This is a genomic window from Gracilibacillus saliphilus, from assembly GCF_010994085.1.
GTDB lineage: Bacteria > Bacillota > Bacilli > Bacillales > Amphibacillaceae > Gracilibacillus > Gracilibacillus lacisalsi.
The window spans coordinates 1-57,671 of the sequence record NZ_WJEB01000002.1 but is presented as its reverse complement, the minus strand read 5'-3'; the positions used below and the strand labels follow the sequence as shown (position 1 = coordinate 57,671).

Genomic DNA, 57,671 nt, shown 5'->3' with positions numbered 1-57,671 from the left:
CTGATTGTCTTTACTTTAGCATCACTCGGTTCTACCGGAGCTAATGTGTTTTACGACGGTTTCCTTGTGGATGTCACCAATGATAATCGCATGAATCAAGTATCTGCCCGGGGCTTTGGACTTGGTTATATTGGTAGCGCTATTCCTTTTGTTATAAGTATTGCCATCATATTATTAGCTCAACACGGTATACTACCTATTAGTAGCACTACCGCCAGTAAAATAGCGTTTCTCATCACATGTATATGGTGGGCAGTTTTTGCTATTCCTATGATTAGAAATGTGAAACAGATACATTTCGTAGAGCGCGATTCTCAACCAATTCGCCAAAGCTTTAAAAGATTATTTCAAACAGTCAAACATGTAAAAGAATATAAATACTTAACTATTTTTTTAATTGCTTATTTTTTCTACATCGACGGAGTAGGTACTATTATTTCCATGTCTACAGCCTATGGAACAGATGTTGGTCTTAGCCCAACTGTACTACTAGTAGTTTTATTTGTCACACAAGTAGTCGCCGCTCCTTTTTCTATTATATATGGTAAATTAGCAAATCGATTCTCAGCCAAATCCATGTTAAATGTTGGTATTGTTGTTTATATTATTGTTTGTATTTATGGTTATTTTCTAGAAACTGCAATTGACTTCTGGATTCTTGCCATGCTTGTCGCTTCTTCACAAGGGGGAATTCAGGCATTAAGTCGTTCCTACTTCGCTAAACTGATTCCTAAAAATAATGCCAATGAATTCTTTGGTTTCTATAATATTTTTGGTAAGTTTGCTTCGATTACCGGTCCACTACTTTTAGGTTTCACTGCACAAATTACTGGCCATTCAAACGCAGGTATTTTAAGTCTTATCGTTTTATTTGTTATCGGTATGATCATTCTTTATTTTGTTCCTTCCGACAAAAAATTAACGACACCCATACAACCTATCTCAAAATGATATCAATTGTATCTCACCTGAGCATTGTTTAGACCAAATTGATATAATACACTCTTAATTAACGAGTTATTTTCAAAATAATTAGACAAAATAAAGCAGGTTAGAACAATTATTGGTGTCACGCTTATGCTTACTATATAAAGTAAGACTTCCATCACTGGCTTTCCACTGATGGGCAGCGAAACTTATCAGGGTGCTACCGTCCGTGTGATCCCTACGACTGAGATCTAGCTATGGGGTCTGCGGACGATTGGCACCTTGATAAAAATTAAAAAAGTTAGGAGAGAACAAATAAGATATGACAAATGCAAACCAAGTTGCTCAACATTACGTGGATGACGTGTTCGAAACGGTCAAAAAACGTAACCCAAATGAAAATGAATTTCATCAAGCAGTAAAGGAAATATTTGATTCCTTAGTTCCGGTATTCGAAAAACAACCTGTATATATGGAGCACAATATCCTAGAAAGAATTGTTGAACCTGAAAGAATTATCTCTTTCCGTGTACCATGGGTTGATGATGAAGGAAAAGTACAAGTTAACCGCGGTTTTCGTGTACAATTCAATAGTGCCATTGGTCCGTACAAAGGCGGTCTTCGTTTCCACCCATCTGTAAACGCTAGTATTATTAAATTTTTAGGGTTTGAACAGATTTTCAAAAACTCTTTAACCGGGCAACCTATCGGTGGTGGTAAAGGTGGATCTGACTTTGATCCGAAAGGTAAATCCGATGGCGAAATTATGCGATTCTGCCAAAGCTTCATGAGTGAACTTTCTAAACATATTGGTCCAGATGTTGATGTTCCTGCTGGGGATATCGGTGTAGGCGCGCGGGAAGTTGGTTACTTATTCGGTCAATACAAAAAAATGCGTGGTGGCTATGAAGCTGGGGTACTAACTGGCAAAGGCCTTAATTTCGGCGGAAGCCTAGCACGTACAGAAGCGACCGGCTATGGAACAGTTTACTTCGTACAAGAAATGTTAAAAGGCAAAGGCGACAGCTTCGAAGGAAAAACAGTCGTTGTTTCTGGTTCCGGTAATGTTTCTACATATGCTATTGAAAAAGCAACTGAACTTGGTGCTAAAGTAGTTGCATGTAGTGATTCCAGTGGTTATATATATGACAAAAACGGAATTAACTTGGCAACAGTAAAACGGCTAAAAGAAGTAGAAAGAAAACGTATTAAAGAATATGTCAATGAACATCCTGAAGCAGAGTATACTGCGGGCTTTGAAGGCATTTGGAACATCCCATGTGACATTGCACTTCCGTGTGCAACACAAAACGAATTAAATGAAGAAGCTGCGAAAACACTTCTATCTAACGGTGTAAAAGCTGTTGGTGAAGGTGCGAACATGCCTTCAACACTAAAAGCAATTGATGTATTCATAGAAAATAATGTACTATTCGGCCCTGCAAAAGCTGCAAATGCTGGTGGAGTTGCCGTATCTGCATTAGAAATGGCACAAAACAGTGCACGTCTTTCCTGGAAATTTGAAGAAGTCGATGAAAAACTGCAGGAAATCATGGCTAACATTTATAAAAATAGTATAGAGGCTGCAGAAGAATATGGTCAGCCTGGGAACCTTGTTGTTGGGGCCAATATTGCCGGTTTCATTAAAGTTGCCGATGCAATGGTTGCACAAGGTGTTATCTAAATCATTCTAATTAGGAATATAATAATTGATTCGAAGTATACACTTGTCGAAACGGAACAAGTGTATACTTTTTTAAGGAAAACTGAGTAAACCTTTTAGTACTTATGACTAACAGCTAAAGCTTTAGCAATTCTCTAGCAATCATTATGACGTACTTGAACAGCTTATCACCACTCCGGCTGCCCACTTCCCTTTCCATCGGCTATTATCATGCTCTACAACGCTAGCATGAAGTAACACGGTTGTTTTCACCTACAAATAGCGATTTTCAACTTGTCATTGTAAAAAGTCAACTTATTACTTCTGACAAGAATTGGCTGCCAATACACTACTTCATTTTATCACGGTCATTACGCTGATTTTATACTTTCTTTCCATATTTAAAAAACGTTCCCCTTCACTCGTATATTCACTTTACACTTCGAATAATAGTATAATAATAATGTGTCACTAATGAAAGAGCAGAGAGAGGTAGTAAAATGAGCATAGAGAAAAAGCCTAACAAATGGGTAAAACATCTATTATTATCAGCTATTCGTCTCCATTTACATAGAATTACTACGTTCCATGTTACACAGAATGATACAAAAGATTTAAAGCCTCCTTATTTAATTGTCAGTAATCATGTGAACAATTGGGATCCATTATATATCAACCTATTTGTCGATGAACCCATCGCTTTTGTCGCTGGTGAACCATTATTTCGCAATCCCTTACTGAAAAAAATATTAAATTATACCGGTGCAATTCCTAAAACAAAATTCAAAAATAATACGAGCACTATACGCAATGTCTTAAAAGCTAAGCAACACAACCGCGTCATCGGCTTGTTTCCTGAAGGAGGTCGCAACTGGGATGGTGTAACAGAGCCAATCATTTATTCCACTGCTAAATTAGTAAAGCTACTTAAAATCCCTGTTGTAGCAGTACAAATAAAAGGCGGTTATTTAACACACCCAAGATGGGGTGATGGTGGCAGAAAAGGCACGATTGAACTCAGTTTCAACAAAATCTGGGACGCCGAAGATATAGCAGACTTATCTGTCTCCACAATCCATGAGCAGCTAACCAAGTCTTTATATCACGATGAAATGAACTGGCAAAAGAATAAAAGCTATAGCTATCACAGCAAATATATCGCTCATTATTTAGAAAGGTTACTTTTTACTTGTCCGTCATGCCACACAATCGGCAATATGCGTTCTGATCATGACACATTTAAGTGTGATAACTGCAACTACCAAGTTCATCTGACGGAACAAGGATATTTTCATTCTGATGGTGCCCTTTATTTTGCTACACCTTTTGAGTGGAAACAGTGGCAACAACAGCACCTTGACCAATTATCTCTGACAACAGATACTCTTTCTGAAATCCAGGAGCGGGTCGAATTCTATCAATCTATTGAACAAAAACCTCTCAAAAAAGTAATGAAGGGAACGATCCGATTAGATCACGAACAAATCCATATCTACTCGGCTGATGGCAGTTCAAAGTCCCTCTCTTTTGAAGATATGGAAGGGATAAACATTCTTTTCCACCATAAACTAGATTTCTTTGTCAACGACACACTTTTCCGCATCACTTTCACCAATCCAAGAGCATCTGCTTATATGTGGATACAATTGATTCAACACTTAAAAGCAAGACTCGCTATAAAGGAGCAACCCTCATGACAGAAACTTGGAATTTTATAATGGATTTTATTTTTTATCGATAATTTTAGCTACAGCCACCGTACTGAAGACGCGAATGCCATTGCTCAGCAAGGTGACTATTCCTACTTCGATGATTGCTGTTTTTCTCGGGCGGGTGAGAAAAAGCAACTAAATTCACTTTTGACTGGTTTAATTCCCCTTATAACGAAAACAATAGAACAGACTTTGGAGACATTTTCGAGAAACAACTTAAGTTGATTTCACGCGATCCAAGCATTTAATACATCGGAACATTAGTAACTTAGTTATCGGAAATACTAACCACTGTGTTAGGTTTTGTCCGATTACTCTTCGTGATAAAATAAAGAAAATTATAAAACAGAGGGTGTGTATCATGACCAAACATAAAATCTATACAATGAGCTTCGCAAGTGTCTATCCCCATTATGTTAAGAAGGCAGAGAAAAAAGGACGTACGAAAGCAGAAGTCGATGAAATCATCCGTTGGTTGACAGGATATAGCCAGGAAGAGTTAGAAGAACTACTGGAAAAACAGACAGACTTTGAGACCTTTTTCGCGGAAGCTCCCCAATTGAACCCTTCGCGGGCTATGATAAAAGGTGTGGTCTGTGGTGTCCGAGTAGAAGATATCGAAGAACCAACGATGCAGGAAATTCGCTATTTGGATAAGCTGATCGATGAATTAGCAAAAGGAAAAGCAATGGAGAAAATTTTGCGAAAATCTTAATGCTAAGTAGATATGTAATTACTTTGGTAGAAATGATGAAATAACTGTACAGTATGACCACCGAAGGTTTTAACCGCCTCTGATCATTAGCAAAACTTATCAGGGTGACACAGCTAATTTCATCGCAAACAGATTATTCGCTTCTCTTCTCTCATTCCTTTATAATATTGTAAACGCTTAATAACAGGAGGTTATAGTTCATGCAATATCGTCAGTTAGGAAAAACCGGTCTGAAAGTAAGCGAAATTAGTTTAGGCAGCTGGCTTACATATGGTGGGTATGTCGAGGAAAAGAATGCTGAGGCTTCTATTGATAAAGCCTACGACCTCGGGATTAACTTTTTTGATACAGCCAATGTCTACATGCGTGGGGAAGCAGAGAAAATTGTAGGAAAAGCTTTAAGAAAATATCCACGCAGTTCCTATGTCCTTGCCACAAAAGTATTTGGCAAAATGGGCGATGGCCCCAATGATCAAGGTCTTTCCCGCAAGCATATTATGGAGCAATGTGATGCCAGCTTGCAGCGGTTAGGACTTGATTATGTCGATGTTTATTATTGTCACCGCTACCACGCAGATACACCATTAGAAGAAACGTTACGCGCATTGGATGATCTTGTTCGCCAAGGAAAAGTATTATACATCGGCGTCAGTGAATGGACTGCTGAACAAATGACAGAAGCTGTTCATCTTGCAGACCAAAAATTGCTAGATCGCATTGTTGTCAATCAGCCAAATTATAGTATGCTTCATCGCTATATCGAGAAAGAAGTCATCCCTGTAAGCGATAAACACGGCATCGGCCAGGTTGTCTTCTCACCTCTTGCCCAAGGTGTATTAACAGGGAAATATAAAAGAGGAGAAGCAATTCCTGAAGATAGTCGCGCCGCTCAAAAAAACTTAGATTTATCTCGTGTATTAACCGAGAAGAATTTAGAACGAATGGAAGCATTAAAAGTAATCGCAGCAAACGAAAACTTGTCATTAGCACAATTAGCGATTGCCTGGATCTTGCGTCAAGACAACGTATCTAGTGCGCTTATCGGTGCAAGTAAACCAGAACAAATTGAAGAAAACGCTAAAGCTTCTGGTGTTAAACTCTCCCAAGAGACCATTGCTAAGGTCGAGGATATATTAAATCAGTAAAAGTACCTATACCAAGTAATTCCTAGTTACTTGGTATTATTTTTTACAATTTTTACAATAAATTCATTGACTTTTACATTAATAATGTATACTATGTTATTAAACGGACAATAAATGGAATTCTTATCCAGAGAGGTGGAGGGGCAGGCCCTAAGAAACCTCGGCAACAGGTTAAAAAGATAACACTGTGCCAAATCCTGCGGGACAGCATAAACTGAACCCGAAAGATAAGAAGGAATGATTACACATTGCTTACCTTCTTATCAAATGATAAGAAGGTTTTTTAATGAGGAGGAAGCAACACATGCTGACTTATGAAAATTTTTATGACAGCCCGTTGAACAATGAGACTCCCGACCAACAAGATCCTACCAAAGGAGCTCTAAAGATCCTTGAATGGGCTTATCAATCGTATGGCAACTCTTTAGTCTATGCCTGTAGTTTTGGAGCAGAAAGTATGGTATTAATTGACATGATTGCAACTGTCCAACCAGATGCTAGATTAGTATTTTTAGATACTGGCTTGCATTTCCAAGAAACATATGACCTGATTGATGAGGTTAAAGAACGTTATCCGTCATTAGATATCGTTATGCAGAAGCCTTCCCTCACTGTTGATGAACAACGAGAACAATATGGATCAGCGTTGTGGAGCAGGAACCCTGATCAATGTTGTTACATTAGAAAAGTTAAACCATTGGAAGACGCACTTAGTGGAGCAACTGCCTGGATTTCAGGATTAAGAAGGTCACAATCTCCAACAAGAGCCAATACCAACTTTATTAACAAGGATGACCGTTTTCAGTCCATTAAAATTTGTCCATTAATTCATTGGTCCTGGGATGATGTGTGGGAATATATTGAGCAACATCAATTACCTTATAACAAGCTGCATGACCAAAATTACCCTAGCATCGGTTGTATACCATGTACTACACAAGTTACAGATGCGGATGGTGAACGATCAGGACGATGGGCCAACTTTCAAAAAACTGAATGTGGACTACATGCTACTCCACAATCAACGAAGTGATTATTTTTTATAGCCAAACTCAAGTAAATCTATCGGATTAATTAAAAGAGGTGAAAATGTTGACATTACAAGTAGTAAACAGTCCGTTTGATGAAAAACAGACGGAAATATTGAATCAAATTTTGCCAACACTGACAGACGCACAAAAAAATTGGCTAGCTGGATATTTGGCCGCTTCTCAGTCTCAATCATCACAAAGTGTTACACCGGTTGAACAGCCAGCTCCTACACAGGTTAAAACCCGAACCGTCACCATTTTATACGGATCGGAAACGGGTAACAGTCAAGAACTAGCAGAGCAATTATCCAAACAGCTAAAGGATATCCAAAGAGACGTAACAGTTTCTGCCATGGATGACTTTAAACCGAAGAAACTAAAAGAAGCAGAAGATTTACTTATTATTACAGCAACTCACGGCGAAGGAGATCCACCTGACAACGCGATTCAATTCCATGAATTTTTACACAGCCGCAAAGCTCCTAAGCTTGAAAATGTTAATTTCTCCGTTTTGTCACTTGGTGATGAGTCCTATGAGCATTTCTGTCAGACTGGTAAAGATTTTGATAAACGGCTAGAAGAATTGGGCGCAACTAGAATTCATCCACGTGTTGACTGTGATGTCGATTACGAAGAACTTGCTGACGAATGGATATCAGAAGTAATCGGCATTCTAAAAAAAGATGCCGGAAACAACACAGAAACCGTCGATACTCATCCAGCCCCTGCAGAACAGCCGATTTATTCGAAGAGCAATCCTTATTCTGCTGAAGTATTAGATAACATCGTTCTTAGTGGTAAGGGGTCAAATAAAGAAACAAGGCACATTGAAATTTCGTTGGAAGGCTCTAACCTCAGCTATGAACCGGGAGATTGTTTAGCCATTTATCCAAAGAATGACCCTGCTCTGGTTCAAGCAATTATTGAAGAGCTTAAATGGAATGCTGAACAAACTATACCCATTAATAAACAAGGGGAAATTCGCTCCGTTCAGGAAGCTCTAACCTCCATTTTTGAGATTACGAGACTTACGAAAGGCTTATTAGAGAAAGCTAGCACTTATTTTCATCATGAAAAACTTCAAGAATTAGTAACAGATCCTGAGAAGGTAAAAGCTTATATCGATGGTCGTGATTTATTAGATTTAATTATTGACTATCCACCAAAACAACTGGATCCAACATCGATTATGCATTTTTTAAGAAAAATACCAGCAAGGCAATACTCAATTGCTAGTAGTTATCAAGCAAACCCTGATGAAGTGCATTTAACTTTGGCAACTGTAAGATATCATACACATGGTCGTGATCGATGCGGCGTATGTACAGGGGAAATCGCTGACAGAATTAAACCAGGTGATCAACTCAATGTCTATGTTCACAAAAACCCAAATTTCAAATTTCCAATGGATGAAGAAACTCCTGTGATTATGATTGGACCAGGTACTGGTGTAGCACCATTTAGAGGCTATATCGAGGAACGAGAAGAGCTTGAACTGAAAGGAAAAACATGGCTTTTCTTTGGTGATCAGCATTTCCGTACGGACTTCTTGTATCAAGTAGATTGGCAAAATTGGTTAAAACAGGGTTACCTAACCAAAATCGATGTTGCCTTCTCTAGAGATAGTGAGCAAAAGATATATGTACAGCAGCGCATGCAAGAAAGAGCAAAAGAATTATTCGAATGGATCGAAACAGGAGCACATCTATATGTGTGCGGGGATGAAAAACGAATGGCAAAGGATGTACACGAAACCTTAATCTCGATTATTAGCGAGCAAGGAAAACTTAGCGAAGAAGCTGCAAAAGAGTATATCAATAAATTAAAACAGGAAAAGAGATACCAACGTGATGTGTATTAAGGGGGAACAAAAATGGTAAACGATCCTAGTAAACTAGACCCGATGGAAAAGCTTAAAGAAGATAGTCGTTTTTTAAGAGGAACGATTGTAGAAGGGCTACAAGACCCGATTACCGCTTCGATTTCGGAAGATGATACCAAACTGTTGAAGTTTCATGGAAGCTACCAACAGGATGACCGCGACATTAGAGATGAACGACGAAAACAAAAACTAGAGCCTGCTTATCAATTTATGCTTCGTGTTGCAATTCCAGGTGGTGTGGCAACTCCTAAGCAATGGCTTGCAACAGATGATTTAGCACAAAGATATGGTGATCAAACAATTAAACTGACGACCCGCCAAGCTTTTCAATTACACGGAATATTAAAATGGAACTTAAAAGACACGATTAAAACAATTAATGAAGCATTAATGACAACGATTGCTGCATGTGGGGATGTTAATCGTAACGTCATGTGTAATCCGAACCCTTATCAATCTGAAGTCCATCAGGAAATTCAAGATTGGGCGCAAAAAATCAGCGATCATCTCTCACCAAAAACTGGTGCTTATCATGAAATATGGTTAGATCAAGAAAAAATTATCGATTCCAAAGAGGAAGAAGAACCGATTTACGGTAAAACCTATTTGCCAAGGAAATTTAAAATTGGTATTGCGGCACCACCTTCAAATGATATCGATGTATTCTCACAAGATATCGGATTAATTGCCATCATTGAAAATGATCAAGTGCAAGGCTTTAACGTGGTAGTCGGTGGCGGAATGGGATCTACACATGGAAATACCAATACCTACCCACAACTCGGAAAGATTGCTGGATACTGTGCGAAAGAAGATGTCGTGGATGTTGCGGAGAAAATCGTCACGATTCAACGCGATTACGGTAATCGATCTGATCGTAAAAATGCAAGATTTAAATATACGATTGATCGTTATGGACTTGATTGGTTCAAACAAGAACTTGCTGAACGACTCGGATGGGAATTAGAAGAAGCAAAAGACTACCATTTCGATCATAATGGTGATAGATATGGCTGGATCAAAGGAAGTAACAGATGGCACCTTACCCTTTTTGTTGAGAATGGTAGAGTAAAAGATGCTGATGATTATAAATTGATGACAGCTCTACGAGAAATTGCCAACATTCACACTGGTGATTTCCGCTTAACACCGAACCAGAATCTAGTCATCGCAAATGTTACCGCACCGAAAAAGAAAAAAATCAACGAAATCCTCGATATGTATGGAATCAGAGATGGAAAGCAGTATTCCGGCTTGCGTCGCAATTCCATCGCCTGTGTAGCAATGCCTACATGTGGATTAGCAATGGCGGAATCTGAGCGTTACTTACCTTCTCTTATCGACAAAATCGAAGGTCTTTTAGCCGCAGAAGGCTTACAGGATGAAGAAATTGTGATTCGCATGTCAGGGTGTCCAAATGGTTGTTCACGTCCTGCTCTAGCTGAGATCGCCTTTATCGGTAAAGCTCCCGGAAAATACAACCTTTATCTAGGCGGAAGTTTCATTGGCGACCGTTTAAATCAGCTGTACCGTGAAAATATTGATGAAGAAGAAATCCTGGCAACATTGAAAGAAATATTTCATGACTTTGCGCAAAATCGTACAGATAAAGAACATTTTGGTGACTTTGTTGTCCGTAAAGGCTATGTGGATGAAGTTTATGACGGGCAGAATTTCCACCGTGATATGAAAGGAGTTTTATAGTGGTTGCAATTAAAGAACAAACACAAGAAACAATTGAAGCGCATGGAGGCACCTTAATTAACCGTGAAGCAAAAGGTGCAGAGCGAGAACAATTATTAAAAGAAGCAGAAGCATTGAAAACAATAACAATCAACGCATGGAGTATTTCAGACTTGGAATTAATAGCGATTGGTGGATTTAGCCCACTAACCGGTTTTCTTGGCAAAAAAGACTATCTGGAAGTAGTCGATCATCTTCATTTAGCTGATGGTACTGTTTGGAGTATCCCGATCACATTAGCAGTAACCGAAGCAGAAGCTGACAACTTAGACATCGGTGAAAAGCTCGCACTTTATGGCGAGGATGGTATCTTGTACGGCACACTGGATCTAGAAGAGAAATACACGTATGACAAAGCAAAAGAAGCACAATCTGTTTATGGCACAACAGAAGATGCCCACCCTGGTGTCAAAAAGCTTTATGAAAAAGGCAATATCTATTTAGCTGGACCTATTACGTTACTAAATCGTCCAAAACATGATCAGTTTAAAGACTTTTATCTGGATCCTGCTGAAACGAGACAGCTTTTTCAAGATTTAGACTGGAAAACAGTAGTCGGTTTCCAAACTAGAAACCCTGTCCATCGTGCCCATGAGTACATTCAAAAGAGTGCATTGGAATCCGTTGATGGTCTATTACTGAATCCATTGGTTGGCGAAACAAAATCCGATGATATTCCAGCAGATATTCGCATGGAAAGCTATCAAGTAATCTTGAAGCATTATTATCCACAAGATCGCACTCGACTTGTTATTTATCCGGCTGCCATGCGTTATGCAGGACCACGTGAAGCGATATTACATGCTATCGTCCGTAAAAATTATGGCTGTACACATTTCATTGTTGGACGTGACCATGCAGGTGTTGGTGATTATTATGGGACGTATGAAGCACAAGAATTAATTTCACAATATGAAGCTGAGATTGGTATTCAAATTTTCAAATTCGAGCATGCCTTCTTTTGTAAAAAATGCGAGAACATGGCTACACAGAAAACCTGTCCACATGATAAATCTGAGCATGTCCATTTAAGCGGAACAAAGGTAAGAGAAAAACTTCGCAACGGAGAGGCACTACCGCGACAATTCTCTAGACCAGAGGTTGCTGAAGTGTTAATCAAAGGATTGCAAAGGGGTTCAAACGAATGACAGAAACGAAAAACATCGTATGGCATGACTCAGTAGTAACGAAGCAGGATCGAAGCAAACAAAACAACCACCAAAGTCCGGTATTATGGTTCACCGGACTTTCAGGGTCAGGTAAATCGACCATTACAGTTGAATTAGAAAAAGCACTGTTTGAAAAAGGAGTTCGATCTTATCGCTTAGACGGCGATAATATCCGTCACGGTTTAAATAATAACTTAGGATTTAGCCCAGAGGATCGCAAAGAAAATATTAGACGGATTGGTGAAGTTGCAAAATTATTAAATGATGCTGGTTTAATCACACTTACTGCTTTTATTTCGCCATATCGCGAAGATCGTGATAATGTCAGAAAGCTACTAGCTGACGGAGAATTTATTGAAGTGTATGTGAAATGTAGTCTGGAAAAATGTGAGGCACGTGATCCGAAAGGACTTTACCAAAAAGCACGTTCAGGTGAAATTAAAGGATTTACTGGTATTGATGCACCATATGAAGAACCGGAGCACCCAGAGTTAGTAATCGATACCGAAAATAAATCTGTTGACGAAGCAGTAGCTGAGATCATTGCGTATTTAGAAACAAGGAATTATATTTAAAAGAATGGAGGGCTTCCTCCATTCTTTTAAATCATTACTCCATTGACCGATATACAGGAAATCCATCTTGAGACCAAGCTTTTTTACTAGTCCATTGCTTCTCATCTTCTTTCCAGAAAGGATCACTTTCTTTCAGTCCCAATGGCAAAAATATAAATGCACACAAATACAAACTTCCAGTCGATATATATCCTTCTCCTACTTCTGGCTGGTGACCTGTAAAGCCAATTTTTAACCAGCCACTGTTATCAAAAACTGCATTGGATGATAACGTTCTTTTTATGACTGCCGTTAATGCTGCTCTCACTTGCCCCGCAGCTAACTCAGACGGTAGTTCATGTCGGAGTACTTGATTCGCTAAATGATGAAAAGCACCAAAGCGATATGCCAAAGATCGACCAATCGGCGGAAATGTTCCTTCAGGGGAAATCATCCGTTCTTGAATTCGAGCATATTGAACAGCTCTTTTTCGGATTTTTTCAGATTTATCCGACCAATCACTGTATGTATGTCCGCTTGCTTCTATGATGTCCAACAACATTGGATGGATGACGTAACTATTGTAATAATCGGCATGAAAAGACTTACCATCGCTGTACAAGCCATCACCGACATACCATTGTTCAAATTGGTTAACGGCATAGTCAATGCGCATTGGATCCCAGTCTTCCTCACCTAACTTGTATAAAGCTGTCTCAATAATAGCGGAGAATAGTAACCAATTAGAAAAGTAAGGTTTCCTGCTTCTTGTAGCTTTCAATGCGTTGATCACATTCTTTTTAACATTATCCTCCAACTCATACCATAAAGTCTGAGGAGCTCTTAATATTGCTTGCGCCAAAAAAGCTGTATCCACAATCGGTTGATCACCCTCAGAAAAATTCATATAATCTTTTGATTCAGGGTTTGTGGCATGATCCATGCATGTTCTTACTCGTTGGACATATTCTCTTCTGTATTTCTCCTCTGCTTCATTTTCAGCATACGTTTCTAACCATGGGGCCATCCCATTTACTAATCGGGCAAAAGCTTCTAAATGAGAAAATGCTTCACGGTTAGTGTTTTTTTGTTGTTCGACAGGCATTTGTGTCTTGAGCTGTTCATTCTCCAATGCGAAAAGGAGGGGATCCGCAATTGCTAACATCGTTTGGAGCCAATAAGATCGATCGTCCGTCATTCATACTCACCTTCCATATAAAAAGAAATTTTATTTTCGATTTTTTTCAAAGATTGATAGGAAAACCACATTGTGATAAAAGTTAATCCACTTCCTGCAAACACAAATACAACACCAGGAAAGTAATAACCAATAAAGAAAAAGCCTCCTATATTAAGCAAAATTAATAACGTATTTAATGGGGATACAAGCGCAACGACAAATGCATAGGTTAAATAATCAAAGAATGTAGCTCTAAAATGAACAAATGTTGGGAAGATATACACAAAAATAATGGATACTAAAAACGCTAAACCAAATAATAAAAACAGCATTAACAACCGGATCCAATGATCCAACGATTGAACAAGTGTTATATTTACATATAATAACATTAGCAAAAAAGTGAAAAAATAGCCAATTACATTTGCCTGTATGAAATGATCTTTAAACTCCGACCAAAATTGTTTGAATAAAGGAAAATCTCGATTACCACGAATCCACTTCCTTTCAATAGCCAGTGCAGCAACTACTGAAGGGAAAACTCCCAAAAACAATAACCCTATTATGCTAAAGAGTAGCCACAACATATTTAGATAAGCAAGACGCGAAATCCATACCATCGTCTTGTATAACAGCCCCTCATGATACATTTTTCGTTCACCCCTCTTTCAGCTGATTTGCTTTTTCTTAAATACTATTAGCGACTTAGGATAAAAAATGCTAAGTAGATTTGCGATTCCTCTAATAGCCATTTTGAAATATATCGACTGTTTAACCACCACTCCGGCTGCCCATTTCCCTTTCCGTGGGGTTTTCCCCTCAGCTAACTTTTTCGAGCAAAACGATTCTCACAGAAGTGAAAGTGGGCGGCCTTCGCTAGGATCTGCTCTACAACGCAAACAGGAGGTAACACGATTTTTTTTACTCACAAATAGCGATTTCCAACTTGCCAATTACTTACGACTAGAATTGTTGCAACTTCTCATAGCAAAGACTCCTGCGGGAATAGCACGAGCCGAAAATCCTCTTGGCAAAGTTGGTTGAGGCCATGCTCGCGGAAAGCGAAGTAATTAGTCGGAGTTAGACAAATTCCCAAATTCGCTAATTTATGCTTTCATACGAAAAAGGAGGCTACTCCTCCTTTTTCATCAAAAACACTTTTAATTTCTGTTTTCTAACCATTCTTCACTCTCTTTTTGTGCTTTTTCCACTGCCTCTTTCGCTGACCTTTCACCCGTTAGAGCAGCTTCCACTTCAGATGTTAATATAAAGCGTGGTTGTGAAGATGCCCATGGATACCTAGGCGTCCACGGTGTACTCATCGCTTCCATTGTCGGTGCCATTAAGTTTTCTACCTCTGCATAACTATCCCACGATTCTGCTGCTTGGATTGCCGGCATGCCATTCGCTTCTTCAAATATATATTGTTGAACCGTTTCACTAGTTGCAAACTTCATCCATTCCCAAGCTAATTCTTTATTGTCGCTATCCTTCGCCATTGTGATTGGACTTCCTGCGAACATACCTCCTACACCTTCGTCGTTTTTAAACTCTTGGACAATTCCAATTCTTTCCCCTAGCCCTTGAGCATATGCTGGCATAATTGTGTCACCTGGACCTTGATTAAGCATAATCGCAATATCGTTATCTTGCGTTAACCATTTTTCATTCCCTTGATCACTCACTAATCCTTCTGGTGCATACTCTTGCATCTCTAATAGCCATTCTAAGCCGGATTCCATTTCAGGACTATCATAATTAAATTCAATTTCATCCCAAGCAAAGCCAGAACCCCAGCTGCCATTTTGACCTTCAGCAAGATTAATTAATGTAAAAGCAGAAGACCAATCACCACGGAACCAGATACCATAGTTTTGTTCACCCGTTTCAGGGTTCGTTCCTGTCATCTGCTTTGCTTTTTCCGCTACTTCTTCCATCGTAGGATATTCTGAAAGGTATTCTACTCCCCATTCATCAAATAATTGCTTATCATATGCAATAAAGCGAGCATCTCCTAGGAAAGGTAAGCCGTATATTCCCAATTCATCACTATCAGGACCAAGCGCTTTCCAGCCATCCACTTGATTATCAATAAATCGATCCAAATCAAAATCTGGGTCTTCTTCAATATACGGTTCTAATGGTTCTAAAACTCCTTGTGCCGCAAAATCAGCAATACCTGGCATTTGATAGACGTCCGCTTCACCAGAAGTAATCATTGCCTGAGTTTTTTCCGTATAACCTTCCCATGGCATGATCGTAAATTCAACAGTAGCACCTGGATGCTGACTCTCAAACTCTTCTTTAATTACTTGAAGACCTTGCGTCTTTTCACCTGTAATAGGATCCGTGGAGTCCTCCATATCAAAGTCACCAATTAATTGTACATTGATGGTTTGCCCTTCCCAATCCCCTTCCACAACATCATCATTCGATTCACTACCATCCCCGTCACCGGCTGTATCATCAGGACTACAACCTACTGCAACAATAGCCACCATTAGTAAAAACAATAACATCAACCAGAAATGTTTAACTTTTTCCATGGTTCTTACCCCCTTATAGAATTAAAAATCATTCACCTTTGACACCACTTAATGCAATGCTTTGAATAATGTATCTTTGCAAAAAGAGATACAACACAACAATCGGCAGGATACTGACAGTAGCAAGTGCCATCGTTAATCCACCCAGGCTTGTTCCGTTCTCAAGAGAGAAACTTGCGAGATATAACGGAACCGTATGGAGATCTTGATTATTTAATACAACTAACGGCCACATAAAATCATTCCAGCTCCAAATAAAAGAAAGAATAACCATTGTTGCGGCAATCGGACCAGCTAGTGGTAAATACACGGTGAAAAATATTCTAAATTCCCCTGCTCCATCAATTTGTGCTGCTTCTCGTAACGTTCCAGGCAATTGATCAAAGAATTGTTTACAGAGAAATATCAGCATACCATTAATAACAGTTGGCAAAATCAGCGGCCAAAAAGAATTTAATAAACCAACATTGTTAAACAACGTGTATAACGGAATGAGTCTCGGTTCCATTGGGATCATTAACGTACACAATACTAAAATGAAAAGCAGTCGTTTATATTTGAAAGTACCTTTTGAGAAGGCGTATCCAGCTAATAATGAGGCGGATACTTGTAAAAAGACTGAACAAGTTGTCACGATACCAGAGTTAATATAAGATTGAATCAATCTACCATTCTCAAAAACGATGCCAAAATTAAAGCTTGATATCGTTTCCGGTATTAGTCGTGGTGGAAAGGGCATCGTAATATTTGCTGTCCGATCAAACCCAACACTTACCATCCAAATAAACGGCATCATCAGTAATACCCCACACACTAACAAGACAATAAACTTTACGCTGTTCGATATTCTTTCACTTGTTTTCTGATCCATGTTCACCCCTCCTTCTTCTCAAACACTATAATTGCATCTTGGAAACTTTCAAATTAATGAAAGTAAATATTAAAATAATAACAAACATAATATACGTTGCTGCTGAGGCTATCCCGAATTCAAAGCCTGTAAAACCTCTTTCATAGATAAACGCCCCCATTGTTTGGATCGATCTTGCTGGACTACCATTGGGACCACCTAATACATACACTTCGTTAAAGCGTTGCAAGCTCCCAATCCAACCAGTAATTAGTAGGAAGGCAAATGTACCAGACATGTTAGGAATCGTAATAAATAACCATTGTTGAAGTCCGCTAGCCCCGTCGATTTTAGCCGCTTCATACATTTCTGGGGAAATAGCTTGTAAATTTGCTAGACAAATAATGATGACGAAACCGATCCAATGCCAGACTGCTAGTAGAATCACGCCCCATTTGGAAGTAGATGGATCAGAAAACCATGTAGAAGTAGGTAAGCCAATCGCATCTAATGCATAATTGACAACACCCATTTCAGGATGTAGCACAAATTGGAAAATCATAGCCGCTGCAACAATAGATGTTACATTCGGTAAGAAATAAACTACTTTGAAGAAGTTTTGACCACGTCTAATAGAATTGATTAAGGAAGCAAAAATAAACCCTAGTGGAATGGTTAGAAAAATTTGAAAGAACCCGATAAAAAAGGTGTTCCATACCGTATTCCAAAAAGTCTTAGAAGTTAAGACCAATTGAAAGTTACTTAAACCGATAAACGTTTCAATCGTTCCATTTGATCTAAAGAAACTCAAACGAAATGACTCCACAATCGGATAGACCATAAATAACAGAATACCGATAAAACTAGGTAATAAAAATATATACCAAGTTATTGCTGCTTTTCTTTTTTTACTTTTGATTGTTTCAACATCATCATGAATGTTCACTGTATCCTCTACGCCATTCTCATTCAGGCTAATCTTACCTTTAACCATTTCTCTCCCTCCTTTTTCTATGATAGCGTTTACATTTAATCAGAACTCACTGTGATGTCTATTACGATCTCATTTAGTGAAAATGATTAATGAATGTATGTTGATCATTTTCATCTCGATTCCGATATTCAGTTGGTGTAATTTGATAATGCTTACGGAATTTTCTGCTAAAATGAGAAGCACTTTCAAATCCTGACTCTAATGCAATATCAAGAATCGACTTTTCCGGATGCATTTCCAGTAAGTACTTTGCTCGTAACAACCTGCGTTGCATCATGTACTGCATGACTGTTACACCCGTAACGTCTTTAAAGATTCGCGACATATAATATTTGCTAATATGCAATTGCTCTGCTATTTCGTCTAATGTTAAATTTTGATGGTAATGATAGTCAATCCACGTAATAATTTTATTTACATGCTTCATTTTGCTCGTATTACCTATAGGCGTGCTTGTTAATTTAGATTTACTTAAATCATAGATAATAAATAATAGTTCAATCAATAAAGTGGTAGTTTCCCCTTTGAGCATTCGCTTCTCTATTGACTGTTTCGCTGAATTTTTCAAATTTAATTGCTTTAAATAGAGTTTTCGCAGCAATGACTGAATTTCTTCAAATTTCTGTGGCTCGATATCACGTAATAATATATTACCTAGTTGATCAAAAGGAGTTAATATTTCAGGAACATTTAATTGATGAATAATCGACCGCATCCATTCAGGAGAGAATTCAATGACCGTTCTTTCATATGGCTTACCCTCTGTAGGCGTCGGACCATGTAATGCGGATCCATTCATCACAATAATATCGTTCTCATGCAATTGAATGACATGGTCATTAATCAAATATTTACAATCTCCCTTATGGAACATATAAATTTCAAAATAATCATGTGAGTGAACAAAAAAATCGCTTTTTCGAAAATCTACATCTATATTCCTGTAGTAGAAATATAGATTTTCAATTGATTTATTCATCATCGACACTCCTAAAATAATTTTTTAAAAATGAGTAACTGCCCGTTGCTTCTTCTTCAAAATTCCTCCATTCACATTCAATCGATATCCGCTTACGATAATTCACTTCCCTCAAATAATGTACAAATATTTCATAAGGATATGTTCCTGTTCCTGGTGCTAGCCGATCGGAGTCAGCTACATGAATATGTCCTAAGAATGGACCCGCATCCACAATATGTTGTAATGGCTCCCGCTCGGCCTCCATATGATAAAAGTCGGCTAATACTTGAATAGATGGATGATTTACTTTCTTCGCTAATTCCACTGCTTCTGGGACACTGTTAATGATGTTACTTTCTTTTTTGTTTAACGGCTCAATCACAATCGTTATAGCATGTTGTTCTGCATATTCTGCTGCCATTTGCAAAAATCGGATGACCTGTTTTTCCGCTTCTTTTTTGGAAAAATGCTCTGGATATGACCTAGCCTCACCACTGCCAAAAACAATCGTATCTGCACCGATTTCTTTCACCCGCGGAATCGCTTTCGCCAGATACGTTTCGATTGCTGTTTCATCTACATCGTTTCCTGTAATCTGTAGGTAACCTGGCAAAAAGACATTGCACACTTCTATCGGCAAATGACTATCTTGATACTTTTGACGAATTGCTTCATAGTCAGCATCATTGTCTGGGACAAGAGATACTACGGTACATTCCAGAAAATCAAAACCCGCTTGACTAGCATTATCAACCTGATCGATACTGATGCAACATCCTATTTTCATAGTCCCTCCTATATTCTGCTTTTAAGCCAGTCGATATTGTATTGCAATATTTCTTTTGTATTCTTTTTCCCACTAAAATCCTCTAATCCTATATACCCCTCATAATGAACAGCCTGCAAATCTTCAATCACCTGCTCCCAATCTACAATTCCTTCGTCTACTAGTTCCCAGACTACTTTCCACTTTTTGCTTGATGAATCTTGCACCCATTTCGCATTCTTCACATGAACATGTGCTAAATAAGGACCTAATAATTCCATCCCCATACGATGATTTTCATATCCTTCATGAACCATATTGCCAGGATCATATAATACACCAATTGCTTCTGGATCAAGGTCTTTTACTAATCGATAAGCAGCACTTGCGCTTGCTGCAATGGTTTGATGATGTGTTTCAACAAGACCTTTTACACCATAGCTTTTACACAATGCTTCACACTCTTTTAGATAACGCTTACAACTTTCAAATAAAGTATGGAAGTTCTGGGAGCGATCATATCTTGGTACCCCTAGTCGAATAAAACTTGCACCAAATGCTTTTGCAACTTTGAGGACTTGTTCTGTACCTGCTAAATCACCTGATGTTAAATACGGTGTGATACTTACAGTTTCAATATTAGCCGTTTCACTTTTACTTTTTAGCTGATTGATTTGCTCTTCAGAAATCTCCGGGGTGAGTGTACATTTGTTATTTCCCCAAAAACTAATTGGCTCTTTTGTTAGTTGAGTAGGAATTTCCTTATAACGCCACTCTACACCATCAAACCCTTGGTGTTTTAACTCATCAATCAGCTCTTTTGGTTCAAAATCCGGTGCCATTACTGTAAAAACAGATAACTTCATGATTAATCACCCTTAGTATATAAATATTAAAATGCTCTTTACTAAATTCGTATACTAATCATAACACTTACCTTTTCATCCTTCTATAATATGATTGATTGCTTTTTGTCTGAAATTGCTTTTTATAATCAATGTAAATGACTGTACCCCTTAATCCAGCGCATATGTAGCCATATTATGAATGAAATAAACAACAATTTTGATCAAGAACATGTATCTTCACTAAAAAAAGAGCTAGACTACTGATAAGAAAGATCAGAAAGGATATGATGATGTTGAAGAAAATTACCATTATCGGAGGATCAGGTACAGTTGGTGATATCCTTGTTGAAGGGCTACAGCATAGCTATGATGTTCTAGTTTTGGACAAACATATTCAGAATAATACAGCAACAAATCACTACGTGGATGCTACTAATTATGACGAGCTCCTTTCCACAATCCCCAAGGATACAGATGTTATTATCAACCTGCTCCGAATAGATACTGCTCATGCCATTGAACCCGTTGAAGTGTTTGACCAAATGACAGACGTCTTTTTTAAAGCAACCTATTATATTATGTTAATTGCAAAAGAATTCCGGATACCTAAGGTTATTTTTGCCAGTAGTAATCATGTTACGGATTATTATGAGGAAAATGGCTACTCCAAACTGCAACGCGAAATCACAACGAATGATTATCCATATTCTAAGGGATTGTATGGTGTATTGAAAATTGCTTCGGAACAAGCTGGCTTTATCTTTTCTCTGGATTCCGACTTATCTATTATTAATATTAGGATTGGCTCTGTACCAGCCCAAAATGAACAAGATGCTTTAAAAGAGAATGATCGTTTAACACGAACCTTGTTATCAAAAAAGGATCTTGTCGAGCTTTTTTCGGCTGCAATTGAAGCAAAAGTAAACTTTGGTACTTACTACGGAGTATCCAATAACCCTGACAAACCTTGGGATATATCCAATGCTATAGAAGAGCTTGGATATTCGCCAAAAAGAATAATAAAGTGAAACCAAGTTTTGGGTGAGTGCGTGTGTTTTCCCCACCTAACTTCCTTGTGTACTTGAAGCTTGAAGTGGGGAAAAACAGACTGTTAGTAATAGTTGCGAGTATGAGGGTTATCCCCTATATATTTGAATGTTATGCTTCGTTGTTTAATCCGAAATACCTAAGTCTAACGGTTAGTTTAGGTATTTACGATCAATAATACTTTTCCGGGAGTAATCAGAGTTGAAACTATATTACCCTTTAATGTCTATTAATGTCGAAAGTATGGATAATTATGTAATGGCATGGTATTTTATAATTTGTATGCAATTTTTTCTATGACTCTGGCACTTTCATTCTAGGTCTCTATGAATATTTTTTAAACAAATAACAATGAGTTATAGATATAAAATTGTAGATTCATTCATTGAGGGGGAACATTTAATGCAGGAAGCAGTACAACAAGAAGAAGTGAAACAGAAGAAAAGTAAATGGATACCAATAATCGCAGGTGTTGCGATTATACTGATAGCAGGCATTGTGACAGTTCAAGCTTTTCTAAATACTTCTGCTAAAGAAGACTATTTCTTGGCCGAGAAGAACACAATAGAACAGCTACAAGAAACGTTCGAATCAAGATTTGAAGAGGAACTTGCTTGGAAAGACCATACCGATGAACATGCTATCGAATCGGTTTATGAAATAACAGGACAAATGAATGACCCGAGCATGGCTGGAATGGGTTTTGACCAAATGATCAACAATGCTAATATTACGGTTGAAGCAGCCTTGGATAAAGAGAACAAAGTATCATCGGCAAATATTTCCGCTGGAATGGCTGGTGTTGAAATAAGTGGACTTGAAGCATATATTGATAACAATGACTTATATGTTGGTTTGCCATTCTTAGATAATATCATTCAACTAAATGGTGATGATCTCGGAAGGATCTTACAGGAGATAGACCCTGTTACATTTTCCGGGGAAGAAAGCTTTGATTTCAGTACACTTTTCAATGAAAACCCAATCCCAACAGAAGATATCGACTACATGAAAGAAGAATATGTAGATTATCTATATGATGAACTTCCAGAAGATGCATTTGAAGCAACATCAGAAGAAGTAACAGTAGGCGACAACAGTGTAAATGCCGACAAAATTTCTTTTAGCTTATCTGAAGAAGAAACTAAATCACTCCTGAAAAACGTGTTTGATAAAATGGCAGAAGATGAAAGACTAAGAGAAATTATCGTTGATCAAGCTTCTTATATGAGTTTTGCTGAAATGGAATTAGCAGAAGATGAAATGGCTACTTTTGAAGAAGAGTTTGTAACAGCTATGGAGGAAGCATCTGCTAGTGTAGATGACTTAACACTTCCAGATGGTTTTAACTCTACGATTTGGGTTGAAGATGATATCATTGTCAAAAGAGAGTTATCCTTAGCAGTTGAACATGAGGGAGAAACAGCAGCGTTCAACATAGATGGAATTAATGAGATAACGGACGGAGATCAAGTCATTGACTATGTATTTACAGTAAGTGATGGCTCATCCGAAGAAACCGTTAATATTCAGGCGGATTTTGCTGAAAATGACGGAGAAACAAATGATACGATTACACTTACCGCTGCTGACGTAGCTTTTACAATTGAATCAAACCAAAGTACTCAAGGGGAAGGTAGTAAAAACTTTGAACACAGTCTTTCTTTTGAAGAGCAAGGTTTGCAAATGTTTACTATTCATTGGCTAGGTGAAGCTCAATATGAAGAAGACCAAATGACCGTAGACCATACCTTATATGCAGAAGATGGATATACCCTTAATCAAGATGCATTATCCATTTACGTTACGGAAGAAGGTTCAACGATTGATCAGGTAGAGATTCCTAACCCTGAACAAGTACAGAATTTAAGCGATATGAGCGGAGATGAAATTATCGAGTACTTTGAAACTGATGTAGCGAATCAGTTTGAATTATGGATGGGGAATATGATGGGACCAGGTGGTTTCTAATTGATTTTGTAAATAAAGTAGGTGGCATACATGCAATCTCTTAAACATATAGCCTTGTTTACAAAAAATAATCTGATCCAACTCGGGAGGAAGTGGTTATCACTTCCTCTTCTTTTGCTGTCTCCGATTATACTCATCGGATTGTTAGCACTCACTGTGATTTCCATGTTAGATGTGACAAGCACAGATACTATAGAAGTCGGACTTGTCGATCTTGACCAATCAGAGGAAACAGAAATGATTGTCGAATTACTAGAAGAATCTTCACAGCTCGGCAATCATATTGCTATGGAGAAAGTTGAAGAAACACAAGCTATCGAAGCTATCGAAAACAACCAACTCAGTTCCTATATTATGTTTCCAGATCATTTCTTTCAAAAACTAATGGACGGAGAACGGTCTCAACTTTCGATTATTGGCAACCCCAAGCAACCAGTTGAGAGCCAGCTTATTAATGAATTAGTCGAGACTGTTACCCGGCATATTCGAGGTTCCCAGGCAAACATTCTGACGATAAATCATTATGCAAAGCAATTAAATATGGATAATGAAGAAAGAAACACCTTATTATTTGAACAATTCACCGATTATTTCTTTTATGTACTAGGCAGTGACCAAGTAGTAAGAGAGGATCAAGTCACAAATAACGCAACTGCTTCGCCAATTCTTTATTTTAGTTTAGCAGGCTGGTTTACTCTAGTAACAATCTGGTTATTTATTATTTATACGATGTTACACCAAGATAACAGCTTAAGAATGAGACAACGGATGAAACTCTATGGTGTTACCGATCTCCAGCAAGCTATAGCAAGTGGTATCGTGTCCCTTTTAGTAACGGCAGTTTGGGCTGCCCTCTCCTTCGCTTTTCTTCCATATTTCTTTGACGAAGTAATCATTACTGGGGAGAACTATATCCGAATTAGTTTGTTACTACTGTTACACAGTATCATCTTTTTACAATGTATCATTCTCATAGATTGGTTGATTTCATCTTCGAAATTAACAGTCTTGGTGCAGACATTATTCACCGGAATCACCATCTTATTTAGTGGCGCCATTATTCCGAAAATATATTTTCCTATCTACTTGGAAGATTATTTTTCCATTAGTTTTTCTCATCAATCTTTTTATTGGATGGAACAAATTATCTTAAATGGTCGGTTCTATGCGGAATTACAACCATTACTCTTGGCAGCGATTATTGGCGGGTTACTACTGGCTATATACTCATTCGGAAAGGAGCGTGTTCATAAGTGAAAGAAATTATTTACACACGCTTCCTGCTACTAAAAAAACAATGGATGAGCCTTAGTTTCTGGATCTTACTTCCGATACTGATCGCAATTGGATTTCTTTCCACTGCCGAAACGGTACAAGATGATTTCAGAGTTCCAATCGGAATGGTGTTAGAGGAAGAGTCAGAATCAGCCTTTGCGCTATTGGAAGAAATTAACGACTCCTCCCTTGTTTCTGCTTTCCAACTATCAGAAAGAGAAGCAATACGAAAATTAGAGCAACATGAACTAGATAGTGTATTTATTATTCGACAAGGTTATGAAGACAATCTGCAGAGCGGAAACAGAAGAAACCTATTAAAAAGTTATTATTCAGATCGTTCTTTTGCCTACACCCCTGTAAAAGAGATGATAGTATCGATCATTCAACAAGAAACAGGGCGGATTAAAGCGGCCAACACCGTTATTCATTTAGAAACGCAATTAAGTAGTGAACAAAATTGGTCGATCGAGGAAATCATTGCAAAGTCCAGAGAAATTCAAATAGAAGAAGATTTATTACAAAACCAATTTCGTTATCATGGTGATTCAGACCTGACAGATAACTCAGGTGTCCAATGGAATCCCTGGATGGTATGGGCATTTGCAAGCCTACTAATCACGATCTTCATTTTCGATTGGGTTATCAACGAAAGAAAAGCAAGTGTCGCTGTTCGCTTTCCGTTTATGAAAATAAAATACCCAACATATATGCTTGTAAATGTATTGGTTTATATAGTGGTGCTAGTCATTATTGATTTGGTAACCGCGGTTATTTTTTACTCGCTTTATCAGGAAACGATCAATATCTTATCACTCGTATCATTTCGGATTATGGTCTGTTTGTTTGCCTTTTTATTTGTAAGCATGATAAGGAATGCCTATTTCAGTTATGTTGCCGCCATTATATGGACACTTGTGCTGATTGTGATCAGTGGTACAGTATTACCATTTGGAGGCATCGGAAATATTGGAGGCTGGATCAATCTCTTCAACCCGTTATACCGCTTCTTAACTGGCGATTGGACCATTGGCTGGCTCGGCTTTTGTATCATTGGTATGGCGATTTGGTATGTACGAGAGGAGAGAAAATATGCTTAAGGTAGAAGGATTAAATAAAAGTTTTCATAAAAAAACGATACTAGACAATTTATCTTTCAACATCACTCAGGGTGAAATAGTAGGATTAGTTGGTGAAAACGGAGCTGGTAAATCTACGTTGCTTCAAATATTGGCTACAACGATGAAGCCGACTTCAGGAGAAATCCTTCTAGGTCAACGAAATTACCAAAGAGAAAAGGCAAAGATACGCAAACAAATTGGCTTTGTCCCACAAGATATTGCTGTTTGGGAACAGCTTACAGTAGAAGAAAATATGACTTTCTTTGAAAAATTATCGTGGACTAAGAAATCTAACGCTCAATTAAAGGAAATCGGTCAGGATATGAATTTAGACCGATGGAAAGAACCTGTGAAGAATTTATCAGGTGGCATGAAACGGAAGCTTAATTTAGCAATAAGTTTAATTCATGATCCATCCTTATTGTTGCTGGATGAACCGACAGTAGGGATAGATTTAAAGTCCCGTAAAGAAATCGGCGCTTATTTGCGAAAGCAAGCAACTGACCATAACAAAACGATTATATATACATCACACGATATGGATGAAATACAAGAACTGTGTGATCGAGTAATTACGATTGGTGAAGATTCTTTCTATAAAAATTTATTGCAAGAGGCAGATAAAGAGGTTCTTTCCTTTTAAAACCTGCCTCTTTTTTATACGAACTAATGATACATCTATGTTGCGTTTTCTCGTTTGTTATTTTCGAGTATATAATACAGGAGAAATCGAAAAATTATCGGGAGAAGAATATAAATAGGAAATGAGTACATCGATTTCCAATAAAATGTTTTATAAATTCCCATTTTGGTTAATATAGGTTCTGTTATAAATGCAGCTAATACAGCAATACCTACATTACCTATAATAAAATGCTTCCACTTAGGGAAATAGTAATAAACAATCATATAAGCTACTGGAATAAAAGAAAAGTTATAAGGATTCAAGCCTTTGTTTAATTGTGTTAGCTGGTATAAATAAGCCCATGCTCCTAAATTAATTCCTAATTCATCTAATTGACTGGCCAATGCTGCTAATAAAAGACCGTATGATAAACCTTCGGCTTTCTTTTCTTTTGGAATTACCTTGTACCAAATGATCCATGGAACAATGAACATAAATAGTAATAGCCACCATTGCCACGTAAATAAATCATGTTCAATCCAATATCTCTTTCTAAAATCAACTAATTTGTACTGTAAATCTAAGATCTCTCCAAAAGATGGATAAGTCATGATATTCCTCCTTATCGGCAATGGCAATTTATTTTTCCTTCGACCGCAAACTATATACCATTTACTGAAAAAGCAGCTAATAACATACATTCATTTGAGCCATTAATAAACCCTTTTTGTCATAATAGCTTTTGAAATTCTGATAAATTTATACTTATATCCTCTTGGTTTTCCGAATATGTGTTTTCCATAAAAGCCTTTTCACTTCATATTAAAAGGCGTTTCTTCATTGGAAGAAACGCCGCAGCAAACTACTCTTTTTTTGCTCTTTAACCTACCCATTTTTAAAACAAATTGGGGATAATTACTTTTGCAGTTGATTTAAAATCAGTTTCAACACATCGTCTTGTAACATCTCATCAGTCAGTATCATTTCTCCGTCCACGCCCAGATAATCATTTGGCTTCCACCAGGAACACAAAGATTCTTCTCCAAATTCCATCTTTTTTGGACTAGAATTGTGACGCTTGACTGTTTCTTTAAAGGATAAATCAAAATAATAAGTATATATCTTTTGATTAAAGAACTCGATTAAGTTATGCAACATTTCACCATAACGAGGTTTATACAAGATTCCTTCTACAATAACAAATTCACAGTTATTTTTACCATATTCAGCGATCTGTTGAATCAAATCAATGGAAAGATTCCCATCTCTATCGTGAACTTTCAGCATTTCACGACGAACTGTATCCTGAGAAACCAAGAGCGTTCCACGCCCCAAATGACTTTGAAGATTTTTGGCAGTCGTTGTTTTTCCACTTCCAGAGTTTCCTCGTATAATTATGAGCTTTGATTCCATATTATCCCCCTACATACCTCTCACTAGCTTTTTAATCCAATAATCTCTACTCTTCAATACTAACGTATATAACAAAGAAATTCTCACCTTTTTCTCATAAGAAAAAGGTGAGAATCTTGTTTACTTTTTGACCCTCTTCTAACTCTAGGAATTAATCTATCACACTTTTTTTAAAAGACTCTAGAAGGGTTTTAGTTTCTTCTGCAGAAATATCTTGACTAACTACCTCATATTTATAATCATTTGAAGAACCAACAAAATGAGCACCTTTTGGACGGTCCAACTCGTACATTTTCCAATCTATATCATTAGTAGTAAACGTGTCTAATCGCTCTCCTTTATTTGTGTCGAATTCACCCCATGATCGAGTAACCGAATCTTTGTGGTAGGAACGTACATATAAAAGTCTAGTTCCAGAGCCATCTTCATTTGGATCTTTCTTATAACTATAGGTTAAATAGGCATGATTAAAATCCTTATATCTTTCAAAGCTTGTTGCGTATAAATCAAAATCTTGACCCGTAAATTCATAAAGGAAATCAATATTTTGTCTTAATGTTTGTAGCACTTCATTTACTTCGTCCTTATAATAATCAGCATGTTCCAAGATTTCAATATCCTCTTCACCCGAATCTTCATCAATTGTTTCTGGCTGTTCCTCTTTCGAAAGTCCATCTAAATTCGGACTGAATTCATCGAGGTTAATAGAAGCGTTTACTTCTAGTTTTTCCGGATATAAGTAACCCGTAATATTCCCATTTGAATCATATTCCTCATATTTAGCTAAGATCCCTGTATCTTTATCAACCCAAAACCTAAAAGTATCAACATTCTTCATTCGGTCAACTTTATCTCCAACACTCCCATATAAGACAACAGTATTATGTCCTAACAGTTCTTCATTTTGTTTTTCAATATCCCATTGCTCTACGTCTTCCAAATATTGAACTGTCTTATAAAAAGGGAATAATGATACACCCGCTACCCAAACTGGTGGCTCTTGCCAATCATATATATCTAAAAGTTTGTCATAAAGTTGATTAGAGTCTAATGGTAATACTTCTTCAATGGAGACAGGTTGAAATTCTTTCTGATTATAGTTTCTTTCTAGATAACTATTAGTAATAAGGTCAATATCCCATTGTTGACGATCATTGTACACACTAATATTTTCCTGGACAGTTTCACCTTCTAATGATTTATTCACAAATGATACATGTCCTCCAATCTCATTTTCAATACTTATTTCATAATCAACATACTCATCAGTACCGGTTCCATCATTATAGATATTACGTTGTTCAAACTTACCAACGACAGTCTGAAAGTAATCGGGCGTATTTAACATTTTGGTCAGTATTTCTTCTTTCGTCATATCATCGTAATATTCTTTTTTTTCAGGAGGTGTATAAATACCTTCATTTAAGTTGTTAGGAGCTTTTTCATTGTTTTCGGATTTAGTTGTAAGACTGCGTTCGCTGTTTTCAGCTATTTGTTTATCACCTACATCGTCCAACTTACTTAGACTAAAATAACCTAAACCAAGAATTAGTATACAACTTACTGATAAACTTAAAATATAATTCAACTTTGGATGTATAATATATTTTTTCCTGCTTTTTGAACTTCTTATGGCCTTTCTAACTTTATCCTTGCTTTTTTCACTAAATTCAACATCTTTTAAAATGGTTCCATTCATCTTCTCCTTTAGATTGCTGAACATATTATCCATTAGATATGCTCCTTTCTAGCTTATGTTTCAATAAGAGCCGAGCTCTATGTAATCTGGACTTAACAGTAGAAATCTTTATTTTTAACAAGTCAGAAACTTCGTTATAAGATAGTTCCTCATAGTAGTATAGAATAATTACTTCTCTATACTTTAATGGTAGTGAAAAAATCTGATCAGCTAGCATTCTATTATTTTCGAAATTTAAAAGCTGTGATTCTGGTGTTTCCATGAGTTTCGCCTTAGTTGGTAATAGATCTGAAAATATTATATTTCGAAATGACCAACTTTTAAGTTTATCCTTACAAAGATTAACCGTTATACTATATAGCCATGTTTTATAAGAGGATTCATGACGAAACTCATCCAACTTACGGTAACACTTTATGAATACTTCTTGGGCAATATCTTCAGCTGTATGATTCTGCTTAGTGTAAGTAAATGCCAGTCGTGTTATGCTCTGGCCATATTCATTCATTAACCACTCTAATAATTCATCTACCCCTTGATCATCTTGATTCCACATAGGTACTCCCTTCTTCAATCTCTATATCCTTTTACTATTTAGACGATGCTATGTACAATTGGTTGTATAAATCTTATATATTTATATCCAATAAAACATTTCAAGTACAGTCAGTTAATAACTTATTGAAATATAAGCTTCAGAATCTAACAAGTAAAAAAGTGCATTATTTAATTAAATGCACTCTCACCTTAATATTAATAAGTCATCCAAGTTAACCTACTCAAGAAGTAGAGCTTACCTTTCTTAATATTAAATTAAGCTAACCTTTCACTTTTGGTTAAATTATTATTTCAAAAATTTTATATTTATTTTACCATGAATATAAAGTTTAACCCCCTTTGAGATTTCCAAAGGGGGGGGCTTAAACAACATAACTTTAACCAAAACGGCAATCTTTAAATAAACGATTCAAACCTATATTTTTTAATAGCTACCTACTTATATAACGGCCCATATGTTTGACACGCCCGGTAATCCGCTCCTTCTATGTCATTTGTACCAAACATATTCCATGCACTTGGTCTAAATATTTTTTCTTCCGCAACATTATGCATATTGACTGGAATACGTAGCATCGAAGCAAGTGTAATTAAATCCACTCCAATATGGCCGTAACTCATCGAACAATGGTTAGCACCCCAGTTATTCATCACCGTGTACACATCGCGAAATGCGCCTTCTCCTGTCAGGTTCGGAACAAACCAGGTTGTTGGCCATGTTGGGTCTGTACGATTGTTTAATATTTCATGAACGTTATCCGGTAAATCAACGGTATAACCCTCAGCAATTTGTAGTACAGGTCCTAATCCCTTCACAAGGTTTACACGTGCAATAGTGACTGGCATAGCTCCTTTTGATTTAAAATTACTCGAGAATCCTCCACCTCTGAAATACTCTGTATTAGCCGGTCGCCATTGTGTTGCTTGCAAGCATTTGTTTACTTCTTCGTCTGTAATCTCCCAGAATTGTTTCATGGCAGGTTTACCGTCGATTTCCTGCTCCCCAGTACCATCTAAGGCAGCAGACCCTGAGTTTAACAAGTGAATTATTCCTTTGCTTGCTCTTCCTTCCAGTTGATGATTCGCCACTCTTTGCACTGCATCAGGACTCCAATACGTTCTTACATCGGCAAAAACTTGAGCCGTATTAGTTAATAAGTGTCCAAATAGCATGGTAACAGCATTTAAGGTGTCGTTTTCTGTCGCTACTATATACGGAGCGCGAATACCATTCCAATCAAAGGAGGAATTGAGAATCGCCTCCATAAAATCACCATTCGGAAAGTGATCTGTCCATTGACGTTGACCTTGGAAACCGGAGAAAATAGCATTTCGGCCCATTGCTTCTTCTTCATATCCTAATTCCGCTAATTTCGAATTACCTTCCATCAAGTCTCTTGTAATGATAGTCATTTTAATATTCTTCTTTAAATCTTCTTCTTTTTGTTCTGCTGTCCGCTGATTTTCTTGCGCATTTGTGTCAGAGCCTATTTTACAATTGTGCTTCACCCAGTTATACGCCTTCTCAAATTCTTCTTTATCATAAATTTCTTCATTGATACGACGGGTAAGCTCGCTCATATCGACATATTCATTACGCATACCTAAGTAATCCTGGAAAAAGTCCTCATCTACCATACTGCCTGCAATACCCATGGAAACAGATCCAATAGATAAGTAGGATTTATCTTTGAGCATAGCTACTGCAATACCTGCCTTAGCAAAGCGAAGAATCTTTTCCTGAACATCTTCTGGAATGGTATTGTCACCAATATCTTGAACGTCTCTTCCATAAATACCGAAGGCGGGAATCCCTTTCTGATTATGTGCCGCCAACACAGCTGCTAAATAAACTGCGCCCGGACGCTCTGTGCCATTAAATCCCCATATCGCATTTGGCCTTCTCGAATCCATATCCATTGTTTCAGATCCATAGCACCAACAAGGTGTAACGGTAATGGTCACGCCAACATTTTCCTTATCAAATTTTGCTTTTGCTTGGGCTGCTTCTGCTACACCACCAATGCAAGTATCTGCAATAACCGTCTCAATCGGAGCACCATTATTATAGTTCATGTTTTCCGATAACAATTGTGCCACAGCCTTTGCCATGTTCATTGTTTTTTCTTCTAATGACTCGCGCACACCTTTTCTTCGGCCATCAATTGTCGGGCGAATTCCTATCTTGGGCATATCCCCGAATAATCTTTGTCTTGTCATGTATATTCCTCCTTGTTAAGATGATGTCTCGTCAACCAAATGTACAAAGCGTTCATAAGCAGATTGCCAGCTTGATGACTTGGTTGGTTGATAATGTTGGACAGAAAATGAATGTTGGACAATTTCTCTTGCTTGCTTCATGTTTTCTATCTCTCCTAAAGCAATCCATTGGCCAATCGCATTGCCAATGGAACTAGCCTCAACAGGCCCTGCAACAACTTCTCGATTTGTCGCATTTGCCGTTAACTGACATAATTTTTTGTTGCGAATGGCACCGCCTCCCATATGAATGCGCTTTAATTTTTTTGAAGTTAATTTTTCTAATCTATTAATCACCCAATTGTATTTCATTGCTAAACTCTCTAAAATGCATCTAATCATTTCACCTTGCGTTGTCGGGATAGGTTGGGATGTCTCTTGGCAATAGAGTTGAATTTCCATAATCATATTTTCTGGATTAAAGAACCTTGGATCATCTGGGTTAATAACGGAACGAAAGGGTTCTGCTTCTTCAAACAGATAGTTTTCTTTTTCAAAATCTGTATCGATCCCTTCTCGTTCCCATATGACACGACACTGTTGCAATAACCACATGCCCATATTATTTTTTTGCAATCGATACTTCCCTTCTATCGTCCCTTCATTGGTAAAACCCCACTGCATTGCCTTATCTTGTGTCACTGGCTGATCAACTGGAACACCGATTAACACCCATGTACCACAGCTCATAAACACGGACTGATCGTCTTCTAACGGAAGTGCTGCCAATGCACTTGCTGTATCATGACCTGCTACATTGATTACTTTTACAGGATCGATTTGTAATTCTTTATGAATGGATGACAATGTATCACCAGCAATCGTTAGCGGCTGTTTAACAGGTGCCAATAAATCCCTGGATATGCCTAATCTCTTTAAAATATCCGTTTCCCACTCTGTTGTTCCTGCTCTCAGCATTTGGGTGGTAGAACTAATGGTAAATTCATTATTTTTTTTCCCACAAAATAAATAGGCTAATAGATTCGGTGTTAATAGTAACGTGTCCGCGCTTTCTAATAATGCCGGATTCTGCTGTTTTATCGTATATAATTGGAAGACGGTATTAATTGGCGCTGTCTCCACACCAGTCTGTCTAAATAACTCTTCTGATGTAATATGTTGTAATGCATCCTCCATCCCTTTTGCATTCTGAGGATTGCGATAACTATAGGGGTTTGCTAGTAGTTCTCCTGTTTTTGATAGTAAGCCGAAATCAACTCCCCAAGTGTCAATTCCCAGACTTTCGACTTTGTCATGACCTTGTTGAACACTTACTTGTATGCCCTTCTTCATTTCAGAAAAAATACTTAAAATATCCCAGTAGTAATGATTGGTTATGTGAATAGGGTGGTTTGGAAATCGATATATTTCTTCTAAATACATCTTCTCTCCATCAAAGCTATTTAACATTAACCTTCCATTAGAGGCACCTATATCAAATGCCCAGACTTTCTTCATACAACTCCTCCCTTACGCATCTTCTAATAATTTTGCGCGATATTTTTCACTGGATAAATTGCGCAAATCTTGACATTCTTTTTCTGTTAACAATTTTGGACTACCGACCATACTTGAAAGCGTATAAACTTTTGCTGCTTCCTCTGTTAGCTGCATGAAAAAGTAGGCTTCTTTCATGGATTTTCCCACGGTTAACACCCCATGATTTCGCATAACCACCACATCTGTTTCTTCAATTACCTCACCTACAGCATCTGCTAATACATGTGTTGTCGGAATCATATAATCTAAATACTTCACATTTCTAATCATTGCTGGAAAATCAGGGAACATGCTCGGTATATCTTTATCAGCAGACGAAACAGCGACAGAATAACTTGGATGAGCATGTAATACTGAATCAATATCTGATCTTCTCCTAAAACACTCCAGGTGCATCAATAATTCTGAAGATGGTTTCAAATCGGTTAATACCTCACCTGTTTCAATATGCACTTTCACCCATTGCTCTTCTTCAATTTCCTGCAAATCAAAACCACTTGGCGAAATATACATGTATTCTCCGTCTCGCATACTTAAATTACCACCAGCACCTACTACTAACCCTGAGTGAACTAATTTCTTCGCATACTCTCCCAATTGTTGTTTAACCTTTAGCATGGAACAACCCTCCTATATGGAAATTAATTAAATAACACCTTTTTTTAAAATAATGTTGGCATACAATGCTTGCTCTGTTGTTGCTATAATGGCATACGCTCGCTTGGATCTTTCATAAAAGGCAAATCGTTCTTCGTGACCAATTTGCTTTTTTCCCACTTGATGTTCACTTAAAATAGCTTTGTATGTTTGCCAAATCTCTGGTGTTGGCTCCTTTTGTTTATCGACTACTTGCATCAACGTAACCGGCTTATCCACGAAAGTATCAAGTGGGAATAATTCCAAAATAGCCTCTAATAAGTCTGGAACCTGATGTCCATCACAACGGATTAGCCGATTAGCATAATTTGCAGCTGGAAAGTTGCCATCACCTATCACGATCTCATCACCATGCCCCATCTCGTGAAGCGTTTTCAATAAGTCAGGTGACAAGATATTGGGTATTCCTTTTAACATGCATACCCCTCCTGTCTATTATTTTTATTTCATCCTCCTTGTTGACTTCCTGATATGAATATCGGGAGGCAATATTATCTTCCTTTCTTGATCTACATTCTTCTGTTCGACCCTTTCAATTAGAAATTGAATTCCAATTCGGCCAAGTTCAGACGCTGGTTGAGCAGCAACAGTGAAAAATGGATCAAAATACACAACTGGCTCTACCTCATCAAAACACACCACCGAAATATCTTCCGGCACATGTAACCCTAATTCTTTCAATGCTTTCATCACACTGATTGCAATAAAGTTGTTGGCAGCGAAGATCGCGGTTGGTCGCTTCTTTTCATTTAATTGCATAAGCTGTTCTACAATACTTTTTGTATTTCCAGCTTGAACACTTTTAAAATCAATTTCAGAAATATAGTTTTCGTGTACAGGTAAATCATTAAGCTTCAGTGTCTCCAAATAACCTCTCTGTCGTTCTCTTGCTGTTGAAACATTGGATGGACCATTGATAAGTGCAATGTTTCGGTGACCATAATCAATTAAATGTTCTACAAGCTTACGACTACCTTCATAACTATCACCTAAGACATAGTCTCCCATAAACCCTTCAATCGTTCTGTCAATTAAAACAGCCGGAATATTATGGTCTCTTAGCCGTTTAATTTGATCTAATGATTTATCACTTGTCGGAGCAATTAAGACACCATCAACTCTTGCCGAGAGCATCATATCAATGTAATTGATTTCCTTTTCACTATCTTCATCCGTATTACTCATTAATACCCGGTAACCCATTTCTACGGCAGCGTCTTCTGCACCTCTTGCAATTTTAGAGAAAAAAGGGTTAGATATATCTGTTAAGATCAAACCCAATGTTTTCGTTTGATTGGATGTTAGACTTCTAGCTGCAGAGTTAGGCACATATCCTAATTCTTTTATTGCTTTTTCCACTTTTTCCCTTGTTGTCATTCGAATATTGCCAGAATTATTAATGACTCTAGAAACTGTCATCGGAGAAACATTTGCTTTTTTTGCGATGTCATAGATTGTTACCATAATTGTATACCTCTTTTTATAGCTTTGTTTTATATAATGATACCGGTATCATTTATTCAATGCAAGTGATTTTAATAAATATTTATTAATCAATTTTTATAATGATGATAAAATCTTTGTTTTCATTAGGTTTTGCGCTAATACAATCAGTTGTAACTTGTTAAACATTTAAAATAATAATTGACACATCATAACCCTTGTGATAATTTTATGTTACCGGTAACCGAAAGCGCTATCATACTTGGGAGGATGTAGTAATGAATCATTTATCTACATTTATTTTAGCTCATGACATTGGTACCAGTGGTGTTAAAGCAACTCTTTTTAATAGCTTTGGTGATCTTGTTGATAGCTTCACTACTAATTATCAGACCTATTTCATGAAGAAAAATGAGGTGGAGCAAAACCCTGAGGATTGGTGGAAAGCCATCTGTCACGCAACCAAACACTTACTTGATACAAACAAAATAACACCAATTAATATTGAAGTTATTACTTTTAGTGGACAAATGATGGGTGTCGTTCCAGTCGATAAAGAAGTCAACCCTATTCGAAAAGCACTGATTTGGGCAGATATGCGCGCTAGTCAACAGGCAGATCATGCATGTGAAGAATTTGGTGAAGATCATTTATACCAACTAACCGGCAACAAAATGACCTCCTCCTATAGCGGAGCTAAAATGGCTTGGTTAAAGGAAAATGAACCTACTTCTTATCATAAATCATATAAATTGTTACAGGCTAAAGATTATATAGTTGCAAAGTTAACAGGCAACTTCTTAACTGATTTCTCTGATGTTAGCGGTACCAATTTATATGATATTTGCAAGAAAGACTGGATGAAAGAGTTGATCCATTTTTGGGGCTTGGATATAGCTAAATTGCCTGAAGTAGTATCCTCCACTACCATCGCAGGTTATATAAAAGAAGAAATCGCCGATCAAATAGGTTTACTAAGTGGTACTCCTGTAGTGATTGGCGGAGCTGATGGAGCTTGCGCAGCATTAGGGGCAGGAATTACCCAAATTGGAGATACCTTTAATTATCTAGGGTCATCATCATGGATTGCTGGTGTTAGCGATACACCTATACTGGACAAACAAAAAAGAACCTTTAATTTTATCCACCTTGACCATTCTAAATATTTACCGATGGGTACGATGCAAGCAGCTGGCAATTTGATAAATTGGGTCATAACAGAATGGTACAAAGAATTGGCAGAGGAAAATAAAAGTAAGGCAATTGAAATAATGAATCAAGAAATAAATGATTCCACAATAGGGGCAAGGCAGCTTGTTTTTCTCCCTTATCTACTAGGGGAAAGATCCCCATGGTGGAATGCTGATATAAAAGCATCAATACTCGGATTAACAGCCGAACATCAACGTGGCGATATCGCACGAGCAGCTATGGAGGGGATATCGTTTAACTTAAGCCTTATTTACGACGCTTTGATTGAAAGCGGTTTAAAGGCGGATAACATGTGGCTTTTCGGCGGAGGTGCTAATAGTCCAATATGGCGGCAAATGCTATCTGACTTGTACAATATCCCACTTACTATTCCTCATGATGTTAATGAAACTACATCTAAAGGAGCTGCAATTGTAGGAGGAATTGGAGTAGGTTTAATTGATGGATTTAATGAAGCAAAAAAGTGGAGTAATCAAGATTTCCTTGTTCAACCTAATCAAGAAACAAAGGAAGCATATGGTATTGCCAAAAATCAATTTATCCAAGCATTTCACGCAACCAAAGCACTCTTTTAAAGGAGGAGAGCCCCGTTGGAAATATATCTAGATACTGCAAACCCAGATCATTTACAATTTGCTGCTAAGTTTCCTTTCCTAAATGGTATTACAACTAACCCTAGCATCATTGCAAAGGAAAAAGACTCATTTAGAAATGTCATCAAAAGAATAAACCAATACACTCAAGGCAAAGTCTGGATGCAAGTTACCGAAACTACTGCCGAAGCAATGTATCAAGAAGCTATCGAATTAAAAAATTGGGTAGATCACCCTGTCATTAAGTTACCTATGAACGAAGATGGCTTGGAAGCTGCTTATCGACTAAGGCAAGAAAATATTGAAGTAAATATGACCCTTATCTACTCACTACCACAAGTCGTACTCGCAGCAAAAGCAGATGTGAATTATATTAGCCCATACATCGGCAGAATGGATGATCAAAGTCTTGACGGGCAAACATTTATTAAACATTCTAAAGAAATTATTCAGTCACTTGATGCTTCCACCAAAATTATTGGAGCTAGTATAAGAACAACTCAAGTTGTCGCTGATTTAGCTAGATATGGATACGATGCTATTACGATACCTTTTCCCATCTTTCAAAAGATGTTTCAATCTCCTTTAACAACAGAAGGATTAGCAGTATTTCGGAGTGATTGGGAAAAATATACGGACAGTCTTAAGAGAAAGGAGCAAGCAGATGTCCAATAAAATACTTGAGATGCAAAACATTAACAAGTCATTTCCTGGTGTCAAGGCATTATCAGATGTGCAATTGGACTTACACCGTGGTGAAGTTTTAGCATTGATCGGTGAAAACGGAGCTGGCAAATCAACATTGATGAAGATACTCACCGGTATCTATCAGAAAGATGAAGGCAGTATTATTTATGATGGAAAAGAAATAGCACCTTCTAATACAAAAGAAGCCCAAGAACTCGGGATCAACATTATTCATCAGGAACTAAACCTGATGCCAGATTTAACTGTTGCCGAAAATATATTTATTGGTCGTGAGCCTAGAGATAAGCTGAAATTCTTTCTGAAAAATAAAGAATTAAATCAACACGCAGAAGAATTGTTTCAAAAGTTAAATATTACATTAAATCCGCGTACCAAAATTTCCGAACTAACTGTTGCCAAACAACAGATGGTGGAAATCGCCAAAGCACTATCATTTAACGCAAAAATACTTATTATGGACGAACCTACTGCAGCTTTAACAGATAAAGAAATCAATACATTATTTGATATTATTACTTGGCTGAAAAAGGAAGGTGTTGCTATTATCTATATCTCACACCGAATGGAAGAGTTAAAACGCATCTCTGATCGGATCACTGTCATGAGAGACGGAGAATACGTTGCTACACTACCCACCGAAACAACAGAAATCCGCCAAGTTGTTTCATTAATGGTAGGCAGAGAAGTAACAATCGAACAGAAAGTATCTGACCCAAACAAATTTACTGATACGGTCCTTGAAGTAAACCATTTAACTAATCACTATATAAAAGATGTTTCATTTCACCTCAAAAAGGGCGAAATATTGGGATTCGCCGGGTTAGTTGGTGCTGGAAGAACAGAAGTAGCAAGGGCAATCTTCGGAGCAGATCCCTTTTCAGGTGAAATTAAAGTAAACGGAAAAACCGTCACAATTAAACAGCCAGTTGATGCCGTTAAGCATGGGATAGGTTATTTATCTGAAGATCGTAAACGCTTTGGTCTTATGCTCGAAATGACAGTAAAGGAAAACATTATCATTTCCTCTTTAGCTAATTATTCAACAGCTGCTTTTGTTAAACCTACAAACATTAAAACAGATGCTGAGGAATATGCTCGCAAATTAAAAGTAAAGACACCTAGTGTTAATCAACGAGTAAAACTATTATCTGGTGGTAATCAACAAAAGATCGTCATTGCTAAATGGTTACTCAAGGATTGCGATATTTTAATCTTCGACGAACCTACCAGAGGTATTGATGTGGGGGCAAAACAAGAGATTTACGATTTACTAGAAATGTTAGCTGATCAAGGCAAATCAATTATTATGATTTCTTCAGAATTAACCGAGATATTAAGGCTTAGTGACCGTATTATGGTAATGAACGAGGGACGAGTCACTGGAGAGTTATTAAATCAGGATGCTAATCAAGAAAACATAATGGAGCTTGCTACACAGCATAACTAAACCAAGTGTTTAAAGGAGTGAGAAAAAGATGTCGACATTAACAAGCAATCCATCAGCAAGTGATCAAAAGAAAAGACTTGTAAGTTCTGGGGCGCTGCAACAAATATTAGCATTTGCCAGCCTTATTATTTTAGTTATTTTTTTCTCGATTGCTTCAGAGAACTTTTTACAATGGTCTAATATTGAAGGAATATTATTATCCACTACCGTTATTGGTATTCTTGCCCTAGGAACTACATTTGTGATCATTACAGGCGGAATCGACTTATCTATTGGTACAGGAATGACACTTACTTCGGTTATGACAGGGGTATTTATCGTATTTCTTGGTTTACCAGTCCTTGTAGGTATTATCGGCGGAATTGTTACAGGTGCATTAATTGGTTTTATCTCTGGTTTTTCGGTATCCATCTTAAGAATCCCACCATTCATTGCAACTCTAGCAATGATGATGATCGCGGAAGGTTTATCCTTGGTCATATCAGGTGCATCACCTATTTATTTTAGTGATGTAGAAGGGTTTAATAACATTGCCCTAGGTTCGATATTTCCTGGAGCTATCCCCAATGCAGTGTTAATTTTCTTTATCATGGTTTTAATTGGATGGATCTTGTTATCTAAAACGATTGTTGGTCGCTACACTTTTTCAATCGGGAGTAATGAAGAAGCAACTAGGCTATCAGGGATCAACGTAAAAAAATGGAAGATGATCATCTACACCATCGCTGGATGTTTTACCGGTGTGGCAGGAGTCATTATGGCATCACGATTAAATTCTGCTCAACCTGCATTAGGTATGGGATATGAATTGGAAGCGATTGCAGCAGTTGTAATTGGTGGTACCTCTTTAAGTGGCGGTAAAGGATCGCTTATCGGGACTATGATTGGTGCATTAATTATGAGCGTCCTTACAAATGGTCTGCGGATTATGTCCATCCCCCAAGAGTGGCAAACAGTTGTTATAGGTTTTGTTATATTACTAGCAGTTTATTTTGATATGTTACGCAAAAAAGGGAGTTAATTTCTTTTTCTCTTGGATGTAACTCATGTGAGTTATTTCATAAAGTGAAACTTCCATCAGTGGGGTACTACTGATGGTTAGCAAAACTTATCAGGGTGTTAACGTCCATTCTCTCACACCTTGAAGTGGGGTTTTACCGACGATTAGCACCTTAAAAAATTAATTTTTTAAGGGGAGTTATCAATGAAGAAAAATTGGTTAACATTATTAGTTATCTTTGTCTCCGTTTTATTTGTCTTGTCGGCCTGTGGTAGCGAATCTGAAGAAGCATCTGAAAGTGGTGATGTAGATGAATCTGGTACAGAAGTGACATCTGCAACTGACGAAGTATCTGGTGATAAACCTTATGTAGCGATTGTTTCTAAAGGTTTCCAACATCAGTTCTGGCAAGCTGTCCAAAGAGGGGCAGAACAAGCAGCAGAAGAATTTGATGTAGAAATAACGTTTGAAGGACCGGAAAACGAATCACAAGTAGATAAGCAAATAGAAATGTTACAAGCAGCTCTTGACAAAAATCCTGACGCGATCGGTTTTGCAGCATTAGATTCGCAAGCAGCATCACCACTACTCGAAAGCGCTGAAGAATCAGAAATTCCTGTTATCGCATTTGACTCTGGGGTTGATAGTGATATTCCACTTACAACTGCATCAACGGACAACTATGAAGCAGCTGCTTTAGCTGCGGATAAAATGGCAGAATTAATTGGGGAAGAAGGGAAAGTGGCATTAGTTGTACATGATCAAGTATCTGTTACTGGTGTACAACGACGTGATGGCTTTGTGGAAACAATAGAAGAAAAATATCCTGATATTGAAATTGTAGATACACAGTACGGCGGTGGGGACCATTTAGAATCTACTAACCTCGCAAAAACAATGATGCAAGCACATCCTGATATCGCCGGAATCTATGGATCCAATGAGGGATCAGCAATCGGTGTCGTCAATGCTGTCAGAGAGTTAGGTAAAGAAGGGGAAGTTACAGTAGTTGGTTTTGACTCTGGTAAACAACAAATCGATGCAATCAAAGATGGCGTAATGGCTGGTGCAATCACACAAAATCCAGAAGGTATCGGATATGAAACTGTCAAAGCTGCTGTAGATGCATTAAATGGGGAAGAAGTACCGGAAAACATTGACACCGGGTTCTTCTGGTATGATGCGGATAATATCGAAGATGATGAGATTCAAGCTGCGATTTATGAATAACTAATTTGACAACAAAAAGTGAGGGCAAAAATAACATCGGATATCACCGGTTATCCTCGGAAGAGAATGACCTTTCCCCGGAAGGAGATGGGCTCTTCCGGGGATATTTGCCTCCCTTCCATGGATATCACCGGTTATCCCCAGAAGAGAGTGACTTTTCCCCGGAAGAATGTGGGCTCTTCCGGGGATATTTGCCTTTCTTCCATGGATATCATCGGCTATCCTCGGAAGAGAGTGACCTTTCCCTGGAAGGAGATGGGCTCTTCCGGGGATATTTGCCTTTCTTCCATGGATATCATCGGCTATCCTCGGAAGAGAGTGACTTTTCCCCGGAAGGAGATGGGCTCTTCCGGGGATATTTGTCTCTCTTCCATGGATATCATCGGTTATCCCCGGAAGAGAGTGACCTTTCCCTGGAAGGAGATGGGCTCTTCCGGGGATATTTGTCTCTCTTCCTTGGAAGAGTCATTCCCGCTTTTTCCAAGAACTCATCAGCCAAACAAAACATATACTAAAAACAGCTATTCCACTCACTAGCGAAATAGCTGTTTAGCTTCTAGTTATTTTTTATCCAACGGTTTCTTCCAAAAACCAATCATTAATGCCGAAATAATGGCACCAATAAGAATGGAGACGAGATACATCAGCCAGCTTCCTTCTACTGCAAAAATGACAAAGATCCCACCGTGTGGTGCTGGTAAGCCAACACCGAATAATAACGAAAGTCCCCCTGCTATTGCAGAACCTACAACAATCGAAGGAATAACTCGGCCAGGGTCAGCTGCTGCGAATGGAATTGCACCTTCTGTAATAAAGAATGAGCCCAAAGCATAGTTTGTCTTACCTGCATCACGCTCTTCTCTCGTAAACTTATTACGGAAGAATGTAGTAGCAAGTGCCAACGCTAATGGTGGCACCATACCACCTGCCATTACTGCTGCATGTGGTCCTAAATTTCCAGCCTCGATCATCGCAATACCAAATGTGAAGGCTGTTTTATTAATAGGACCTCCCATATCAACTGCCATCATACCGCCTAAAATAAGTCCTAATAATAATGCGTTAGTTCCAGTCAAACCACCGAGCCACGATTCCAGACCTGACATAATTGTAGCGATCGGTTCGATGATTACATACATGGCAAGACCAGTAACAAATATGTTAATAACCGGATAAAATAAGATTGTCTTGATACCATCAAACGCTTTCGGTAGACCTGCTAAGAGTTTCTTTACACCAACTGCTACATAACCACCTAAGAAACCTGCTATTAAACCACCAAGAAAACCAGCTCCACCAGTAGAAGCCATAAAGCCACCAATCATTGCAGGTGCAAAACCTGGTCGATCAGCGATACTCATTCCAATGAAACCTGCTAAGACGGCAACCATGAGACCAAATCCGTAATCTCCGCCAATAGCATTTAAGGCAGCTGCAAATGCATTATATTGCTCGTGATCTGGTTCCGCCGAGTGAATACCAAAGAAGAATGATATGGCAACGAGGACTCCACCACCAACGACAAATGGTAGCATATTGGATACACCATTCATTAAATGTTTATAGAATCCTGTACGTCCTCCACTTGAACTAGAGCCTTCACCACTACCATCACTTTCATAAATTGGTGCGTTACCGCTTAAAGCTGTATTGATTAACTCTTCAGGCTTACGAATACCATCTGTTACCCCACGGCGCAACACTGGCTTACCTGCAAAACGATCCAACTCCACCTTTGTATCTGCTGCAACAATAATTGCTTTAGCATTTTTGATTTCTTCATCTGTTAGACGGTTTTTCACGCCATCTGAACCGTTTGTTTGCACTTTAATGGAGACACCTAATTCTTTCGCTTTATCCTTTAAAGCATCCGCCGCCATATAGGTATGGGCGATACCTGTCGGACAAGCTGTTATCGCCAAAATTTCCGGTCCTGAAGCTTGGTTGTTTCCTTTTTGTTCTTCCTCTGCTTGTCCCAGTTTATCTTGCTCTTTCGCATCAATAATACTTAAAATTTCTGTATCGGAATTAGCCTTCATTAATTGGTTGCGAAAGTCTTCATCCATCAACAATGTCGATAATCTTGACAGTGTTTGCAAATGATCATTGTTCGCACCTTCACTAGCAGCAATCATGAAAAATAAATGTGCCGGCTGACCATCTAACGAATCATAGTCTACACCTTCTTTTGATCTTGCGAAACAAATAGCAGGAGTGGAGACAGCACTTGTTTTCGCATGAGGAATCGCTACGTTCTCCCCAACTCCTGTACTGCTTTGATTCTCGCGGTCCCAAATCGCTTTGGTAAATTGTTTTTTATCATGAACATAATTGCCTTCTGCTAATTTATTTGCCATTTCATCTATGATTTCTTCTTTTGACTGAGCACGTGCTTCTAAAATAATAATGTCACGCTTCAAAAGTTCCGTTATTTTCATAGCCCCTCTTCCCTTCTTTTTATATTTACAGATGTGTTACCTGAACCTGTGAGAGCAATAATTCTACTTCTTCTTTCGTACACAATGTTTTAGAAAATGCGGTAGCACTCCCTGCCGCAACCGCATATTTAGCGGCTTCTTCGGCATTCTCCGATTTTTGCCAACTGTAAATAAATCCAGCAACTGCAGAGTCACCAGCACCAACTGAGTGTATGGCTGTTCCTTTTGGTGCACTTAATTTCATTACACCTTCTTTACCAACATAAATAGCTCCTTCTTTCGCCATCGAAACTAATACATGATCAATCTGCTGCTCTTGATGAAGCCTGCTAGCTAATCGAACTACATCTTGATCATCCTTTACCTCTGTATCAAATAGTTCCGCTAATTCATGATGGTTCGGCTTAATAAATGCAGGACTTGCATGCATTGCTTCTTCTAAAGGTGTACCACTCGTATCTAAGATCGTCATGACACCTTTTTGTTTCAGCATCGCGACAATTTCTTTGTATACGCTCATTGATAACGAACTTGGCAAACTACCTGCCAAAACCACGATGTCCCCACCTTTTAATAGGTCAAATTTAGCGAGAAGTTGCTTGTAAGCTTCCTCATCTATCATTGGAGAGACACCATTTACTTCCGATTCTTCCCCATCAGCTTTAAGTTTTACATTTATTCTTGTATCTTGTTTTAAGGAAATAAAATCATGTTTAATTTCCATCTCTGTTAAATAATCCGTAATAAATTTCCCAGTAAAACCACCAACAAAACCTAATGCTGTCGATTGAACACCAAAGCGATCCAATACACGAGAAACGTTGATCCCTTTACCACCAGCTTCCTTATAGTCTGACTGACTTCGATTCACTTCTCCCGGATGGAAGGCATCAAGACTGACTACATAATCAATGGCTGGATTTAATGTTACGGTATAAATCATAACGGCACCACCTCCAAAGTTGTTTGCTTACTAATCATTTCTTGTTGTTCGTCTGATAAACCGTTTGTCGTAATGATATGAACACTTGCTAAATCGGCTACATTAGCGAAAGATACTTCTCCAAACTTAGATGGATCTGCTAATACATATTTTGATTGGGATTGTGACAATGCTGCTTGTTTGACACTTGCCTCTTCCGGATCCGGTGTTGTTAAGCCTTGTTCAGGATGGATACCGTTAATACCTAGAAAACATTTATCAAAACGATATTCTTTGATGGCTTCGACAGCTTTCGTTCCTACGAGCGCAGCAGTCCCTTTCTTAGCCTTCCCAGAAATACAATACGTTTCGATCCCATATTCAATAAGTAATTGCACATGAGGGATTCCATTGGTAACAACCATGACCGATTTATCCTTTAAAAAAGGAATTAATTCGATGGTGGATGAACCAGCATCCAAATAAATGGAGTCACCTTCTTCTATAAAAGAGGCAGCTTTTTGCGCAATCGCGCTTTTTTCTTGTTGATTGATCGTCGACTTTTCAAGTAGTGTTGGTTCTTCTCGTTTCTTCTTTAGTAATGATGCGCCACCATGAACGCGTTTAATATATTGGAGCTTTTCTAGCTCTGTTAAATCTCTACGAATAGTTGATTCCGAAGCATTTGTAACTTCACACATTTCTTTCACTGTTACGACATCTTTTTCCCTTAATAAAGATAATATGATTTCTTGCCGTTCAATCGTCAACATAAGTCACTTCTCCTATTAATAGGTTAATCGCTTACAATCATTTTACAATCACAAACAATCATTGTCAATCATTTTTGATCATAAACAATCAACAACAGTCACCCCTTCTATTGCACCATATGTTATGATAAGTACAGTACATAAGAAAGAAGGTTCATCTCATGAAGAATCTTTACATCTTTTTTGCTTTTATTTTTCTTTTACACATCTTTTCGGTATTTTATCCAAACCCTTATCTATCATACGTATTAGGAATTCTGTCTATCGCCATGCTTGCTATCAGTTATGGAAGAGCCTCTCGATTGTTTCAAATTTTAGGTTTAGGCTTTTCTATTGTGGGGATATTGTTATTTTTCTCTACTAATCTAACGGTATGGGAAGTTGTTCCTATGCTTGCAGGGAACTTATCTTTGTTAACATTGCTAGCCGTACTACCTTGGATGAACAGTGCCGTTGCAGCGGGACGATTTGATAGATTAATGCAGCATTTGTTAAGAGGAAATGTGCGTGATTTGGGCCAGTTGTATCAACGAAGCACAACAGCGATGATGTCATTAACAGCTTTTTTAAATGTATCTTCCGCAACGATTGCCCAGGATGTTCTAGTCGATAATTTAAAGCCGATTCAAAAGAAAATTGCTAATAAAATTATTATGATGGCAACGTTAAGGGGATATTCGCTAGCATTACCTTGGAGCCCTTTAGAAGTGTTACTGGCTATGGGGATTTTTATTACCGGAGTCAATTACGCGACATTATTACCATGGATGATTCTTATTACCGTTCTCATGTATGGTCTCGATAGCTTGTGGGGGCGATTATATTTTAAGCAATATCCTTATCCGGTAGACAATCATACTGTCTCACACCAACAAAACAATCAAAATCGGTCAAAAATCATTCAATTGGTGATTGCACTATGTTCTTTTCTACTATTAGTAATCATGATTGGTAATGTATTTGACTTAGAATTTATCTTGACTGTAACGTTATTAGTATTTCCTTTCGCCTGTTTATGGGCACATGCGATCGGCAGGTGGAAAAGCTTTTGGACAATCGGCTGGAATCGCTGGAAGAACAGTATGAATAATATGGATAATTTTATTGTGTTATTTGTCACTTTAGCACTTTTTACTAATACATTAAATGAATCACCTGCCCTATTAATGTTACAGGATCCGATTTTATTAGTTGCTGATTATCCAATTTTAATTTTAATCATGATTCAATTTCTTTTCGTCGTATTGAGTATGTTTGGTGTTCACCCTGTTGCAACAATGGGAATTTTAAGCGGGATCAGTCCAATGTTAATGGATATTTTAAGCCCGTTAAGTCTTGCTGTGAGTTTAATTATTGGTGGGGTCTCCACTGTACCAATTGGGACATATGGACTTGTCGTCACGATTACATCAATGAGTTTGAAGCAAAGTCCTTATTATATTACTTATTATAATTTGAGTTATTCTTTTGCATTTGGTGCGATTGGGATTATGCTCTCTTATTTGTTGATTTAGCGTACTTAGAAAGAGGTCAAGGATAAAGGGAAACCGCCTTAATACATTATATAGGAGGGGTTCTATATGAGAAGGCAAAAGGTTTTAAAATGGCTATTTATATCAATCTCCATTTTTGCTATTTGTTTTGTTTCTATTACAACGTTGGCTGTAATTACTGATACGGACGTGAAACAAACTATACAAACTGATCATAAAGATATAATAGCAGAAGAGCGGTCTGTCATTGAACAAAGAAATAAGGAGAAGCCTAAACCGTTAGAATTTACCGGTGACTATGATAAAGATATGTTAGCAGAATACGTTAGCAGATAATGAAATGCCGTTCTCTAACGATGACCAATCATATGAAAATGTAACACCAGAGAAATTTCATGAGTATTTAGCAATGATGGAAAACGTTCCAAGTAAAATACGAGAAGATAAACTAAATTGGCTTGAAGGGGGATTAGACAAAATACCTGAAGAATATCGGGCAGATTATCAAGAACGGATTGCTAATTTTAAAAAACACGTCCCTTAAATAAAATGTGGGGCTCTTAATACTGATGCCCCCCCTTACCATTGGTATTCCTATTCTTCTTTTATTACGGTGCTAAACATCTGTCCTCCCTTGATTATTTCTCACTTTACCGTTAGGACCGTAATAAATGCATTAGTTTACTCCTACTATTCGTATTTGTTTTGGTAAAAATCGATTTCAAGTGATCCTGAACGGTATAAGGTGAAATCGATAAATATTGTGCGATTTCTTTTGTTGAATGACCTTTCCAGACATGTTTCAGAACTTGAGACTCTTTGGAAGTTAATCGATAACATGTTACTAAATGCGAAAACCTAGCTTCTTCTGGTATAGGGATTCTCATCACCATCAACACGTTTGCTTCATCGCTACCGGTAAGTAATGATCCCTCCATTGCATATATCTGACCTACTTGTGTTTTCATAATAGTTCTTTGATGAGTTGTTTGTTCACTGAGCATTTGATAAGCAACAGCTCGAATAGAACGTGGTAACCTATCTGTTGCAATAGCTTCTTCCATACATAGTTCTTGTAACCATTGTTCCCCTTCACTATTTTGAAAAAGAATATCAAGCCTTTCCGAAAGAATAAGCATTGGCTTTATCAATTCATCCACAGCCAATTGTGGTGTTTTTTCCATATGACTTCTCATCAGTTGTGCAATACTTTTAACATGTTTTGTTACTTTTTGGACTTCAGCATTCGTAAAAAACAAATTTTCTCTAAACAAACTGGCAAACCCATAGCACGTATGATTGATTACAAAAGCAATTCTCATTTCATCCCTAAATCCAGCAGGCAACAATATCTCATCAAGTCGTCTGCTTGGTTTATCATGCAGTAATTGAACAGGAAGGAATCCACTTACTAATTCTTGATGAGAATGGATATCTTCTTCTAAATATTCATTTTCAAATAATTGTTGATGGATAGCCTCAACCGTTTCGTCTGTATATGCCCCCGTTGTCAGTAGGTTATTTGGGTCAACGGTTCTAATACATGCCGCATCAAATGAGCAAGTAGCATATAAAAAATCACGTATTCTTTTTCTTAACACATTCCCTCCCAACACCCACACCTCCCTTATCCCTTGATTATGGGATAGTTTTTCCATTTAATACATTTATAATTGAGAATGATTATTATTATAAATGTAACATAAAAGGAGCGTATTGCAATGACTATTTCAAATTTATCTTGGCATAATGACACTGTTAAAGGTTATTCTGCAACCATTGATCGAAAAGTCCCCGGATATCAATTGTTACACGAATTAACTGCCTTACTATTAAAGGAAATATTAACTCAGGATATTACAAAAGTCCTCATTGTAGGTGCCGGTGGAGGTAAAGAATTGATTACCTTAACAGACTTGTTGCCAGACCATGTCCAACTTACTGCACTAGATCCATCTACTCAAATGCTAGACATTGCTAAGGAAACTTTCAGTGCTAGGGGAAGAGAACATTCGATTTCCTTTATCGAGGGTTATCTTGAAGAACAAGATTTCCACGAACCTTTTGATGCCATTATTTGTATGCTTACCTTTCAATTTATTCAAGGAAAGCAATCGCAAATACGATTTGCACAACATCTAGCTCGCTCTCTTCATCCTGGTGCACCATGTTTTTTAAGTACGATGGTCAATCACGATCAAATCTATTTTCAAACGTGGAAACAACATTTAATCAAACACGGTGGAACCAATGCAGAAGCAATACAGTTTCAAGAAAGTATCGGAAAACGTATATTTTCAATCGATGAGAAGGGATTAACAAATATGCTACACCAAGCTTCATTCACACAGATATCCTCTTATTTTCAATCGTTGTTTTTCAAAGGTTTTATCTGTTTTAAAGGAGGGACAGAGTCATGAAAGACGCCATTATTGTTATTGGAGGATATGGAAAGGTAGGCAAGATAATTTGTAAGCTATTAGCTAAACAGTTCCCCGGAAAAGTATATGCGGCTGGCAGAAATAAAGATAAAGCGATTCGCTTTGCTAAAGAGACAAATGATCTAGTCCAACCGCTTGTTTTCGATATGCATCAAACTGAAATACCGAGCTGGCTATCAGATGCAAAATTAGTCATGATGTGTATCGATCAACCAAACACACGGTTTATACAAGCCTGTTTACAAAATGGAATCGCCTATATCGATATAACAGCTGATCGTCACTTTTTAACTGAAGCTGAGAAACTTGAGATAGAGAACATCTTTGCTCCAGCAGTTCTAAGTGTTGGGTTAATTCCTGGTCTCTCCAATTTATTAGCTAATTATGCAAAAGAACTGATGCCGGCAGTTCATCAATTAGATATAGATGTTCTGCTCGGTCTTGGTGATGACCATGGCGAAGCAGCGTTAAAGTGGATGCTTGACCAAACACACTCATCCTTTATGATATATGAAGAAGGGAAAAAAGTTTGGAAAATACCATTCTCTGATAAAAAGTGGACCAATTTTGGTACTTTAGTCGGAAAGAAACATACTTATCGGTTTCCTTTCCCTGATCAATTAACACTTTATCACACATTAAAAATACCAAGTGTATCGACAAGGATCTGCTTTGACTCTAACTTTATTACTACTGTGCTTGCGTGGTTCTGTAGATGGAAACTAAGTAGACTTCTTCCATTACCGTTCATTCAACAACTTTTTTTGTTTCTTTTAAAAAAATGGAAAATTGGTTCCAAGCAGTTTTCTGTACACGTAAGTGGTTACGATGAAACTAGTAACAAAAGCGTCACCATCTACGGTGAAGAAGAATCCGTTATCACAGCGCAAGTTGCCGCTAGTGTTGCAAATGCAATCTTAACGAATCATTTCAATCCTGATATTTATCATATTGATCAGCTTTTTCGATTAAATTATCAAGAAGGCAGACTGTATTTGGAAGTTAAGCAGAATAAGAATATCTATTATATTTGTGATTCTATTCGGTTTCGATAATTGTATGAATTTAGATACAAGTAATAACATGACAATACACCCTTAACCTTCTAAAATAGATAGTAGACAAATACTAATCCGAAAGAGGTATCTCCTTTATGAAACAAATCGCATCAAAAAATTGGGTAATATTGGAGCTCTGTTGACAAAAGTAGTTAAATGTTATAATTTGAACAAAATGATGTAGGGGGTGCTTACTATCTACAAACTAATGATAAAAAATCAATTAAAAACAGAATTGAAATTGTATGGGAGTAGTTTTGCTGGTGCAATAATTGCTTCTTCTTTTTTTCTGATTCGACCGTCTGAACCTGAATCTTATTTGATATATTATTTTTTATGGATGATACCATTGTGCGATACATTCATACATTTTGCTGCTTCAGAGCATGCAGCAAAAGTTTATTGGTCAAAATATGCTAATCATACACTATTGTACTTTAGAATCCTATTACTCTTTCGAATGGTACACGCCTTGGTACATATGTTATTTATAAATATACTGAATCAAGCATATGTTTTTGTCTTTGAATCTGATTTCGCGAGCAATTTTTGGGGACTTCAAATTTATCTTGCTACCTTTCTTTTATACGGCTTTACTGTTGGGGCAAGTACATCCATTAGGCAAGCTAAACTTTCGCTAAAGAGAATCCAGAAACTCTCTCTAGGGTTGCTCCGTTTAATAGCCCCGATTATTCTGATAATGATACTATCAAAGATAACTGATATCATATTTGATACAACTGCTTCCTTCACCTTATTGGGGACTTTTTTGAATATTATATTGGTTATTTTAAACTATTACTTTATCAAAAGATTGATCGACCAATAATCAGAAAACATGTAAACAATTATATTATACGTTAAAAAGGAGTTTTTTTATGTCTTATGCTGATATATTAAAGAAGGAATGGAAAAATGAAAAAAGGGCATACATCATAGGTTTTGTGGGGGCTATTGTACTCTCGCTATATTTCTTTATCTTAAGAACGGATTCGCTAATGGTATATTTTCTTTTATATGTTTATCCTGCGTTATTATGTATACATCCCGTACGCTTACCAAAACCTTACGCACAGACTTTTTGGTCAAAATATGCAGACGCTTTTAATTTTTATAAAGCCAAGGTTACGCTACGATTTATTCAATTATTATTGCACATGCTTTTAGTGACCTTATTAAATCAAATTTACTTTCAATTTACTCATTCAAACTTCACATTTCATTTTTGGAATCATCAACCCTTTATGATTTCCTTGATGCTTTATTTATATTTGATAAACATCGGTCTATCATTAAAAGAAACAGTTGTATTGCAATCTAAAATTAAAAAATTTTTCGTTATAATACTCCAATTATTCGGAGTTGTCCTTTTGGGGATGTTTGTGTCTTGGGTATTCGACTTTATATACTATCTTATAAATTCTACTTACATTGAAATAAAATTTATGAGACCACTTATGTTCATTTTATTTTCAATCATGCAGCATCATTCAAATAAAAATTTGATCCGAAACCTACCTAAGTCTTTCGATGATTAACCCCTTCCAAAAAACTCGAGTAAAAAAGCGACTTTAGCACAGTAACTAAAGTCGCTTTTTATAACCGCAGTCTTTACACTATTGCGTCTTCAATATATGATCCTCCTATAATTACTACAAAGAGAATACCTGTTGCACCAATTATCGGTCCGAGCCCTACACTACCCATTGATAGACAAATAAAAACAAGTAATGCAAAGCCCGCGAATAGAAAGATTTCTGCTGGTGAAAGATTTGCTAAAAAAGTATCGCTTAAATCAATATCTTTCTCCATCGTTAGCACTTCTCTAATCTTTAATCCATCACCAACATCAAGGAGCATTTCAAACTTACAAGGTTTAATTGTGAATGATTTCATGTTCCAATTCGTCTCTACTTCTCCTACAGAAAATCGGACTTCCTCAATGATACCTTTATTTAATAAGTGGTTTTCGATCCAGACTGCTATACTATCTTCGGAAGTGGTCACATAATTATTTATTTCTTTAAGCCCTTTGTTAGCAAAAGCATTCATTAAATCTTCTATTGGAAATCCAGTATCAGTGATGCTCCAATTTACGCTATTTTCTGCTTCTAAGAATGCTTCATACGTAAACTGGACCCCAGCAATTCGCTTAGTCACTTTAATACCGGGCTGAACACTGGAAATATCCCTTAATTTATCAGATACGTTAAAAAGGTCAGAAAATGGTGACTGTGGAGTGACTTCAATGTCCTTTCGTGCATGGAATAATGATTTTATGGCATCCACCGTTTTTTCCGCCATATTTTGTCTCTGAGAAGGAGACTGTAAAATTTGGACGTCATGTTGAGTATCTATAAATCCATGCTCAATTAATACGGATGGCATGTTCGCTTCTCGAATCACATGATAATAATCTCCATTTTGGCCTTGTCTTGATTTCGCTCCTCTATTAACAAATATTGCAGGCGAGAGATTGTCCATAATTTTCTCTGCAAGTCTCTTCCCAGGTCCACCGTAAATACTATGGTACACTTCTGCACCAATACCACCACCAGCATTTACATGGTTAGAAATAAAAAGATCTGCTCCCCATTGGTTCGCTTCATTAGTTCTTTCTGGAAGTGTTCTATAGATATCTGTTTCTCTAGACATTTTTACAATGTAACCTTCAGCTTCTAATAGTCTACGTTGCCTTAAAGAAATATCTAGAACTAAATCTTTTTCTTCTAGACCATAACGTCTAGCCCCTGGATCATAGCCACCATGGCCTGGGTCAATGTATATCTTTCTAATATTACCAATAGGTTCATTATCGGATTGATCACCATCATTATTCCCTGGATGAGAGATAGAAAATAAGGAATTCCACGTCATTCTACCTACAATACCATCTACATCTAAACCATTAGCATGTTGATACGCTTCAACCGCTCGCCTAGTCATCGGACCAAAAATACCGTCTACTGTTCCTGAAGAATAACCTCGATCGTTCAATTTTTGTTGAACTTGACGAACAAGACTTCCTGTATCACCTTCTCGGATCAATCTATTAGGATAACTAGTCTCTGTTCTATCTGGCGCTGGCATTCTATCACCATTAAAAAGCGCATTCCAAGTATTACGTCCTACAATTCCGTCGACTTCCAAATTATTTGCCAGTTGAAAACGTCGTACCGCAGATGCAGTATTATCACCAAAGATACCATCTTCAGCTCCTGCATTATACCCCATGGTATTTAGCTGTGATTGAACTCTAGCTACATTATCTCCTGCTGAGCCAATCGTTAATAATGTACCAGGATATGGTATTCTGACATTAGCTGTAGTATTGTTAAACATGGCATCCCACGTTAACCTACCGACAATACCGTCTACCTGAAGTTCCTTACTCGCTTGATAATCTTTTACCCTTTGTTCCGTCTTCGGTCCATAAATGCCATCTACTGAACCAACAAAAAAATTCAATTGATTTAATCTTCGTTGTACCATTCGAACATAACTACCTGTAGACCCTCTAGACAATAATACGCCAGGGAATGGGGTATTGTTATTAACATTTTCACCAGTTTGCGAGTCGGACATTAATTTATCCCATGTGTTAGGTCCCACAATACCATCCACTACTAAATTTCGAGATTCCTGATAATCTTTTACGCCACTTTCCGTACCTGAACCAAAAATACCATCTGCACTTCCCACGTTAAATCCCAAACGATTTAATTGGTTCTGAATTATTTTGACACTATCACCCTGGGAACCTACACTTAACACATAACCAGGATAAGTTGCATATATTCCATTAGCTGTTCCATTAAATAAAATGCTCCATGTTACCTCACCAACAATACCATCAGTTGAGATAAAATGATCTCCTTGAAAATCAATCACTGCTTGCCTAGTTCCAGAACCATAAATCCCGTCCACTACACCTGCATTATAGCCAAGTTCATTTAGCCGTTGTTGTACTAACTCAACATTTGGACCTGTAGATCCCATGCTTAACAAATCACCAGAAAAAGGATGGTTTGCAGAGGCACCATTATCATTAAATAGTTTATCCCATGTTAATTTTCCAACAATACCATCAGGATTTAAATTGTTTGCACGTTGAAATTCCTTTACTCCATTTGCTGTACCTTCACCATAAATACCGTCTGCATTTCCTACGTTGAAATTAAGATCATTCAGAGCATTCTGTATTGCTCTCACATTACTTCCTGTTGAACCAATTGCATAAAGTTCTCCTGGAAAATTCTTCATAACTATCTCTCCTTTTCGTTTATTTTTCTTACACTGTTAATGTACATGAAAACGAATAGGAAAAAGTATTTACATTATCTTTAATATATTTCATAAAAGTATCCTAAAATTCTCAATTAAGTTAGCTTTTTATCCCTTTTTTCACCACAAAAAAACAGACCCTTACCTTCCGAGGATCTGTTTATACCAATTTAATAAAGATTCTGCCAATGAGCTTTTTTGATTTTTATATAAAGAAACGTAGCTAACACTAAAAAGAATCGAATGAATAATGTATCACTAGTTCTTGATACATTACTCATTATTATGAACCTAAAGACATTTTAAGATATACTATTTTTTTCGCCCTTCAATCTACTCTCTTTACGAAGAACTTTAGCCTGATTATATAGACCGCTAGCTGATAAACTTGCAACTATGCCCAGCAAAATTCCTTCAGCTAAATCATTGGGAGAAATATAAAATACCCCTGCAAGAATACCAAAAGCCAAAGCAAACAGCGGACTAAATTTATTTGGTAGTCCTACATTTTTCAAAAGCTGAACCAAACCGGTTATGATTGGAATAATAGCTACATCGTAAGCAGAAAACCCCATTACAATGCACCCCCTTATGTATTTGCTATTTCAAGGATAACAACAAATACATAAGAATAAGTTGCCATTATATCGCCAATTAGTCCTTTATAAATGTAGAAAAACTAAGAAAAACAACTATATTTTTACTTTATATTAATAATTTCTTTTTACCTCAGAATCAATCTCTAGACTCAAGAAATTTCTTTATCTCTCTTATTTCCTTTAACGTTTCTCTTTGTATTTCTAGGTTTTCTTTGTGGATGTCCATGGCTTCATTTGTGCGTTGTTTTGACAATTTAGAAACCTTAGAGACAAATATCATCAGAACTGGTAAGGCCAATACCACGATAATAGCTAATACCGTAGTGATGAAGTCTAGAATGTACATAAAGCTCTTACATTGCTCCTTTCTTATCTTCATTCTACTGGAAGAATAGGTATAGTAGTATGTATATCTTCACCAAGAGACTCACCATTACTGTCCGTTGGAGCCTTCACATGAAACTCAACCTCTTCTAACGCCTCAGCTTTGGACTGTCCCAATATATAGCTCACCGTCACATAATAATCTCCGGAACCAGTTTCAGAATCGGTATATGCAAAGTCACTATTAAGAGCAGTACTCATTAATCCCTCTGGTTTGTTGAAATGCTCACCTGCATCCGTAGTCAATTGAAAATTATCTTGCGTAAACTCAATATCTTTTCTCTCCGAAGTCATCGTCATCAGTACTTCGATAACCTCTATTTCCCCTTTAGGCAAACGCTCTTGGAGAATTTCACTAATGTTGTTTAGTTCGCCTCTTTCTACCGCAATAGATTTAATCACTAGGGATATGGGACCTATTTTATATGTACCAATATCAGTTTTTTCTTTTAAAATTTCAAAATCCCCCATACCAAAAAGATCTCGGTCCTTACTTTCATTGTCTTCTTGATCATTTTTTGTTTGCTCTTGCTCTACTTGTGAATCACTATTTTGCTCCTGACTTTCTGAATTGAGATCGCAGGCACTTAATATTAATAAAAGAGAAAAGCAAATATAAAACAGATTTTTCAAAGTGCACCTCCTACGACGCATTGATTCTTGGATTTTAACATACTTAAAGAAATGTGTTCAATCCTCTCAATTGGATATGTTTTCCACACGATACATTCTCACACTCTCTAGAGTGACGTGCTTAATCCATAAAAAGGATGAGTGGTTGTTACCATTATACTTATCTTCCAAGTATTGAACTACCCCCACTTAACCTCCTTTC

50 protein-coding genes, 1 pseudogene and 1 riboswitch (1 of these 52 running past the window's edge) are annotated in these 57,671 nt (G+C 37.4%); of the genes and pseudogenes, 27 read left to right on the top strand and 24 right to left on the bottom strand.

The features are described 5' to 3' along the window. The 11 genes and pseudogenes from GHT08_RS04530 to cysC all read left to right on the top strand — a co-directional run. Positions 1–951: the 3' portion of an MFS transporter gene (locus GHT08_RS04530; RefSeq protein WP_163580196.1), read on the top strand. It extends 327 nt beyond the left edge of the window; only the last 951 of its 1,278 coding nucleotides appear in the window; the start codon falls outside the window, past its left edge; its stop codon occupies positions 949–951. A gap of 298 nt (positions 952–1,249) precedes the next feature. Further along, positions 1,250–2,611 carry an NADP-specific glutamate dehydrogenase gene (gene gdhA / locus GHT08_RS04525; RefSeq protein WP_163580194.1) on the top strand — a complete coding sequence of 454 codons (1,362 nt, stop codon included), beginning with the start codon at positions 1,250–1,252 and terminating at the stop codon, positions 2,609–2,611. Between the two features lie 479 nt (positions 2,612–3,090). Then, positions 3,091–4,287, top strand: coding sequence for a lysophospholipid acyltransferase family protein (locus GHT08_RS04520; RefSeq protein WP_163580192.1), 1,197 nt, complete (start codon positions 3,091–3,093; stop codon positions 4,285–4,287). Between the two features lie 152 nt (positions 4,288–4,439). After that, positions 4,440–4,550: pseudogene (locus GHT08_RS04515) on the top strand (YvbH-like oligomerization domain-containing protein); the annotation flags it as partial. A gap of 113 nt (positions 4,551–4,663) precedes the next feature. After that, a complete protein-coding gene (locus GHT08_RS04510; protein WP_163580190.1) occupies positions 4,664–5,017 on the top strand; it encodes a DUF2200 domain-containing protein in 354 nt (117 codons plus the stop codon). A 200-nt stretch (positions 5,018–5,217) separates the two neighbouring features. After that, positions 5,218–6,162: an aldo/keto reductase family protein gene (locus GHT08_RS04505; RefSeq protein ID WP_163580188.1), complete on the top strand. Its 945-nt coding sequence runs from the start codon at positions 5,218–5,220 to the stop codon at positions 6,160–6,162. 120 nt (positions 6,163–6,282) lie between these two features. Further along, positions 6,283–6,396, top strand: a riboswitch (SAM riboswitch). 70 nt (positions 6,397–6,466) lie between these two features. Further along, positions 6,467–7,195 carry a phosphoadenylyl-sulfate reductase gene (locus GHT08_RS04500; RefSeq protein WP_163580185.1) on the top strand — a complete coding sequence of 243 codons (729 nt, stop codon included), beginning with the start codon at positions 6,467–6,469 and terminating at the stop codon, positions 7,193–7,195. A 59-nt stretch (positions 7,196–7,254) separates the two neighbouring features. Then, the gene (locus GHT08_RS04495) at positions 7,255–9,054 is read left to right on the top strand and encodes an assimilatory sulfite reductase (NADPH) flavoprotein subunit (RefSeq protein WP_163580566.1); all 1,800 of its coding nucleotides are present in this window, start codon (positions 7,255–7,257) and stop codon (positions 9,052–9,054) included. A 12-nt stretch (positions 9,055–9,066) separates the two neighbouring features. Further along, positions 9,067–10,779, top strand: a complete 1,713-nt coding sequence (gene cysI / locus GHT08_RS04490; RefSeq protein WP_163580184.1) for an assimilatory sulfite reductase (NADPH) hemoprotein subunit — start codon at positions 9,067–9,069, stop codon at positions 10,777–10,779. After that, positions 10,779–11,966, top strand: coding sequence for a sulfate adenylyltransferase (sat, locus tag GHT08_RS04485; protein ID WP_163580182.1), 1,188 nt, complete (start codon positions 10,779–10,781; stop codon positions 11,964–11,966). The genes cysI and sat overlap by 1 nt, the downstream gene beginning before the upstream one ends. Next, entirely contained in the window at positions 11,963–12,562 is a 600-nt protein-coding gene (gene cysC, locus GHT08_RS04480; RefSeq protein ID WP_163580180.1) for an adenylyl-sulfate kinase, read from the top strand. Before sat ends, cysC begins: the two co-directional genes overlap by 4 nt. A gap of 34 nt (positions 12,563–12,596) precedes the next feature. On the opposite strand, the gene GHT08_RS04475 is transcribed toward cysC, so the two are convergent. The 8 genes from GHT08_RS04475 to GHT08_RS04440 form a co-directional block, all read right to left on the bottom strand. Next, complete coding sequence (locus GHT08_RS04475) at positions 12,597–13,739, bottom strand: DUF2264 domain-containing protein (protein ID WP_163580179.1); 1,143 nt, start codon at positions 13,737–13,739, stop codon at positions 12,597–12,599. Next, positions 13,736–14,371, bottom strand: a complete 636-nt coding sequence (locus tag GHT08_RS04470; RefSeq protein ID WP_163580177.1) for a YesL family protein — start codon at positions 14,369–14,371, stop codon at positions 13,736–13,738. Before GHT08_RS04470 ends, GHT08_RS04475 begins: the two co-directional genes overlap by 4 nt. 510 nt (positions 14,372–14,881) lie before the next feature. Continuing rightward, entirely contained in the window at positions 14,882–16,267 is a 1,386-nt protein-coding gene (locus tag GHT08_RS04465) for an extracellular solute-binding protein (protein ID WP_163580175.1), read from the bottom strand. 28 nt (positions 16,268–16,295) lie between these two features. Then, positions 16,296–17,138 carry a carbohydrate ABC transporter permease gene (locus GHT08_RS04460; protein ID WP_163580173.1) on the bottom strand — a complete coding sequence of 281 codons (843 nt, stop codon included), beginning with the start codon at positions 17,136–17,138 and terminating at the stop codon, positions 16,296–16,298. A gap of 25 nt (positions 17,139–17,163) precedes the next feature. Next, positions 17,164–18,111, bottom strand: a complete 948-nt coding sequence (locus tag GHT08_RS04455; protein WP_163580171.1) for a carbohydrate ABC transporter permease — start codon at positions 18,109–18,111, stop codon at positions 17,164–17,166. A gap of 73 nt (positions 18,112–18,184) precedes the next feature. After that, positions 18,185–19,090 (bottom strand): AraC family transcriptional regulator, encoded by a 906-nt coding sequence (locus tag GHT08_RS04450; RefSeq protein WP_163580169.1) that lies wholly within the window; start codon positions 19,088–19,090, stop codon positions 18,185–18,187. Next, entirely contained in the window at positions 19,083–19,859 is a 777-nt protein-coding gene (locus tag GHT08_RS04445) for a sugar phosphate isomerase/epimerase family protein (protein ID WP_163580167.1), read from the bottom strand. Before GHT08_RS04445 ends, GHT08_RS04450 begins: the two co-directional genes overlap by 8 nt. Before the next feature lie 8 nt (positions 19,860–19,867). Further along, positions 19,868–20,704: a sugar phosphate isomerase/epimerase family protein gene (locus tag GHT08_RS04440; protein WP_163580165.1), complete on the bottom strand. Its 837-nt coding sequence runs from the start codon at positions 20,702–20,704 to the stop codon at positions 19,868–19,870. Positions 20,705–20,979: 275 nt separating this feature from the next. On the opposite strand from GHT08_RS04440, the gene GHT08_RS04435 reads away from it, so the two are divergent. The 5 genes from GHT08_RS04435 (at position 20,980) to GHT08_RS04415 (ending at position 26,743) form a co-directional block, all read left to right on the top strand. Further along, a complete protein-coding gene (locus tag GHT08_RS04435; protein WP_163580565.1) occupies positions 20,980–21,714 on the top strand; it encodes an NAD-dependent epimerase/dehydratase family protein in 735 nt (244 codons plus the stop codon). Between the two features lie 421 nt (positions 21,715–22,135). Continuing rightward, positions 22,136–23,704, top strand: a complete 1,569-nt coding sequence (locus GHT08_RS04430) for a DUF6583 family protein (RefSeq protein ID WP_163580163.1) — start codon at positions 22,136–22,138, stop codon at positions 23,702–23,704. A gap of 30 nt (positions 23,705–23,734) precedes the next feature. After that, the gene (locus tag GHT08_RS04425) at positions 23,735–24,961 is read left to right on the top strand and encodes an ABC transporter permease (RefSeq protein WP_163580162.1); all 1,227 of its coding nucleotides are present in this window, start codon (positions 23,735–23,737) and stop codon (positions 24,959–24,961) included. Then, a complete protein-coding gene (locus GHT08_RS04420; protein WP_163580160.1) occupies positions 24,958–26,079 on the top strand; it encodes an ABC transporter permease in 1,122 nt (373 codons plus the stop codon). Before GHT08_RS04425 ends, GHT08_RS04420 begins: the two co-directional genes overlap by 4 nt. Continuing rightward, on the top strand, positions 26,072–26,743 hold the full coding sequence (locus GHT08_RS04415; protein ID WP_163580158.1) for an ABC transporter ATP-binding protein: 672 nt from the start codon (positions 26,072–26,074) through the stop codon (positions 26,741–26,743). The genes GHT08_RS04420 and GHT08_RS04415 overlap by 8 nt, the downstream gene beginning before the upstream one ends. 35 nt (positions 26,744–26,778) lie before the next feature. Here the strand turns inward: GHT08_RS04415 and GHT08_RS04410 are convergent, their stop codons facing one another. From GHT08_RS04410 to GHT08_RS04370, 9 genes are all read right to left on the bottom strand, one after another. Further along, positions 26,779–27,336, bottom strand: coding sequence for a CBO0543 family protein (locus GHT08_RS04410; RefSeq protein ID WP_163580156.1), 558 nt, complete (start codon positions 27,334–27,336; stop codon positions 26,779–26,781). 304 nt (positions 27,337–27,640) lie between these two features. After that, a complete protein-coding gene (locus GHT08_RS04405) occupies positions 27,641–28,138 on the bottom strand; it encodes a kinase (RefSeq protein WP_163580154.1) in 498 nt (165 codons plus the stop codon). Positions 28,139–28,289: 151 nt separating this feature from the next. After that, positions 28,290–29,870, bottom strand: a complete 1,581-nt coding sequence (locus GHT08_RS04400; RefSeq protein ID WP_163580153.1) for a helix-turn-helix domain-containing protein — start codon at positions 29,868–29,870, stop codon at positions 28,290–28,292. Then, entirely contained in the window at positions 29,863–30,393 is a 531-nt protein-coding gene (locus tag GHT08_RS04395) for a sigma-70 family RNA polymerase sigma factor (RefSeq protein WP_163580151.1), read from the bottom strand. Before GHT08_RS04395 ends, GHT08_RS04400 begins: the two co-directional genes overlap by 8 nt. 437 nt (positions 30,394–30,830) lie before the next feature. Further along, positions 30,831–32,615 carry an L-fucose isomerase gene (locus GHT08_RS04390; RefSeq protein WP_163580148.1) on the bottom strand — a complete coding sequence of 595 codons (1,785 nt, stop codon included), beginning with the start codon at positions 32,613–32,615 and terminating at the stop codon, positions 30,831–30,833. Between the two features lie 15 nt (positions 32,616–32,630). After that, positions 32,631–34,112 (bottom strand): rhamnulokinase, encoded by a 1,482-nt coding sequence (locus GHT08_RS04385; RefSeq protein WP_163580145.1) that lies wholly within the window; start codon positions 34,110–34,112, stop codon positions 32,631–32,633. Between the two features lie 12 nt (positions 34,113–34,124). Then, on the bottom strand, positions 34,125–34,772 hold the full coding sequence (locus GHT08_RS04380; protein ID WP_163580144.1) for a class II aldolase/adducin family protein: 648 nt from the start codon (positions 34,770–34,772) through the stop codon (positions 34,125–34,127). Positions 34,773–34,799: 27 nt separating this feature from the next. Beyond that, positions 34,800–35,228: an RbsD/FucU family protein gene (locus tag GHT08_RS04375; RefSeq protein WP_163580142.1), complete on the bottom strand. Its 429-nt coding sequence runs from the start codon at positions 35,226–35,228 to the stop codon at positions 34,800–34,802. 24 nt (positions 35,229–35,252) lie between these two features. Further along, positions 35,253–36,275 carry a LacI family DNA-binding transcriptional regulator gene (locus GHT08_RS04370; protein ID WP_163580140.1) on the bottom strand — a complete coding sequence of 341 codons (1,023 nt, stop codon included), beginning with the start codon at positions 36,273–36,275 and terminating at the stop codon, positions 35,253–35,255. Positions 36,276–36,532: 257 nt separating this feature from the next. On the opposite strand from GHT08_RS04370, the gene xylB reads away from it, so the two are divergent. The 5 genes from xylB to GHT08_RS04345 all read left to right on the top strand — a co-directional run bounded on the left by xylB (position 36,533) and on the right by GHT08_RS04345 (position 42,444). Continuing rightward, positions 36,533–38,041: a xylulokinase gene (gene xylB, locus GHT08_RS04365; RefSeq protein ID WP_163580138.1), complete on the top strand. Its 1,509-nt coding sequence runs from the start codon at positions 36,533–36,535 to the stop codon at positions 38,039–38,041. A gap of 15 nt (positions 38,042–38,056) precedes the next feature. Beyond that, positions 38,057–38,734, top strand: coding sequence for a transaldolase family protein (locus GHT08_RS04360; RefSeq protein WP_163580136.1), 678 nt, complete (start codon positions 38,057–38,059; stop codon positions 38,732–38,734). Then, positions 38,724–40,214, top strand: a complete 1,491-nt coding sequence (locus GHT08_RS04355; RefSeq protein WP_163580134.1) for a sugar ABC transporter ATP-binding protein — start codon at positions 38,724–38,726, stop codon at positions 40,212–40,214. Before GHT08_RS04360 ends, GHT08_RS04355 begins: the two co-directional genes overlap by 11 nt. 28 nt (positions 40,215–40,242) lie before the next feature. Further along, complete coding sequence (locus GHT08_RS04350; RefSeq protein WP_163580132.1) at positions 40,243–41,235, top strand: ABC transporter permease; 993 nt, start codon at positions 40,243–40,245, stop codon at positions 41,233–41,235. Positions 41,236–41,418: 183 nt separating this feature from the next. Beyond that, on the top strand, positions 41,419–42,444 hold the full coding sequence (locus tag GHT08_RS04345; RefSeq protein ID WP_163580130.1) for an ABC transporter substrate-binding protein: 1,026 nt from the start codon (positions 41,419–41,421) through the stop codon (positions 42,442–42,444). Between the two features lie 560 nt (positions 42,445–43,004). Here GHT08_RS04345 and GHT08_RS04340 read toward each other — a convergent pair. The 3 genes from GHT08_RS04340 to GHT08_RS04330 are packed head-to-tail and all read right to left on the bottom strand — an operon-like array spanning position 43,005 to position 46,577. After that, on the bottom strand, positions 43,005–44,882 hold the full coding sequence (locus tag GHT08_RS04340) for a PTS fructose transporter subunit IIABC (protein ID WP_163580128.1): 1,878 nt from the start codon (positions 44,880–44,882) through the stop codon (positions 43,005–43,007). A 25-nt stretch (positions 44,883–44,907) separates the two neighbouring features. Beyond that, positions 44,908–45,825 (bottom strand): 1-phosphofructokinase, encoded by a 918-nt coding sequence (pfkB, locus tag GHT08_RS04335; protein WP_163580126.1) that lies wholly within the window; start codon positions 45,823–45,825, stop codon positions 44,908–44,910. Continuing rightward, the gene (locus GHT08_RS04330; RefSeq protein WP_163580124.1) at positions 45,822–46,577 is read right to left on the bottom strand and encodes a DeoR/GlpR family DNA-binding transcription regulator; all 756 of its coding nucleotides are present in this window, start codon (positions 46,575–46,577) and stop codon (positions 45,822–45,824) included. The genes pfkB and GHT08_RS04330 overlap by 4 nt, the downstream gene beginning before the upstream one ends. A gap of 161 nt (positions 46,578–46,738) precedes the next feature. Between GHT08_RS04330 and GHT08_RS04325 the strand changes: the two genes are divergently transcribed. From GHT08_RS04325 to GHT08_RS04315, 3 genes are all read left to right on the top strand, one after another. After that, positions 46,739–48,091: a hypothetical protein gene (locus tag GHT08_RS04325; protein ID WP_163580122.1), complete on the top strand. Its 1,353-nt coding sequence runs from the start codon at positions 46,739–46,741 to the stop codon at positions 48,089–48,091. A gap of 66 nt (positions 48,092–48,157) precedes the next feature. After that, positions 48,158–48,406: a hypothetical protein gene (locus GHT08_RS04320; protein WP_163580120.1), complete on the top strand. Its 249-nt coding sequence runs from the start codon at positions 48,158–48,160 to the stop codon at positions 48,404–48,406. A gap of 4 nt (positions 48,407–48,410) precedes the next feature. Then, positions 48,411–48,614 carry a hypothetical protein gene (locus GHT08_RS04315; RefSeq protein WP_163580118.1) on the top strand — a complete coding sequence of 68 codons (204 nt, stop codon included), beginning with the start codon at positions 48,411–48,413 and terminating at the stop codon, positions 48,612–48,614. Between the two features lie 112 nt (positions 48,615–48,726). On the opposite strand, the gene GHT08_RS04310 is transcribed toward GHT08_RS04315, so the two are convergent. Beyond that, positions 48,727–49,683 carry a helix-turn-helix transcriptional regulator gene (locus tag GHT08_RS04310; protein WP_163580116.1) on the bottom strand — a complete coding sequence of 319 codons (957 nt, stop codon included), beginning with the start codon at positions 49,681–49,683 and terminating at the stop codon, positions 48,727–48,729. Between the two features lie 108 nt (positions 49,684–49,791). On the opposite strand from GHT08_RS04310, the gene GHT08_RS04305 reads away from it, so the two are divergent. The 3 genes from GHT08_RS04305 to GHT08_RS04295 all read left to right on the top strand — a co-directional run bounded on the left by GHT08_RS04305 (position 49,792) and on the right by GHT08_RS04295 (position 53,107). After that, positions 49,792–50,490, top strand: coding sequence for a class I SAM-dependent methyltransferase (locus GHT08_RS04305; RefSeq protein WP_163580114.1), 699 nt, complete (start codon positions 49,792–49,794; stop codon positions 50,488–50,490). After that, positions 50,487–51,566 carry a saccharopine dehydrogenase NADP-binding domain-containing protein gene (locus GHT08_RS04300; protein ID WP_163580112.1) on the top strand — a complete coding sequence of 360 codons (1,080 nt, stop codon included), beginning with the start codon at positions 50,487–50,489 and terminating at the stop codon, positions 51,564–51,566. Before GHT08_RS04305 ends, GHT08_RS04300 begins: the two co-directional genes overlap by 4 nt. Before the next feature lie 881 nt (positions 51,567–52,447). After that, on the top strand, positions 52,448–53,107 hold the full coding sequence (locus GHT08_RS04295; RefSeq protein WP_163580110.1) for a hypothetical protein: 660 nt from the start codon (positions 52,448–52,450) through the stop codon (positions 53,105–53,107). Between the two features lie 73 nt (positions 53,108–53,180). Here the strand turns inward: GHT08_RS04295 and GHT08_RS04290 are convergent, their stop codons facing one another. The 3 genes from GHT08_RS04290 to GHT08_RS04280 form a co-directional block, all read right to left on the bottom strand. Beyond that, positions 53,181–55,832 carry an N-acetylmuramoyl-L-alanine amidase gene (locus GHT08_RS04290; RefSeq protein ID WP_163580108.1) on the bottom strand — a complete coding sequence of 884 codons (2,652 nt, stop codon included), beginning with the start codon at positions 55,830–55,832 and terminating at the stop codon, positions 53,181–53,183. A gap of 323 nt (positions 55,833–56,155) precedes the next feature. Then, positions 56,156–56,428 (bottom strand): hypothetical protein, encoded by a 273-nt coding sequence (locus GHT08_RS04285; protein WP_163580106.1) that lies wholly within the window; start codon positions 56,426–56,428, stop codon positions 56,156–56,158. 399 nt (positions 56,429–56,827) lie between these two features. Further along, complete coding sequence (locus GHT08_RS04280) at positions 56,828–57,469, bottom strand: hypothetical protein (protein WP_163580104.1); 642 nt, start codon at positions 57,467–57,469, stop codon at positions 56,828–56,830. Positions 57,470–57,671: the final 202 nt, after the last annotated feature.

Bases quoted from the DNA above. Each gene is read 5' to 3' on its own strand.
- cysC (WP_163580180.1), top strand. From the start codon at position 11,963: ATGACAGAAACGAAAAACATCGTATGGCATGACTCAGTAGTAACGAAG.
- GHT08_RS04325 (WP_163580122.1), top strand. From the start codon at position 46,739: ATGAAGAATCTTTACATCTTTTTTGCTTTTATTTTTCTTTTACACATC.
- GHT08_RS04440 (WP_163580165.1), bottom strand. From the start codon at position 20,704: ATGAAGTTATCTGTTTTTACAGTAATGGCACCGGATTTTGAACCAAAA.
- GHT08_RS04320 (WP_163580120.1), top strand. From the start codon at position 48,158: ATGAGAAGGCAAAAGGTTTTAAAATGGCTATTTATATCAATCTCCATT.
- GHT08_RS04425 (WP_163580162.1), top strand. From the start codon at position 23,735: ATGCAATCTCTTAAACATATAGCCTTGTTTACAAAAAATAATCTGATC.
- GHT08_RS04460 (WP_163580173.1), bottom strand. From the start codon at position 17,138: ATGGATCAGAAAACAAGTGAAAGAATATCGAACAGCGTAAAGTTTATT.
- GHT08_RS04445 (WP_163580167.1), bottom strand. From the start codon at position 19,859: ATGAAAATAGGATGTTGCATCAGTATCGATCAGGTTGATAATGCTAGT.
- xylB (WP_163580138.1), top strand. From the start codon at position 36,533: ATGAATCATTTATCTACATTTATTTTAGCTCATGACATTGGTACCAGT.
- GHT08_RS04350 (WP_163580132.1), top strand. From the start codon at position 40,243: ATGTCGACATTAACAAGCAATCCATCAGCAAGTGATCAAAAGAAAAGA.
- GHT08_RS04285 (WP_163580106.1), bottom strand. From the start codon at position 56,428: ATGGGGTTTTCTGCTTACGATGTAGCTATTATTCCAATCATAACCGGT.
- GHT08_RS04415 (WP_163580158.1), top strand. From the start codon at position 26,072: ATGCTTAAGGTAGAAGGATTAAATAAAAGTTTTCATAAAAAAACGATA.
- GHT08_RS04465 (WP_163580175.1), bottom strand. From the start codon at position 16,267: ATGGAAAAAGTTAAACATTTCTGGTTGATGTTATTGTTTTTACTAATG.
- gdhA (WP_163580194.1), top strand. From the start codon at position 1,250: ATGACAAATGCAAACCAAGTTGCTCAACATTACGTGGATGACGTGTTC.
- GHT08_RS04370 (WP_163580140.1), bottom strand. From the start codon at position 36,275: ATGGTAACAATCTATGACATCGCAAAAAAAGCAAATGTTTCTCCGATG.
- GHT08_RS04410 (WP_163580156.1), bottom strand. From the start codon at position 27,336: ATGACTTATCCATCTTTTGGAGAGATCTTAGATTTACAGTACAAATTA.
- GHT08_RS04375 (WP_163580142.1), bottom strand. From the start codon at position 35,228: ATGTTAAAAGGAATACCCAATATCTTGTCACCTGACTTATTGAAAACG.
- GHT08_RS04455 (WP_163580171.1), bottom strand. From the start codon at position 18,111: ATGGTTAAAGGTAAGATTAGCCTGAATGAGAATGGCGTAGAGGATACA.
- GHT08_RS04315 (WP_163580118.1), top strand. From the start codon at position 48,411: ATGCCGTTCTCTAACGATGACCAATCATATGAAAATGTAACACCAGAG.
- cysI (WP_163580184.1), top strand. From the start codon at position 9,067: ATGGTAAACGATCCTAGTAAACTAGACCCGATGGAAAAGCTTAAAGAA.
- GHT08_RS04430 (WP_163580163.1), top strand. From the start codon at position 22,136: ATGCAGGAAGCAGTACAACAAGAAGAAGTGAAACAGAAGAAAAGTAAA.
- GHT08_RS04505 (WP_163580188.1), top strand. From the start codon at position 5,218: ATGCAATATCGTCAGTTAGGAAAAACCGGTCTGAAAGTAAGCGAAATT.
- GHT08_RS04475 (WP_163580179.1), bottom strand. From the start codon at position 13,739: ATGACGGACGATCGATCTTATTGGCTCCAAACGATGTTAGCAATTGCG.
- GHT08_RS04405 (WP_163580154.1), bottom strand. From the start codon at position 28,138: ATGGAATCAAAGCTCATAATTATACGAGGAAACTCTGGAAGTGGAAAA.
- GHT08_RS04385 (WP_163580145.1), bottom strand. From the start codon at position 34,112: ATGAAGAAAGTCTGGGCATTTGATATAGGTGCCTCTAATGGAAGGTTA.
- GHT08_RS04450 (WP_163580169.1), bottom strand. From the start codon at position 19,090: ATGAATAAATCAATTGAAAATCTATATTTCTACTACAGGAATATAGAT.
- GHT08_RS04290 (WP_163580108.1), bottom strand. From the start codon at position 55,832: ATGAAGAATTTTCCAGGAGAACTTTATGCAATTGGTTCAACAGGAAGT.
- pfkB (WP_163580126.1), bottom strand. From the start codon at position 45,825: ATGATTTATACCGTAACATTAAATCCAGCCATTGATTATGTAGTCAGT.
- GHT08_RS04400 (WP_163580153.1), bottom strand. From the start codon at position 29,870: ATGGATAATATGTTCAGCAATCTAAAGGAGAAGATGAATGGAACCATT.
- GHT08_RS04345 (WP_163580130.1), top strand. From the start codon at position 41,419: ATGAAGAAAAATTGGTTAACATTATTAGTTATCTTTGTCTCCGTTTTA.
- GHT08_RS04510 (WP_163580190.1), top strand. From the start codon at position 4,664: ATGACCAAACATAAAATCTATACAATGAGCTTCGCAAGTGTCTATCCC.
- GHT08_RS04330 (WP_163580124.1), bottom strand. From the start codon at position 46,577: ATGTTGACGATTGAACGGCAAGAAATCATATTATCTTTATTAAGGGAA.
- GHT08_RS04300 (WP_163580112.1), top strand. From the start codon at position 50,487: ATGAAAGACGCCATTATTGTTATTGGAGGATATGGAAAGGTAGGCAAG.
- GHT08_RS04470 (WP_163580177.1), bottom strand. From the start codon at position 14,371: ATGTATCATGAGGGGCTGTTATACAAGACGATGGTATGGATTTCGCGT.
- GHT08_RS04355 (WP_163580134.1), top strand. From the start codon at position 38,724: ATGTCCAATAAAATACTTGAGATGCAAAACATTAACAAGTCATTTCCT.
- GHT08_RS04295 (WP_163580110.1), top strand. From the start codon at position 52,448: ATGTCTTATGCTGATATATTAAAGAAGGAATGGAAAAATGAAAAAAGG.
- GHT08_RS04500 (WP_163580185.1), top strand. From the start codon at position 6,467: ATGCTGACTTATGAAAATTTTTATGACAGCCCGTTGAACAATGAGACT.
- GHT08_RS04520 (WP_163580192.1), top strand. From the start codon at position 3,091: ATGAGCATAGAGAAAAAGCCTAACAAATGGGTAAAACATCTATTATTA.
- GHT08_RS04380 (WP_163580144.1), bottom strand. From the start codon at position 34,772: ATGCTAAAGGTTAAACAACAATTGGGAGAGTATGCGAAGAAATTAGTT.
- GHT08_RS04390 (WP_163580148.1), bottom strand. From the start codon at position 32,615: ATGACAAGACAAAGATTATTCGGGGATATGCCCAAGATAGGAATTCGC.
- GHT08_RS04340 (WP_163580128.1), bottom strand. From the start codon at position 44,882: ATGAAAATAACGGAACTTTTGAAGCGTGACATTATTATTTTAGAAGCA.
- GHT08_RS04305 (WP_163580114.1), top strand. From the start codon at position 49,792: ATGACTATTTCAAATTTATCTTGGCATAATGACACTGTTAAAGGTTAT.
- GHT08_RS04395 (WP_163580151.1), bottom strand. From the start codon at position 30,393: ATGTGGAATCAAGATGATCAAGGGGTAGATGAATTATTAGAGTGGTTA.